Origin of the sequence: Roseovarius nanhaiticus, assembly GCF_900156535.1 — a bacterium.
GTDB classification, from domain to species: domain Bacteria; phylum Pseudomonadota; class Alphaproteobacteria; order Rhodobacterales; family Rhodobacteraceae; genus Roseovarius; species Roseovarius nanhaiticus.
This window is the reverse complement of sequence record NZ_FTNV01000005.1, coordinates 1-57,671: the sequence shown is the minus strand read 5'-3', so window position 1 is coordinate 57,671 and position 57,671 is coordinate 1. Positions and strand designations below refer to the sequence as shown.

The 57,671-nt window shown below is 59.6% G+C and carries 53 protein-coding genes (1 of these 53 running past the window's edge); 29 read left to right on the top strand and 24 right to left on the bottom strand.

Annotated elements, in window-relative coordinates:
- The 25 genes from BW975_RS16985 to BW975_RS16865 form a co-directional block, all read left to right on the top strand.
- Positions 1-403: the 3' portion of a hypothetical protein gene (locus BW975_RS16985; RefSeq protein WP_036540302.1), read on the top strand. 83 nt of this gene lie to the left of the window's left edge; 403 of the gene's 486 nt are visible here — the last part of the coding sequence; its start codon lies off the left edge, out of view; the stop codon is at positions 401-403.
- Between the two features lie 40 nt (positions 404-443).
- Positions 444-1,382, top strand: coding sequence for an ArdC family protein (locus tag BW975_RS16980; RefSeq protein ID WP_076535540.1), 939 nt, complete (start codon positions 444-446; stop codon positions 1,380-1,382).
- Between the two features lie 23 nt (positions 1,383-1,405).
- On the top strand, positions 1,406-1,615 hold the full coding sequence (locus BW975_RS16975; RefSeq protein WP_017469169.1) for a DUF6330 family protein: 210 nt from the start codon (positions 1,406-1,408) through the stop codon (positions 1,613-1,615).
- Between the two features lie 87 nt (positions 1,616-1,702).
- The gene (locus BW975_RS16970; protein WP_028288612.1) at positions 1,703-2,092 is read left to right on the top strand and encodes a DUF3768 domain-containing protein; all 390 of its coding nucleotides are present in this window, start codon (positions 1,703-1,705) and stop codon (positions 2,090-2,092) included.
- 159 nt (positions 2,093-2,251) lie between these two features.
- On the top strand, positions 2,252-4,234 hold the full coding sequence (locus BW975_RS16965) for a ParB/RepB/Spo0J family partition protein (protein WP_069301768.1): 1,983 nt from the start codon (positions 2,252-2,254) through the stop codon (positions 4,232-4,234).
- 76 nt (positions 4,235-4,310) lie between these two features.
- Positions 4,311-4,904, top strand: coding sequence for a regulator (locus tag BW975_RS16960; RefSeq protein WP_069301769.1), 594 nt, complete (start codon positions 4,311-4,313; stop codon positions 4,902-4,904).
- A 102-nt stretch (positions 4,905-5,006) separates the two neighbouring features.
- Positions 5,007-5,660 carry a DUF6927 domain-containing protein gene (locus tag BW975_RS16955; protein ID WP_076535539.1) on the top strand — a complete coding sequence of 218 codons (654 nt, stop codon included), beginning with the start codon at positions 5,007-5,009 and terminating at the stop codon, positions 5,658-5,660.
- A gap of 125 nt (positions 5,661-5,785) precedes the next feature.
- Positions 5,786-6,112 (top strand): type II toxin-antitoxin system PrlF family antitoxin, encoded by a 327-nt coding sequence (locus BW975_RS16950; protein WP_005668772.1) that lies wholly within the window; start codon positions 5,786-5,788, stop codon positions 6,110-6,112.
- Positions 6,109-6,627, top strand: coding sequence for a type II toxin-antitoxin system YhaV family toxin (locus BW975_RS16945; RefSeq protein WP_069301771.1), 519 nt, complete (start codon positions 6,109-6,111; stop codon positions 6,625-6,627). Before BW975_RS16950 ends, BW975_RS16945 begins: the two co-directional genes overlap by 4 nt.
- Positions 6,628-6,721: 94 nt before the next feature.
- The gene (locus BW975_RS18135) at positions 6,722-6,886 is read left to right on the top strand and encodes a hypothetical protein (RefSeq protein ID WP_009819683.1); all 165 of its coding nucleotides are present in this window, start codon (positions 6,722-6,724) and stop codon (positions 6,884-6,886) included.
- Complete coding sequence (locus BW975_RS16940) at positions 6,876-7,028, top strand: StaA (protein WP_076535538.1); 153 nt, start codon at positions 6,876-6,878, stop codon at positions 7,026-7,028. Before BW975_RS18135 ends, BW975_RS16940 begins: the two co-directional genes overlap by 11 nt.
- A 102-nt stretch (positions 7,029-7,130) precedes the next feature.
- Complete coding sequence (locus BW975_RS16935; RefSeq protein ID WP_076535537.1) at positions 7,131-11,393, top strand: strawberry notch family protein; 4,263 nt, start codon at positions 7,131-7,133, stop codon at positions 11,391-11,393.
- A gap of 122 nt (positions 11,394-11,515) precedes the next feature.
- Positions 11,516-11,902: a DUF6878 family protein gene (locus BW975_RS16930; RefSeq protein WP_076535536.1), complete on the top strand. Its 387-nt coding sequence runs from the start codon at positions 11,516-11,518 to the stop codon at positions 11,900-11,902.
- Between the two features lies 1 nt (position 11,903).
- Positions 11,904-12,365 (top strand): DUF6915 family protein, encoded by a 462-nt coding sequence (locus tag BW975_RS16925; protein ID WP_037275576.1) that lies wholly within the window; start codon positions 11,904-11,906, stop codon positions 12,363-12,365.
- 100 nt (positions 12,366-12,465) lie between these two features.
- Positions 12,466-12,768 (top strand): hypothetical protein, encoded by a 303-nt coding sequence (locus tag BW975_RS16920; protein ID WP_076535535.1) that lies wholly within the window; start codon positions 12,466-12,468, stop codon positions 12,766-12,768.
- A gap of 124 nt (positions 12,769-12,892) precedes the next feature.
- A complete protein-coding gene (locus BW975_RS16915; protein ID WP_076535534.1) occupies positions 12,893-13,621 on the top strand; it encodes a DUF736 family protein in 729 nt (242 codons plus the stop codon).
- A 285-nt stretch (positions 13,622-13,906) separates the two neighbouring features.
- Positions 13,907-14,314, top strand: coding sequence for a hypothetical protein (locus BW975_RS16910; protein WP_076535533.1), 408 nt, complete (start codon positions 13,907-13,909; stop codon positions 14,312-14,314).
- A 148-nt stretch (positions 14,315-14,462) separates the two neighbouring features.
- Positions 14,463-15,044, top strand: a complete 582-nt coding sequence (locus BW975_RS16905; RefSeq protein ID WP_076535532.1) for a rhomboid family intramembrane serine protease — start codon at positions 14,463-14,465, stop codon at positions 15,042-15,044.
- A gap of 231 nt (positions 15,045-15,275) precedes the next feature.
- Entirely contained in the window at positions 15,276-16,298 is a 1,023-nt protein-coding gene (locus BW975_RS16900; RefSeq protein ID WP_074647065.1) for an AAA family ATPase, read from the top strand.
- 190 nt (positions 16,299-16,488) lie between these two features.
- Positions 16,489-18,891, top strand: a complete 2,403-nt coding sequence (locus tag BW975_RS17840; RefSeq protein ID WP_170846623.1) for a S8 family serine peptidase — start codon at positions 16,489-16,491, stop codon at positions 18,889-18,891.
- A 734-nt stretch (positions 18,892-19,625) separates the two neighbouring features.
- Positions 19,626-20,555 carry a DUF2493 domain-containing protein gene (locus tag BW975_RS16885; RefSeq protein ID WP_076535529.1) on the top strand — a complete coding sequence of 310 codons (930 nt, stop codon included), beginning with the start codon at positions 19,626-19,628 and terminating at the stop codon, positions 20,553-20,555.
- A 539-nt stretch (positions 20,556-21,094) separates the two neighbouring features.
- Entirely contained in the window at positions 21,095-21,301 is a 207-nt protein-coding gene (locus BW975_RS16880) for a hypothetical protein (RefSeq protein ID WP_007120662.1), read from the top strand.
- Positions 21,302-21,864: 563 nt separating this feature from the next.
- Positions 21,865-22,458: a helix-turn-helix domain-containing protein gene (locus BW975_RS16875; RefSeq protein ID WP_076535528.1), complete on the top strand. Its 594-nt coding sequence runs from the start codon at positions 21,865-21,867 to the stop codon at positions 22,456-22,458.
- Positions 22,445-24,778: a relaxase/mobilization nuclease domain-containing protein gene (locus BW975_RS16870; protein WP_076535527.1), complete on the top strand. Its 2,334-nt coding sequence runs from the start codon at positions 22,445-22,447 to the stop codon at positions 24,776-24,778. Before BW975_RS16875 ends, BW975_RS16870 begins: the two co-directional genes overlap by 14 nt.
- Before the next feature lie 8 nt (positions 24,779-24,786).
- Positions 24,787-26,769, top strand: coding sequence for a type IV secretory system conjugative DNA transfer family protein (locus BW975_RS16865; protein ID WP_076535526.1), 1,983 nt, complete (start codon positions 24,787-24,789; stop codon positions 26,767-26,769).
- Positions 26,770-26,824: 55 nt separating this feature from the next.
- On the opposite strand, the gene BW975_RS17835 is transcribed toward BW975_RS16865, so the two are convergent.
- From BW975_RS17835 to BW975_RS16830, 7 genes are all read right to left on the bottom strand, one after another.
- Entirely contained in the window at positions 26,825-27,868 is a 1,044-nt protein-coding gene (locus BW975_RS17835) for a class I SAM-dependent methyltransferase (protein WP_083687173.1), read from the bottom strand.
- A gap of 31 nt (positions 27,869-27,899) precedes the next feature.
- The gene (locus tag BW975_RS16855; RefSeq protein WP_212634902.1) at positions 27,900-33,152 is read right to left on the bottom strand and encodes an FtsK/SpoIIIE domain-containing protein; all 5,253 of its coding nucleotides are present in this window, start codon (positions 33,150-33,152) and stop codon (positions 27,900-27,902) included.
- A gap of 86 nt (positions 33,153-33,238) precedes the next feature.
- Positions 33,239-34,765 (bottom strand): hypothetical protein, encoded by a 1,527-nt coding sequence (locus tag BW975_RS16850; protein WP_076535524.1) that lies wholly within the window; start codon positions 34,763-34,765, stop codon positions 33,239-33,241.
- A complete protein-coding gene (locus tag BW975_RS16845) occupies positions 34,762-36,528 on the bottom strand; it encodes a hypothetical protein (protein ID WP_217696930.1) in 1,767 nt (588 codons plus the stop codon). The genes BW975_RS16850 and BW975_RS16845 overlap by 4 nt, the downstream gene beginning before the upstream one ends.
- Before the next feature lie 147 nt (positions 36,529-36,675).
- Complete coding sequence (locus tag BW975_RS16840) at positions 36,676-37,515, bottom strand: phosphoadenosine phosphosulfate reductase domain-containing protein (protein WP_076535522.1); 840 nt, start codon at positions 37,513-37,515, stop codon at positions 36,676-36,678.
- Positions 37,515-40,901 (bottom strand): ATP-binding protein, encoded by a 3,387-nt coding sequence (locus tag BW975_RS16835; protein ID WP_076535521.1) that lies wholly within the window; start codon positions 40,899-40,901, stop codon positions 37,515-37,517. Before BW975_RS16835 ends, BW975_RS16840 begins: the two co-directional genes overlap by 1 nt.
- Before the next feature lie 2 nt (positions 40,902-40,903).
- The gene (locus BW975_RS16830) at positions 40,904-41,869 is read right to left on the bottom strand and encodes a DUF4007 family protein (protein ID WP_076535520.1); all 966 of its coding nucleotides are present in this window, start codon (positions 41,867-41,869) and stop codon (positions 40,904-40,906) included.
- Positions 41,870-42,022: 153 nt separating this feature from the next.
- On the opposite strand from BW975_RS16830, the gene BW975_RS16825 reads away from it, so the two are divergent.
- On the top strand, positions 42,023-43,213 hold the full coding sequence (locus BW975_RS16825) for a cysteine desulfurase family protein (RefSeq protein WP_076535519.1): 1,191 nt from the start codon (positions 42,023-42,025) through the stop codon (positions 43,211-43,213).
- Between the two features lie 185 nt (positions 43,214-43,398).
- Here the strand turns inward: BW975_RS16825 and BW975_RS16820 are convergent, their stop codons facing one another.
- The 15 genes from BW975_RS16820 to BW975_RS16755 all read right to left on the bottom strand — a co-directional run bounded on the left by BW975_RS16820 (position 43,399) and on the right by BW975_RS16755 (position 54,972).
- Positions 43,399-44,475: a TrbL/VirB6 family protein gene (locus tag BW975_RS16820; protein WP_076535518.1), complete on the bottom strand. Its 1,077-nt coding sequence runs from the start codon at positions 44,473-44,475 to the stop codon at positions 43,399-43,401.
- A 12-nt stretch (positions 44,476-44,487) separates the two neighbouring features.
- Complete coding sequence (locus BW975_RS16815) at positions 44,488-44,898, bottom strand: hypothetical protein (protein ID WP_076535517.1); 411 nt, start codon at positions 44,896-44,898, stop codon at positions 44,488-44,490.
- Positions 44,895-45,089 carry a DUF4177 domain-containing protein gene (locus tag BW975_RS16810; protein ID WP_076535516.1) on the bottom strand — a complete coding sequence of 65 codons (195 nt, stop codon included), beginning with the start codon at positions 45,087-45,089 and terminating at the stop codon, positions 44,895-44,897. The genes BW975_RS16815 and BW975_RS16810 overlap by 4 nt, the downstream gene beginning before the upstream one ends.
- On the bottom strand, positions 45,086-46,072 hold the full coding sequence (locus BW975_RS16805; protein ID WP_076535515.1) for an ATPase, T2SS/T4P/T4SS family: 987 nt from the start codon (positions 46,070-46,072) through the stop codon (positions 45,086-45,088). The genes BW975_RS16810 and BW975_RS16805 overlap by 4 nt, the downstream gene beginning before the upstream one ends.
- Before the next feature lie 4 nt (positions 46,073-46,076).
- Positions 46,077-47,456 carry a TraB/TrbI/VirB10 family type IV secretion system protein gene (locus BW975_RS16800; RefSeq protein WP_076535514.1) on the bottom strand — a complete coding sequence of 460 codons (1,380 nt, stop codon included), beginning with the start codon at positions 47,454-47,456 and terminating at the stop codon, positions 46,077-46,079.
- Entirely contained in the window at positions 47,453-48,148 is a 696-nt protein-coding gene (locus tag BW975_RS16795; protein ID WP_076535513.1) for a TrbG/VirB9 family P-type conjugative transfer protein, read from the bottom strand. The genes BW975_RS16800 and BW975_RS16795 overlap by 4 nt, the downstream gene beginning before the upstream one ends.
- A 1-nt stretch (position 48,149) precedes the next feature.
- A complete protein-coding gene (locus BW975_RS16790) occupies positions 48,150-48,806 on the bottom strand; it encodes a VirB8 family type IV secretion system protein (RefSeq protein WP_076535512.1) in 657 nt (218 codons plus the stop codon).
- Between the two features lie 111 nt (positions 48,807-48,917).
- Positions 48,918-49,727, bottom strand: coding sequence for a type IV secretion system protein (locus tag BW975_RS16785; RefSeq protein ID WP_076535547.1), 810 nt, complete (start codon positions 49,725-49,727; stop codon positions 48,918-48,920).
- Positions 49,727-50,881, bottom strand: coding sequence for a lytic transglycosylase domain-containing protein (locus BW975_RS16780; RefSeq protein WP_170846622.1), 1,155 nt, complete (start codon positions 50,879-50,881; stop codon positions 49,727-49,729). The genes BW975_RS16785 and BW975_RS16780 overlap by 1 nt, the downstream gene beginning before the upstream one ends.
- Complete coding sequence (locus BW975_RS18130) at positions 50,871-51,038, bottom strand: hypothetical protein (protein ID WP_170846621.1); 168 nt, start codon at positions 51,036-51,038, stop codon at positions 50,871-50,873. Before BW975_RS18130 ends, BW975_RS16780 begins: the two co-directional genes overlap by 11 nt.
- Positions 51,035-53,410 (bottom strand): VirB4 family type IV secretion/conjugal transfer ATPase, encoded by a 2,376-nt coding sequence (locus BW975_RS16775; protein ID WP_076535510.1) that lies wholly within the window; start codon positions 53,408-53,410, stop codon positions 51,035-51,037. The genes BW975_RS18130 and BW975_RS16775 overlap by 4 nt, the downstream gene beginning before the upstream one ends.
- Entirely contained in the window at positions 53,400-53,678 is a 279-nt protein-coding gene (locus BW975_RS16770; protein WP_076535546.1) for a VirB3 family type IV secretion system protein, read from the bottom strand. Before BW975_RS16770 ends, BW975_RS16775 begins: the two co-directional genes overlap by 11 nt.
- Positions 53,671-53,964: a TrbC/VirB2 family protein gene (locus BW975_RS16765; RefSeq protein WP_009503803.1), complete on the bottom strand. Its 294-nt coding sequence runs from the start codon at positions 53,962-53,964 to the stop codon at positions 53,671-53,673. Before BW975_RS16765 ends, BW975_RS16770 begins: the two co-directional genes overlap by 8 nt.
- Complete coding sequence (locus BW975_RS16760) at positions 53,961-54,575, bottom strand: lytic transglycosylase domain-containing protein (RefSeq protein WP_076535509.1); 615 nt, start codon at positions 54,573-54,575, stop codon at positions 53,961-53,963. Before BW975_RS16760 ends, BW975_RS16765 begins: the two co-directional genes overlap by 4 nt.
- A 43-nt stretch (positions 54,576-54,618) precedes the next feature.
- On the bottom strand, positions 54,619-54,972 hold the full coding sequence (locus BW975_RS16755) for a hypothetical protein (RefSeq protein WP_076535508.1): 354 nt from the start codon (positions 54,970-54,972) through the stop codon (positions 54,619-54,621).
- 210 nt (positions 54,973-55,182) lie between these two features.
- Here BW975_RS16755 and BW975_RS16750 point away from each other — a divergent pair, with 210 nt between their 5' ends.
- From BW975_RS16750 to BW975_RS16740, 3 genes are all read left to right on the top strand, one after another.
- The gene (locus tag BW975_RS16750; RefSeq protein WP_076535507.1) at positions 55,183-55,434 is read left to right on the top strand and encodes a hypothetical protein; all 252 of its coding nucleotides are present in this window, start codon (positions 55,183-55,185) and stop codon (positions 55,432-55,434) included.
- 124 nt (positions 55,435-55,558) lie between these two features.
- Entirely contained in the window at positions 55,559-55,816 is a 258-nt protein-coding gene (locus tag BW975_RS16745; RefSeq protein ID WP_076535506.1) for a helix-turn-helix domain-containing protein, read from the top strand.
- Positions 55,817-55,982: 166 nt separating this feature from the next.
- On the top strand, positions 55,983-56,207 hold the full coding sequence (locus BW975_RS16740; protein ID WP_076535505.1) for a hypothetical protein: 225 nt from the start codon (positions 55,983-55,985) through the stop codon (positions 56,205-56,207).
- Between the two features lie 103 nt (positions 56,208-56,310).
- Here BW975_RS16740 and BW975_RS16735 read toward each other — a convergent pair whose 3' ends face one another.
- Both BW975_RS16735 and BW975_RS16730 read right to left on the bottom strand, forming a co-directional pair.
- A complete protein-coding gene (locus BW975_RS16735) occupies positions 56,311-57,066 on the bottom strand; it encodes a hypothetical protein (RefSeq protein WP_092746279.1) in 756 nt (251 codons plus the stop codon).
- A gap of 121 nt (positions 57,067-57,187) precedes the next feature.
- The gene (locus BW975_RS16730) at positions 57,188-57,565 is read right to left on the bottom strand and encodes a thermonuclease family protein (protein WP_083687172.1); all 378 of its coding nucleotides are present in this window, start codon (positions 57,563-57,565) and stop codon (positions 57,188-57,190) included.
- Between the last annotated feature and the right edge of the window lie 106 nt (positions 57,566-57,671).

Sequence of the window (57,671 nt, the reverse complement as noted above, 5' to 3'; positions counted from 1 at the left end):
CCGAACCGGCCAGACGGGGCAGGCACAACGGCGCGAGCGCGAGACCGTCCTACGTGATCTCGGTTATCTGAAGCAGGCGGCGCTGTTGCCTAACGCGCATGTGATCTGCGGGGAGGGCGGGACATTCCTCCATCTCGGTTGGACCACCGTGTCGACCTTCGCGCCGATCAAGCGCTTTCCCTTGGCCGCCCTCGCGGTCGCACAAGGGACCCCGTTCATCGATATCCGACCCGTCACCGATGTCATCGCCTTCGCGAACCTGCCGCGGGTGGCGCGGGACGGATCGGACGACTCTGAACCTTCGGGTCCCGGCAGGTCCGTGTCGCTGACCACCTACATCGACATGGCCGAACAGCTCGGCGCGAGCATCACCAACGATCCGCGGCTCTGTCGGTCAACCTAGTCACCACTCCCTCTCACCAAAACTCGAAAGGACGCCAGCCATGGCCCGATCCCGCACGCCCAAATTCGATGCCTCCGAGGTCATCACAAACGAAATCATCCGCATCATCGAGCGCGGCGTCCTGCCGTGGCGCGAGCCATGGACCGCAGGTGGCAGGTCTCGTCCCCTGCGCGTGGGCGGAGAACCCTACCAAGGGGTGAACAACTTCCTGCTGACCATGCGGACTGTGATGGCGGGCCACAGTTCTCCCTTCTGGATGACGTTGCCGCAAGCCAATGCGTTGGATGCAAAGGTCCGTAAGGGCGAGAAGTCCTCTGTCGTTGTTTACTACGGTCAAAGCCGGAAAGACGCCGGCGATGAGCATGATCATAGCGACGGGGATGATCACTCCGAGGAAGCCCGTATCTTCCGCTTCCAGAAATCCTATCGCGTGTTCAATGCCTGCCAGATCGATGGCCTGCCCGACAGTTTCTACCCTGACCCGGAGCCCGTACCCGAGCATCCGCCGTCCGAGCCGATCCCGCACATGCAGGCGTTTTTCGATGCCATCGACATCACAACCGTCTTCACGGGCACGGAGGCGTACTATTTGCCCCCCGTGGACAAGGTCTATATGCCATCCATCACGCGGTTCCAGGACCCGCGCAATTTCTACGGGGTCTGGGCCCATGAGCTGGCCCATGCCACGAAAGCCCCACATCGACTGAACCGTGATTTCGGGTTCTCGAAGTTTGGCAACACGTCCTATGCGCGCGAGGAGATCGTCGCGGAACTGACCTCGGTGTTCCTGGGTCAGACGCTCGGCTTCACGGCGCATACGCTCGAGATGAATGCCGCCTACCTCCACAACTGGTTGCGCGTTCTTCGGTCGGACAAGGGTGCGATCTTCCGCCATGCCGCCGATGCGCAGCGCGCCTGCGACTATCTGATCGCCAGATCGGAGGTGGGCAGGGCAGGGCGCAGTGCCGAGGCCGCCTGACCACACGGAGAACGGAGACTCGCATGTCACGCAAGGAACCCAAGGCGCTGCGGGTGGCCTGCTTTGAAGACGGCCGCCGCAAGATCATCACCTTCAAGCGCGGTGCCTATTGGTGGAGCCCGTCCGAGGGTGCTTATCCGCTCTCGGCAGCGCTCGAGAGCATCAAGCACCAAGGCGGCTGGATCGAAACCATCCCTAACCCGAATTACAGACCCAAGGGGCTGTTCGGGTAGGGCACCTTCTGCTTCGGTCCTTCCGCCAAGCAGAAAAGAAAAAGCAGGCTTTGGGAAGGGTGTTTCAACTTCTCAAAGGAGAGCCCTATGACCATCACTGCACAGCCCCAGACAGAATGCCCGGATCCGAGTGTGATCGCCGCGCAGAACGACGCGTTCCGCAAGCTCGCGTGCCTTGGAGTGCCGCCCGCGCAGCCCATCCAAGGCCGGATGCATGTCACCCGCTCGCTCATGGAGGCCGGTGACGGCTTTATGGCCGAGGCGGTGAAAGCCACCGGTGAGTTTACCACCTTTGAGCAGGACAATGATCCCGAGGGATGGCATGATTTCGGGGCGGTCGAGATCCGGGGCGAGACCGTGTTCTGGAAAATCGATCTCTATGAAGCGGATTCGGATTTCCGCTACGGGGCCGAGACCCCGGGCAATCCCGTGACCACAATGCGCGTACTGACCGTCATGCTGGCGCGCGACTGGTAGAAGGGCAGGGGACGCCTCCCCGTGACATCTCAGACGACTAAGGCCCGCTGCCCCCAAAAAAGGCAAAGCGGGCCTTTTTTCGTGGTGATCCCCGAAGCCGGGGATTGGTCCCGCGCGTAGAGGCGCGGGCCACACCTAACCCATCTGGAAGGATATCCCATGACCACAAGTTTTGCCCCCCTCACCGTCGCTATCGGCGATCTCGTCCCGCATGCCGCCAATGTGCGCAGCAACGCGCCGGAAACCTATGACCCCGAGAACATCGCGCATCTGAAGGCCAGCATCGCTGTGCTGGGCCTCCTGCAGCCGCTCCTCGTCCAGAAGTTCGACGGCAAATACGCCGTGCTGGCCGGTGGACGGCGCCATGCAGCCCTGAAGGAGCTGGTCGCGGACAAGAGCGAGAAGGGGTTCACCGCGAAAACCAAGGTCGACTGCCGCCTTGTGCCCGAGGATTGCGACGTGACGACGGCGCTGTCCCTCGCCGAGAACATCACCCAGGCCCCCATGAACGCCATCGACGAGTTCGAGGCTTTCGCCCGGATGATGGAAGTCGACGGCCAGACGCCCGAGACGATCGCCAAGACCTTCGGCACCACGGTGGCGGCCGTGAAAGGCCGGTTGCGCTACGGTCTGATCCACCCCGACATTCGCGCTGCGGCCCGGGCTAAGACCATCACGCTCGACACGATGAAGGCCTTTGCGGAGCATCCGAGCCAGGAGGTGCAGCGCGAGGTCTTCGAGGCGCTCACCAAGGAAGATAGCTACCTGCAGGCCTATACAGTCCGCCAGGCGCTCAAGTCCCGCGGCGTCCAGGTCAGCGATGATATCGGGGCCTTCGTGCGCGAGGACTATGAGGCCCGCGGCGGAGCGATCGCGGCCGATCTGCTGGAAGAGCATTCAGTGCTCGAGGATGCGGCGCTGGTCGAAACCATCCTACTCGAGAAGCTCGGGGCCGCCGCCGAAGAGGCTCGCATAAAGCTGGGCTTTGCCTGGGCCGATGCAATGGTGCGCTATGATTACGCGACCATGGCCGAATATGGCCGCGTCTACCCAGGACCCGTCGAGCCGGATGAGACCGCCCAGAAGCGCGTGGATGAGATCACCGCTGAACTTGAGAAACTGCAACTCGAGATGGAGGATGAGGGGCTCGAAGACGATGCCTACAATGCCCTTTACGAGCGCGTGGACGCTCTGGAAGAGGAAGCCCGCGATCTGCAGGAGGCCTATAGCGCCGAGGACCTCGCCCGCGCCGGTGTGATTGCGTCCTGGTCGAACGGGCAGGTGACGCTCTACATCGGCCTCGTGCGCCCCGAGGACACCGTGAAAGAGGAGGGCGCGCGCGGCTCGTCGGTCAACCCGACGGGGGAGGAGGCACCGGACGCCGGCGAAATCACCTACCCGGCCTCGCTGGCCGAGGACCTCAAGACCGAGCGGGCCATGGCGCTCGGGGCCGCGATGGCGCTGCATCCGGAGGCCACGCTCGATCTGACGCTCTTCAAGCTGGTCAGTGACGTTCTGGCCAGTGGCATGAGTGTCACGCAGGCGATCAAGATCGATGCCCGCAAGGAATACCGCAGCCATGCCAAGATGGACGAGATCGACGAGACCTCGCTCGAGCAGGCGGCGGCGGCGCATGATGTGCTGGACCTCTCCTGGCTCGATGACACCCGGTCCCCTGCCGATCAGTTCGCGGCGTTCCGCGCGCTGGAGGCAGGCGAGAAGGCCAAGCTCGTGGCCTATGCCGCGGCCAGCACCACGCAGTCCTGCTTCGCGCGGGACCGCCAGCGCGACAGCCTGATGCATGCGTTCGAGATCGAGATCATGCCCGACATCCGCGCCCACTGGACGCCGAACGCGGCGCTCTTCAATCGCTTTAAAAAGGCCTGGCTCCTGAGGATCCTCGGTGAGGATCTGGGTCTCGCCCAGGAGGCGGTGACGCTCGCCTCATCGAGCAAGAAGGAGATCGTCGCCTTCTGCGACAAGCTCTTCGCTGAACCCTTCGCCACACTGACGGACGCGCAGCGCGCTGCCGTGGCCGCCTGGTGCCCGCCGATGATGCAGACCGCCGGTATCGCCTTTGATGAGGCGGAGCCCGCTGCGGAAACCCCCGAGCCTGCCAGCGCGGTCGCGCAAGCGGCCTGATGCATCAAGTGACCCGCGCGTGGACCATGCCCCCCGCGCGGGTCGCCCCCCCCACACCCAACCGAAAGACATCCTCATGGCTATTCTCAAGTTCTCTGCCTCCGCTGTCGCGGCGCAAATCGCACATGCGCGCGCCTGCCAGACCTTCCTGCCCAACTGGAACGGGCCCGTGGACAGGCCGGCCCTGATCCTGATCGTTGGCAATGGTGTGCATCTGCGCTCGAACGGCATCGATGGCACGACCACCCGTATCGTCACGACCGAGCAGGCCGATCCCTCCTTCGCCTTCGCCGATGGCATGAACCCGTTTCGGGACACCGACTGGATGGCGCAGCGCCGCATGGCGTTTCGCGATCTGACCGGCCAGTTCTACACCGACATCCTGGATGACGTGCAGGTGCTCATCGACCGGGGGCGGGGGGCGATCCGGCTCGCAACCGATGGCCACAGCATCCGTGTCTTCGTGCGCCGGGCTTCGGATTATCTCATCGGCGGGACCTACGAAGTGCCCTCGGGCCTCGGCGGCACCTTCCGGGTTATCCTCAAGGATGCCTGCGACACCTTCGCGATCGTGCAGAACTGCGGCAATTGCGAGGATTTCGACGCCATGCAGCCCTACCGCGTGCCGCTCGATGCGCTGATGGAAATCGATGACCGGAGGGCGGCGTAACGCGCCCTTTCTCAAACAAGCATCGCCAATTCCCTGCCAGGCCTGCGGCCCTCTCGGGACATTGGCGACAACAATTTCCCCAATGAGAGAAAGGACTCTGAGATGGGATGGCTCTTCTACACCGACGGCCGCGTCCAGACCTACGCGGATGAGAAAGCGGAAATCGCCCGGCTCTGCACCTTCGAGGGCGACACGCGCAAAACCGAACTGGTCAAGGCCTGCAAGGTCGCCTCCACCTGGTATGCGGCGGCAAGGGTCACCAATCTCGACGGCACCGCTGTCGAAGACGCGACCTATGTGACCGATCCGGATGGCTCCATCACTTTCGGGGCTGTCTTCCTCACCCGATACGATGACGGCTGCTGGGGCTACAAGGATATGGAGGAAAGCGCTGGCCCCAACGAGTCGCGTGCCCCCCTTGGGTTGATCGAGCTTCTCTCCAACCTGAAAAACCCGGACAGCTACGCGCAGGACTGGCGCCAGCGCTGCCGGGATTGGGCTTCGATCCCGGACTACGAGGAAGGCGACAAGATCAGGCTCGCGGCCCCTGTGACGCTCACCGATGGCAGCACCTGCCAGATCGTCACCGCGACCCACTACAGGCGGGGGCGGCAAAAGCGCCGCTGCTACCGTATCGAGGAAACCGGCGGGCTCGTACGCCTGTCGAAAGCCTCGCTCGCGGGCTCGGAGCTGCTCAGCTCCGCGAAAGGTGCGGCTAGCCCGGTGCTGGCGGAGTATCTCGCGGGGCGAGATTAGGTCCTGCGCCGGACGGTTCATCGACCTGCCCGGCCACAGCAGATCCTGCGGCTTGTTTTGACAAGGCAATGCAAATGCATTACCTATCGCGGGCAGCAAAGACCCTTTTCTTTCAGGAGACTGCCATGACAGCGCTCGCACAAGATGTCTCGAAACTCACGGATCGGTATCAGACGACCGTGCCGGCGGGTGTGCGCAAGCAGCTCAAGCTGGGCAAGGGCGACCAGATTCGCTACTGCACCGAGCCGAGTGGCAGGGTCTATATCGAGCCCGTCCGCAGCGACGAGGAAGATCCCGTGCTCGGAGCCTTTCTCGATTTTGTCGAGGCCGATATCAAGGCGCATCCGGACCGCATTCGGGCATTCGATGGGGCTTTGCATGACCGTCTTGCAGCACTGGTCGGAGACGTTGACGTCGATCTCGATGCGCCGCTATCGCTCGAGGATGAATGAGCGGCGATAGCGTGCCCGCCCAAGCGCCCCTTGTCGTAAACGGATGGTCGATATATGCGCATCCGCTCTTTCTGGACCAGCTCGAAGGGCTGACCCTGGAGGTCGAGGCGCGTAAGGCGCGCGATCCCAAGACCTGGCGCAAGAAAAATTCCACGAAACGGCTGGCCGCCATCTTCAAGCTGGTGACCGAGGCCATACCGGCAGATCCGGGTGCCGCAGCCTTCCGGCAAGGCGGCACACTCGGCGACCACCGCAAGCACTGGTTCCGGGCGAAATTCTTCCAGCAGTATCGGTTGTTTTACCGCTTCAACAGCGATGCGAAGGTCATCGTGGTGGCATGGGTGAATGACGACAAGACCCTGCGCGCCTACGGCAGCAAGACGGATGCATATGCGACGTTCAAAGGGATGTTGGAAGATGGCAATCCACCTGACAATTTCGACGCGCTCTTGAAAGAAGCTGCAGCGGCGGACAAGCGGTTCGAGAAATCCCTTGAAGCGGTGCCCGATCGGTAAGTGGGCCAGCTTGCTGTGACCCTTTGGCATTATCGTTTACGACGCCACGCTGGAAGATGTAGCATCGGCTGATAATACGGTCGGAGAAAGCACAATGAATGAGACGGAAAAGGATAGGCAGCACCTCGGGCTAGAGGAGCAATGCGCGCCTGACCTCACGGGGCACCGTTTCCCAATTGCTGTGCGCGTTGCAGACATGCCCGATGACCTCGGCAAGCTGCTGGATATCGGGCTCGAGGAGCATTTCCGTGGCCGCTGAAGCGAATTCGTATGACACGTGGTTTCGCATGAAGGTAAAGGCCGCGCTTGAGGATGCATGCGCCGAAACTTCACAGGTTCAGGTAAAGCAGGCCGCACAGGCATTGATTGATGCGAAGCGGCAGGTCGAACCCAAGTCCTGACCAAGCCTTGGAGGTCAGCGCGGTCTGATCCCGTCACCCTGAAAAGCAAAAGTGGGCTTTTTGTCCTTTGGAACTCAGACCCTGATCCAAAGGAAAATCCCCATGACCAAGCCCAAACCGGCAAACCCGGCTCTCTCGATCTCCCACCCTGATCTCGCCTCTGCCCTCGTGCAGATCGGCGCGGAGGTCGACCACCAGCCCCTGCGGAGTTCAGCGCTCGCGCGCATTATGCGCGAGACGTTTCATGGCAGTGATGCCGGGGGCGCCTGGGACTGGCGCATAGCCTATGACATGATGCAGGCTGCGGCCATCCAGGTGCTGCTGGGTGGGGACGGCGCGGCAGGTGACATCGCCGCTGCAAAGCTCCTTGCCTCACGGCTTCTCACGGAAACGCGCCGCTCCGAGCAGCAGATCCGGCTGCAGCAGTTTTCCACGCCGCTGCCATTCGCGGCGCTGGTGGTGCGGGCCGCAGCGATCCGCAAGGGCGAGGCTGTGCTGGAACCCTCGGCTGGCACCGGTGCCCTAGCCGCTTTCGCCGCCCGGGCCGGTGCTACGCTTTTGCTCAACGAGATCGACCCCTTTCGCCAGCACCTCCTGCGCGCCCTCTTCGGCGGCGAGGTGACGGGCCATGACGGGGAGCATATCGACGATCTGCTGCACACGCCGGTTCTACCCGACGTCGTGGTGATGAATCCGCCCTTCGCCTCCTCGGTCGATCGCTCCCGGGACAAGCACATCGCTGCCAAACATCTCATTGCGGCTGCAAAGCGCCTGGCACTCGGTGGGCGGCTGGTGGCGATCATGCCGCCGGGATTCACGCCCGAACGCGATGCCGCGCATTGGTCCCGCGCCTGCGGTTTGCTCACGCCGCGCTTGGCACTCACGATGCCGGGACAGGTCTATCGCAAGCTCGGCACAACTGTGGAAACCCAGCTCATGGTCTTCGACAAGGTGCAGGAGGACGGCGAGATGATCCGCGCCATTGTGTGCGACATGGACGAAGCCCTTCCTTTTGTCGACGCCGTGGCCGCAACCCGGCCCGAGATGCGCCCTGCCCAACGGGTTGAAGCGATCCCTCATGCTCGGCCGACCGTTCCATCATCTGCCCCGCGCAAGACCGTCGCTTCGCCTGTTGCCGCCTCCAAACCCCGGGCCAATGCCGTCCGCCCGCTCAGCTTCACAAGCTTTGAGGCCCCGCGCGACAACACGCCTGTCTCGGATATCTATGCGCGTTACCGGCCGCAGCGGATCGCGATCGCGGGTGCGCAGGAACATCCCACGCCGCTCGTTGAAAGCATCGCCATGGCCTCGGTTGCCCCGCGCATGCCCTCAAACACGGGCAGTGATGACTTGCGCCTGCCCGCACGGTTGATCGAGGAGGGAGACCTCTCCGAGGCGCAGCTCGAGACCATCATCATGGCGCATGATGCCCATGGGCGTGATCTGCCCGGTCGGTTTACCATCGACGAGGACCAGACCAAGCTGACGCGCGCCGATGATGATCCAGACGCACGGGCCTATCGCCTCGGTTATTTCCTCGGCGACGGCACCGGTTGCGGCAAGGGGCGCGAATGCGCGGGGCTCATCCTTGTCAACTGGCTGGCCGGGCGCAGAAAGGCGATCTGGGTCTCCAAATCCGCCACGCTTATCGAGGACGCGATCCGCGACTGGACCGATCTCGGCGGCTCGCCTGCCGACATTCAGCCGCTCTCCAAATGGAAACCGGACCAGCCCATCCCGATGGGCGACGGTATCCTTTTTGTCACCTACGCCACGCTGCGGTCCGCGGGCAAATGCGGCACCACGCGGCTGAGCCAGATCCTCGACTGGATGGGCGAAGACTTTGAAGGCGTGCTGGCTTTTGATGAAGCCCATGCCATGCAGAATGCGGCGGGGTCCGAGCAGGGCAGGGGGGTCAAACCCTCCCAGCAGGGCCTTGCTGGCCTACGGCTGCAACTGGCCGCGCCGCGCTCGCGCGTCTTTTACATCTCGGCCACGGGCGCCACGAGCGTGCACAACCTGGCCTATGCCGCGCGGCTGGGGCTCTGGGGGCAGGGCCCCGAATATCCCTTCCCGAGCCGCGAGAGCTTTGTGTCGGCGATGGAAGCCGGCGGCGTTGCCGCCATGGAGGTGGTCGCGCGCGATCTCAAGACGCTCGGGCTTTACACAGCGCGTGCCCTCAGCTTCGACGGTGTTGAATACGATGTGCTCGAACACGCGCTGACCCCGGCCCAGATCGAGGTCTATGACGCCTACGCTGGAGCGTTTCGCACCATCCACCATAATCTCGAGGCGGCGCTGACGGCGACCGGTGTCAACAATGCCTCGGGCGAGACCAATGCCTCGGCCGCACGCGCCTCTGCCAAATCTCGCTTCGAGAGCACGAAACAGCGCTTCTTCAACCATCTCCTGATGGGCATGAAGGCTCCAAGCATCATCCACGCCATCAAGGAAGATCTGGCGGCAGGCAATGCTTGCGTCATCCAGGTTGTCTCGACAGGCGAGAGCCTGCTGAAGCGTCGGCTTGAGGCGATGGACCCGGAGGATGAACTCGTCGAGGGTGCCTTGACGCCGCGCGACTATGTTCTCGGCTACCTCGAACAGGCCTTCCCGATTCATGCGCAAAAGCTGGTCGAGATCGACGGCAATATGGTGGCCGAGCCGCTCCGCGATGAAACTGGCGCGCTGGTCGTCTCGCGCGAGGCGCTCGCTCTGCGTGACGCGGCCATGATGGAGTTGATGACGCTCGCCCCAATCCCCTCGGCACTCGACCAGATCCTCTGGGCCTTTGGCGACGAGGCCGTGGCAGAAGTCACGGGGCGGTCCATCCGGCCCCTCAAGGCCGAGGATGGTCATCTCTTCATCGAAAAGCGCGCCGCCAGCAGCAATTCATCCGAAACCCAAGCCTTCATGGACGGCGAGAAGGATATCCTGATCTTTTCCGATGCGGGCGGTACGGGCCGGTCCTATCACGCGGCGCAAACGGCGAAGAACCAGAAACGGCGGCGGCACTATCTTCTGGAGCCCGGCTGGCGCGCGGATGCGGCCATCCAGGGGCTCGGGCGCACGCATCGCTCGGCTCAGGTCAGCGCGCCCTTCTTCCGGGTCTGCACCTCGGATGTGCATGGCGAAAAGCGTTTCACCTCGACTATAGCCAAACGCCTCGACCAGCTGGGGGCCTTGACCAAGGGTCAGCGCGAGACCGGCTCGCAGGGCATGTTCCGGGAGGAGGACAATCTCGAAAGCCCGATCGCGCGGGCGGCACTGCGTGGGTATTTCGCCGATCTTGCCGCCGGGCGCGCTGAAGCGATGAGCTACGAGAGCTTCACCGACTGGACGGCCCTGCGGCTGATCGACAAGGACGGGGTGCTCCTTGAGGAGCTTCCCCCGATCCAGCGGTTTCTGAACCGGGTGCTTGCCCTGCCCATCCACATGCAGAACGCGCTCTTTGCCGAGTTCATGCGCCGGATTGCCGATCAGACTGAACGGGCGCGCGCGGCGGGCACGCTCGATCTCGGCGTGGAAACCCTGCGCGGCGAAAAGATCGAGCAGGTCTCCACAGAGGATCTCTGGACCTGCCCGAAATCCGGCGCCGTGACGCGGATCATCGGGCTCGAGGTGACGGACCCGGTCCATGTCTTGGGCGCTGAAGAGGCCATATCGCGCAATCCGGATAAGCTGCCGATGGTCAATCGCGCCTCCGGTCGCGCGGCGCTCATCTCGGCACGCCCGATGCAGATGTATGACGAAGACATCGTCACGCTGATGCGCAAGGTTGTGCGGCCAAACGGGTCGAGCTACCTGGAGGAGGCGCGGTTCACGTCTTCGGCCTGGGAAGACATCGAAAGGCCCGAGTTTGCAAAGCTTTGGGATGCCGAGGCAGCGTCCCTGCCAAAAACCACCACAACCAAGCTCTACCTGCTGACCGGGCTCTTGTTGCCGATCTGGAAGGACATTCCGACCACCAATGAACGCATCTACCGGGTCACGCCTGACGGGGCGACGGCGATGATCGGGCGCACGCTGAGCGAGGAAGGGGCGGCAGCGCTGCGCGCCCGCTTCCTCGTGTCCAACCCGCAAACAGGGCAGGAGATGCTGACCGCCGCCCTCGGCACCACCGCACCTGTCGATCTGGGCCGGGGTCTCACCCTGACCCGTCGCCGGGTCGCAGGCGAGATGCGTCTCGAGCTGGGCGGTGCGGATCGGGGCATGATCGACGGCCTCAAGGCCCTCGGCTGCTTCACCGAGATCATCGCCTTCCAGTTGCGGGTGTTCCTGCCGCACGGAGACGGGATCGACACAGCCGGCATTCTGGCTCTGATCGTCGGGCAGGGAGCCGCCAGAGCGGCAGAACAAGCCGCCTGAAAAGTCAAAGCGGGCTTCCGGTCGGGCGTCGCGGATCTGGGTTTCACCGGTCTGCGCTTTCCGGGCGCGTGCAGACCAATGCCACGCCCGGTCCCCCCAAATTCAGACGAGAGGACAGACCCATGACCAATCCCCAGATCGATTATGCCACAATGGCGGCTCAGTGGCGCGCGGAGCGCGAAACCACCTTGAAGGCATCCCGAACGGAGCTGCTCGCGCAACTACGTGCGCTTGGCATCAGCGAGGTCACTGCCGAATACGAAGGCTATGGCGACTCCGGCAATGTCGAGGATGTGACGGTGCAGCCTGCAGAGGTCAACCTGCCGGAGCCACTTGCCACAGAGGTTGGCGACTTCGCCTGGTCGCTCGCCTATCACCATCACCCGGGGTTCGAAAACAACGAGGGCGGCTACGGCACGCTGACCTGGGACTTGCGCAACGACAGCATCACGCTCGATCACGCGGACCGCTATGTCGAATGCTCGCACAGCTATGTAGAGGGTCTTTGAGATGGCCCATCCGCTTCATCATGCCGAAAGCTCTGCCCGGAAATTCGGCGGGGTGCCGTCTGACTATCAGTCTGTGCACGATTGGTTCGATGCCTCGAAAGAGCACCTCGCGCTCTTCACGCACCGCGCCATGCGTCACCATGCGCAAGGCCTGTTCGAGGCCGAACGGGTTTTTGGCCTGACACTGACCAATAGTGCGGGCCGCGACATCCCCGTGCGCTGGATCGGCGAGCAGCATATCCGTGAAGACTGCCAGGGCCGCATCCCGAGCATGGCGGACTGGCTGCGACGGATACAGCCTGAGCCATGGATGGCCAATGGCCACATCGACCGGCATTCCGGCGATGAGCCCTGCGGCGACCCAAGGGTTGCCTGGGCCTCCGAGGTCGCCGCCGGAAGAACGGTTCTTGGCCTGAAGGATTGGATGGCGGCGCGCGCGACGCAAGCCACGCAAGGTGCCTGACAGCTCTCGGCCGTTGGCCAAACAAATGCTGCATGGAAGCCCGGTTGGACGACCGGGCTTCTTGCGTCGTTTCCCCACCATTCTTCGTAAGGAGGTTCGCATGACACTCGAAGACATCAAGGCGGCCGTTGATGCCGGCCAGACCGTGCATTGGGCCAATACCGGCTACGTTGTCCACAAGGACCGGCTCGGTCAGTACCTCATCACCTATGTGCGGAATGGTAGCTGCATCGGTCTGACCGACCGGGGCGGGCACCGGTTGAACGGAAAAGAAACGGAGTTCTTCGTCGCGCAATCGAAGGACGCCGCAGAAAATCCGGGCAACCAATCAAGACCAGACGGGCAGGGGAGGGGCGTAGCACCCGGAGGCGCGGGGGCATTCCCACTCGGACGGCAGCTTTGACCCGTGGGCGGGGCTGAAAGGAAAGCGAGCTTTCTGGTTTGTGATCCCAGGAGGGGTCGAAAAAGCAATCCCGGATGCGCTGGCAAGGACGTCAGGCACCGGCCAATCCAAAAGGAAACATCCCATGTTCGCAGGAACCCTCACCCGCAATGTCGAGACCGCAGCCGCTCAGTACACCGGCATGATCCACTCGACGCGCTTTGACATCGCCATCCAGTTGGAGGCGCGGGCCAAGATGTCCGAACGCAGCCCGGATTTTGACGTGACGGCAGTCAACAAATCAGGCCGCAAGGTGCGCATCGGCACGGCCTGGAACGAGACCGGCAACACCAGCGGCAACCCCTACATCTCGATGCAGATCGATGTCGGCTTGGGCCCCTTCCGGGTCAACGCGGTGCAGACGAAAGAGGCGCGCGCGGCCCAAAGCGGCGAATTCGAGATCATCCCGCTGGTCTCGAACGGCCTGATGAAATCCGGCTCGATCTCGGGCGAGCTCACCGCCATGGACGCTGACAACGCCTTCACGGGCTACATCGCCAACATGATGTTCGATCTGGAGTTCATGCTGATCGAGAACAGCTACAAATCCGAGGAAACCCACCCCGATTACCGTATCGAGGTCAGCTCGCCCCGGGGCACACCGATCCGCGTGGGCTCGGCGTGGATGGCCAAAAGCAGCCGCACGGGCAATGACTACCTGTCGCTGCTGATCAACACGCCCGATGGCGACCTGCGCGTCAACGCCGTGCAGAACGAAGAACAGCGCGGCGGGCAGACCTTCTCGATCATCCCGTTCATCGACAGCGGTGAGCAGCCGCAGGACGCGGGCGCGGGGCTCTCCTTGGTCGCCTAGTCGGCGCGCGAGGGGGAGACGATCTGAACCCAAAGGGGAACCGTGGGATCACGGTTCCCCTTTTTCCATGTCCGTTTGCGTGAAGGACGCCACCCGCTTGCGATCAGGTGTAAGTGTGATACGATAATATATTAACGTAATGTCGAGGGCGGGCGCGTGGCGGCTAGATCAGGGACGGTTCCATGGTTCGAGAGCTTTGATGTTGAGGTAGAGGTTGAAGATCTCCTCACTCATATCGAGCGCTGCACCGGATTCGCGCTACCCGCCCGAAAGCGCGATGTCATCATGTCATTTGCCAAGTCGAAGTTCGACAAGACCAGGCAGGGATATTTGGAGGCCAAGGCAGCAGGAAAGCCGGTGTCCACCTCGCGGCGTGCGTATCTGACCGACCTGCAGGACACGATCTTCATGGCGATCCCGGAAGACAACCTCGCGCGGATGCCGCTAAGCGAGCAGGTCCTGAACGATCCTTCATTCTACGCGGACGCTATGCACAGTGCCGCTGCGATCAGCAAGGATGAGCTGTTCATGGCGCTGTCCTCTTCGCTGAAGGATATGACAGTCCAAGACGCCCGGGCCTTCGTCTCGAAGCTTTGGCACGGCACGATTGACGACAATGCCCGCAAATACGCCGAAGCCCTGAAGCGCCCCGAGTGTGAACCGCAGCCCTTTCGCCCGGGGAACACCGTGTAAGATCGGAGCCATTCTCTTGGCTTGGGCCGTACCGAGGTTGGCCGCCTCGAACCCCCTTTCCCGGAGGTGGCAACGTGTCGAGCGCGCGAAAGCCGTTGAAGGTGCTGTGGTGACGTCTACTGTCGCCAACATGATGAACTGGGATCACATGCGCGCCTTCTTTCGGCGCGCCGCGGCGCTTGTCGCCTTTGTCGCACTGCTCTGGGCGGTTCACCTCCTCAATTGGATTATCGGTTACGGCTTGAACCCGGCCTTCGGCCTGATCCCCCGGCACGTCAGCGGATTGGATGGTGTCATCGCCATGCCCCTCCTGCACGGAAGCTTCGCGCATCTTATGGCCAATACGCCACCGCTCCTGGTGATGGGTGGGCTGCTGGTGGCAACGACCACGCGAGCCTTGCTGCCGGTGAACGCCGTGGTGATCGGCCTCGGCGGCGGTCTTGTCTGGCTGTTCGGAAGCTCGGCCATCCATATCGGCGCGTCAGGGCTCGTCTTCGGCTGGTTTGGCTTCCTCGTCGCGCGCGGCCTCGTGGATCGCTCACTGATCACGCTGGGCGCGGCACTGGTGGTCGGTTTGCTCTACGGCTCCATTCTCTGGGGCGTTCTTCCGGGTCAGCCTGGCGTCTCGTGGGAGGCTCATCTGTTCGGCGCTTTGGCCGGCGCGGCCGCTGCATTTCTTGTCCGAACGCATGTCCATGCGCCGCGTCTGGGCGACGTCGATCTGGACTGAAGCCGTACGCTAGGCATTGAGCGGCCACTAATGAACTACCGGCGCGCTACGGTGAGGCTCCGGCGAAACGGTCGTTTATACTCTCAACGATGATGTGGACGCGGCATTGCCCAAGAAGGATGCCTCGCGTAGGCAAGAGCCTTGCGGAAAGAAAAATGCGTAATCGGGTGACAATCTCTTGAATCCGTCATAAAAGTACGAAATCGGTCGAGGACCGGACTGGAGAAATTTGTGCGCAGCGAGCTGATCGTCGAACTTGTAAAGGCCGGAGTTTCCGGTAACCAGGATGCCGTCCGGGTTACCGCCGAAGCCATTGCGGCTGAGGAGCGCGCGAAGAAACACACTGGCGTCGCTGATCGTATTGCCAAAGCGGTTTCTGCTGCGCCTGTCTCCAACATTCCTGGACGCCCGGCCAACGGCAGCCCAAGAGTTCGAGATGGCTCGGGCGGAATTGATCGCCGCCATCCAGAGCGAGCGTTGTCTCAGCTCTATCTGACCCAAGCAAACCGAAATGCGTGCCTTGAACTGATCGAAGAGCAGGCGCGCGCTGATGTACTAAGGGCACATGGATTTGAACCCCGGCATCGGCTGCTGCTTGTTGGTCCGCCCGGCAACGGCAAAACGTCGTTGGCGGAGGCCATAGCTTCTGAGCTTGCCTTGCCATTGTTCGTCGTTCGATATGACGCGGTCATCACCAGCTACCTCGGTGAAACCGCTCAAAGACTCCGGAGGCTTTTCGACTATGTCCGAACCGAACCCTGCGTCCTATTCTTTGACGAGTTTGACGCGATCGGCAAAGAACGAGGCGACTTGCACGAAACCGGTGAAATAAAGAGACTGGTCACTTCGCTGTTGCTGCAGCTTGACGATCTCCCATCCTACTGCGTTCTGGTTGGAGCCACCAACCATCCCGAGCTACTGGATCGCGCGACTTGGCGCAGGTTCGAAATCCGTCTGACGCTTGATCGCCCAGATGATGAGCACATGACGACCTATTTTGCTGAGCGGCTTCGGGAATTCGATGGTCCGGCCGGATATACGCCGAAGCGTCTCAGAGAGGCGGTAGCGCCGCTCAGCTTTTCGGAAGCCGAGACCTTTTTCCATGATTTACATCGTCGCTGGGCTCTTGCGCAGGGACGCATAACATTGAGAACATTGATCAACGATCGAATACGTGCCTGGCACAACCATTCCGGCCGAGCACCAGAAAGTGATTCCCATGACCGAGCGACCGATCCTCCCCCTTCCGATTAGAGAGCGGCCGACACAGCGTATCAAAGGTTCTCCACCCAAAATGCCCCGTCCGCGGGGTGCCGCAGGTGGTCGCACGGTTCAGGCTGAGCGCTTTGGACGAGAATTCTCACGCCTAGATCAAGCTTTTCAAGGCGAGGATGCCGCTGTCTCGCTTCGGGCGGATCCTGCCGGAATAGCGCCCGAGCGCGCGATGGTGTTTGTCTCTGCCGTTCCAATCGCAAATCTTATTCGGGTTGCGCGCGATGCAGGTATCGAAGTGCTTACGGAGGTCGACCTCGAAGACGATTACGCACTCCCTGGCGGGATGCCAATCGATGGAATCGAGTTCGCAAATCCAACTCTATATGCAACGATGCCCACTGAAGGCTCATTGCAGACCTTACGTCGGCTTTGGCGAACTTACAGGCGAGGTGAAGATCTTCCGGACGGTCAAACTCCTTGGCGTAATCTCTTCGACCTTTTGGCTGAACTCCGTCCTTGGGGACCAGCAGATCGTTTGACACTTGAGGCACGAGAGATCATTCGTGATCGCTTGCCCTTCGACGACGAAGTTGCCGTGAACCTCGAGCTCGAGATTTGGCCAACGCGCAGTGATGAGCGCCGAAATCAGTGGCGACGAGAGGCTCAAGCGCGGGTTGAAGCTTTCGGGGGCAACATAATTGCACGTAGCATAATCTCCGAAATCGATTTTGTTTACGACGCTCTACTGGCATCGATGCCCGCTGGTGCGGTCCGAGAGATGCTGGACAATCCAGCGGCGCCGGAAGGGCTGGCGACGTTGGACGGCCTGCAATTTATTTTACCTCAAACCATAGCCCAAACGATACCGGTTGAAGATGAAGCGGGGGACGCTGGGCCGGGGGATGATCCTGCAAGTCGGCGTGACGCTCAATTTGACCCCGAACTCCCAGCTCGCGCACTGCTGCTGGATGGCACTCCCATTGCGGCACATCCTGATCTGAACGATGGCGTATACATCGAGGATGTACACGATCTTGTGCGCCTCTCTCAGGTTCGGCAGCGTCGTCATGCTACCTCAATGTCATCGTTGATTCTTCGAGGCGATTTGAACGCTGATGGTGTACCAGTTTCCGACAGCAGACTTATTACGATTCCCGTGCTTGTTGACAATGACAATACTGCGGTTTCTCCCGAAAGTCGCCTATTCGTCGACGTGATCCATACAGCGCTTGTTGCGGCGTTAGAGGGCCAAAACCCAATTGCTCCCGATGCTTTCGTCGTGAATCTCTCCATCGGCGTGATGAATGGGCATTTCACTGGCCGCTTGAGCGCCTTGGCCCGGTTGCTTGACTGGTGGGCATATCGAGCCGGCGTTCTTTTTGTCGTATCGGCTGGAAATGTTGGCGATGCTTTAACAGTCTCCGGGATCAACGCCACCGCATTTGAGGATGCGGCCATCGAGGCTCGTCAAGCGATGGTGGATGAAGCACGGCGAGCGCAACGGCATAGGCGAACTCTGCTATCTCCAGCAGAAGCCATGAACGTGCTTACGGTTGGTGCCGCTTCGACAAGCAGCGCCGCCAAGGGTTCTGGCATTCTGCCAGCTGGCGTACTTGCTGTTCATGACGCAGCATCGGTGGTTCCAGCGGTTTCGTCGGCGGCTGGTCCTGGAGCATATCGCGCCATCAAACCCGATGTAATAGCAGTCGGCGGCCGTCATGACGTCCGCGCTTCTTCCATAAGCGGAAATCTAAACCTTCGGGTAGCAAATGCCCTTCCTGCGTCCGGTCTCCTAGTCGCTGCGCCACCGCATTCGTCCGCAGTATCTGGCCGACGAGCATGGGCATGTGGCACAAGTTGTGCAGCTGCGCTCACTACCAGATCCATCTTGCAAGCAGCCGCTGCATTGACAGGGCCAGACGGCGCTTATGAAGGACAAGAACTCCCTCGACGCGACATGGCGCTTCTGACGCGAACCCTGACCGTCCACGGGGCTCGTTGGCCAGAAAGTGCAGCAGACCTTCGCAGCTCCCAAATGGCGTCAGGCAAGAATCATGAACATGCCGGTGCTGAGGTCCTGTCTGGATACGGTTATGGCCTTGTGAACGAGGACCTTATGAGCGAAGGGCCGCCGAAGGGAGCGACGTTGGTCGGCCTCGGCACAGTCCGCAAAGATGGTGCACGAGTCTTTGAAATGCCGTTGCCACAGTCATTGTCAAATGACCGGGTGCATAGATCGCTCCTCGTCACACTTGCTTGGTTTTCTCCTATAGATGTCGCGCGTGCAAGGTACAGGCTCGCACGCCTTGAGGCCGTTGCTGCTGATGAAGGGGACGAACCAGATAACGAATGGCGACTTAAGATGAAGGGTGACGTTCCGACGTCAAATGCTATTGCCAAAGGAACCGTTTGGTCCCGTCGGCTATCCCACGCGCGCGTCTTGACCCCCTCATTTGGCGGAGATGCGATCATACCAATCCGAGTACAATGCAGCGACTCTTCGGGTGGCGGCCTGAGCCCAGACGAAGACATCCGCTTCGCGATAGCTGTTACGCTGCAACTCGCGATTGATACCCGTCACGACATCCACACAGAAATCGAGAACCGCTTGAGGATACGGCAAACACAGTAGCTGTAGAGATATTTGGCGCAGCAAGATTGAAAAGATCACGACACTCACGTTTTTTAAGATGAACATCGGATATGACAAAGTGCTGCGACGGAAAAACCGCAGGTCCGATTCCCGCCCATCACGTCGAATGCTTGGACAAGTAATCCGTGTAGTCTGCAGCGGCGTCGCCAGCGCATCAACCTTGGGCTAAGCCTTGCGGCCTCCCCAGCTCGGCTTCGCGTGTCGCAGGGGAGAACGGCCCTTCGGTCCGTCGCGCATTCGGCCATGCGGCCTCACCGCGGCGTTGCGCTTGGCGTCCCGGTTTGCCCGCCTCGCGAGCACGTCCCTCCCCGGCCGCTCCGCCGGATTGCGCTCTGGTCTGTTTTTGGCCTGAGGCCAAAACGATCCCGTCGCTTCATCCGTCTGCCGCGTCCGGTCAGGCCGTTTGCCTGCTCGGGTCGGGCAAACCTACCGTCAAAACACACACACATGAGTGCGGAAGCATATCCTCCGGATGGCCCCCAAATCAGCCCGCGTCAAGGATCGCAAAACTTTTCGGCGAGGGCGGTACATATGGCTTGGGGCGGTCCCGTGCGTGAGGGTGCGCATGTGTCGGGTGTTGCGCACGGAAAACTTTTGCGCCCGGCAAGCCGGCGGCTGCGCCGTCCCTGACCCGGGCAGATTCGGAAACCAGGCATTCGGCCATGCCCCCACACTCACGTGGTGGCCTTGGAACCGAACACTGGAGACCAGACATGGCTTATGACACTGCGAACACCTACGAGACCATCGAGCTTTTCGGGCTGACCGAGAAGGACGCGCAGCTGCCGATCCCGGAGGATCACATCCTGACCGACCGCATCATCCGCGAGAGCTTCGAGGCTTTGCTCGGTCAGCTACGCGGGACCGGGCTTGAAGCCGAAATCGAACCGCTGGCCCATGGGCTCGCCACGATCCTGCAGCGCCGCAAGGTGGCACTCGGCAAGGAGGTCGACCGCACCGCCGACAAGATCGGCGCGCTGGCAAAATCCCATGACGGATCGGAGATCGCCGAGACCGCGCTCGAAGAGGCGCAGGCGCGCTTTGTGCAGCTGCGCGAGATCGTCGGCGCCATCGAGGTGATGAGCGAGGCTGCGGCGGAATGCTACGAGATCGAAACGGGCCACGCCTTCATCCCGGCAGCGGGCTCGCGCGCAAGCGTCCGGGCGCAGGAGACCGGGGCGGTCTTCGAGGCGCGGCAGCTCCTGGAACAGCACGACCGTGAAACCGCCGAGAAGTCGACAGTCGAGGGGGTGCCCCTGATCGTCTCAGGAGCCACCGACTGGACAGATGTCGATGTGATCTTCAACACGCTCGACAAGGTTCGCGAACGGATCAGGCAGAACCGCAATCAGGAGATTTTCCTCTGCCACAAGGGTGGCAAGCACGGGGCGGAGATGATTGCGGCTCGGTGGGCCCGGGCACGCGGGATAGCACAGGCGCGCTTCGATCCGCGCTGGTCCGCGCATGGACGGGCGGCACCGTTCAAGTGCAACGACGAGATGCTGGACGACAAGTTCGCGGCGACGGGGGTTGTGCTCTTCGGCGGCAACGGGGTCGCGCTGAACCTCGGGCAGAAGGCGGAAGCGAAAGGTCTGACGGTCATGCGGGTTGCGGACCCGGCGAAGAAGGCGTCGCAGGATTGAAGAGAGGGGGTCGCGCTTGGCGCGGCCCTTTCGTCATGTCTCATGGCGTGTGCGGTCGGTTACGCAAGATCGACAGGCTGCGGCGGCCGGCACTGTCATCGCTCTACCCGGTCCGTCAGTGTTCGGTCCATCCGCATCGGGTACGGGCTGGGGATGGTGCGCACCTCACGCACATCGTCAGCATCGCAAGACACGAAGGCTCGAAACGTCGCACTTGAGGCTGAAGACTTGCGCGTCCCTCGGGTGGTGTTTCGGAACATCGCATCCACGCGGGCGGGCTCCGTCAGCACCCTGGCCAGGCTCGGCGGGACGCGTACGCGGATGGTGGCGACGGCGTGACGGCAAGGGTCATCCGGATCACTCCTTTTTGCTCATAGATGTGGATCGCACGGGGTCGGCCCAATCGTGCCCTCAGCTCACGCTTCGGCAAGCACAAATACGGCTTCCACGGCTGGCCGCGGACCCTCCGCATTTGCGCTTGCGACCGGGCCTCTTGCCCCCGTGCCGGGTGATCCCCATCGCAACAAGGAGTAATCCAAATGACCAACCACTACGTCGCCACCGTCCCCGTCAAGTTCACCGACACCGATGGCCAGGAGCGCACCCGTTTTCAGCGCGTGGGTGCGATGTTCCGCAACACCCGCAACGGGGACGGCTCGGAGTTCTTCAGCCTCAAGCTCGACTTCCCGGTCGCGGTCTCGGAGCTGGTGATGTTCCCACCGAGCGCGAAAGATCCCCAGGACTAAATCCTCTGACGAGGATGGGCCGTCCCAGGACGATCTTGGGGCGGCCCGATCCCTGTTCCAGAGATGCTGGTTCCGGCGTGGGTGATCGCCGGCAGCGACCTCCCCTTGGTGCTGGTCACCGCGCGCTCATAGGACGATCGCCGCTCGGAATAACCTAGCCGCGACAGACCGGCCAGTCAGCCTCAAGGGGGCCATCCACAAAAACCCATCGGCCAGGGCCTCCCGGTTTTTGCGGCAGAGATTTGGGGACCCAAATCTGGCCCTCCTTGACCCTGCCTGTCCGCCCTGTCGGTGGGGTTTGCGCCCGCCCGCGGTTCCGTCCGAACACATGCGTGTTCGGCCAGACCCTCGGGCGGGGCTGGTGGACGGGACCCCTAGGACAGGTGGGTCGCCCGGTGGTGAGGGCGGCAGAGCCGCGTCCCTGCGGGCCGCGGCGTGAAGCGGACACCAAGGCTGCCAGAGAGTGAATGCAACGTAAGTATATAATTGACAGCGTGATATATTATCGTAAGGTAGGGCCAGCCTTGGTGGAAGGTGGCAGGAAATAGGGGGTCTTTCTTCGCATGTCTCGCTCAAAACGCCTCATCGATGCGGAGCGCATGGAGATCGTTCGCGAAGCTGCGGAAGGCGTTTCCACTTCAGTGCTGGCGGAACGGTTTGGCGTGTCGGTGCGGGCGATCCAGTACACGCTCAAAGCCGATGCCGAGCGCCAGGCCGAGGCCGCGATCCCGGTCTCAGCAGTCAGTGTGAAGGTCACGGCTGCGGAGTTGGCGGCGCTCGACGAGGTGCTGGCCGATGCCGGGATCGAGAGCCGTGCCGAGGGGTTGCGGCGGCTCATTCAGGCGGCAGGCGGGGTGTTCGTTCCGGACGCGCAGATGGCAGCAGAGATGGCGCGCTACCGCGCCTCGCTGCACGAGGTCGGCAATGGGGTCGCGCAGATCGCCAAGCAGATGACGCAGGCCAACCGGCGGGGGCAGGGGGCCGTGGGGGGCACGAGTGCCGAGTTCACCGAATTGCGCCTTGCGCAGATGCGCGGGCTGGCGCGGTTCATCCTGGACTCCGCTGACGAGATCGATCTGCTTCTGCGCCGCCGTCGAGACGCAATGCAGCTGCAGGCCACGGCCGCGCTGAGGGAGTTTGCGCATGCAGCTGAATGATGCCGTCCATGCCGTCACGGGCGAGGTCTTTCGGGATGGCTGGAGCCGCGTCCGGGGCTCAATGCAGGGGCTGCACGTGGCCAAGCAGACCCAGCTTGCGCGCGCGGCAGCAGGCCACCGGCCAGCGGTCTTCAAGGCGATCCGGGGCGGAGGCACGCATACCAAATCGCAGCTCGCAAACCAGCTCGATTACCTCACCACCAAGTCTACCTATATCGTGGACAGTAGCGGGTTCCTGGATGGCAAGGCGAAGCTCGAGGCGGGTGACGTCAAGGATCTGACCGAGCGCTTTGCCAAGCGGTGGGATGCGGGCTTCAAGCCCAAGCTCGGGCAGACCACCCACATGCTCATGTCCTTCCCCATCGGCACGCGCGGGGAGGATGTGCGCGACATTGCGACGGATGTGGCCGAGCGGTTCTTCCAGACTGATAAGGGGCATTTCGACTACATCATCGCGGTGCATGAGGACCGCGATCACCCCCATGCGCATCTGGTGCTGAACCGCCGCTCGCAAGAAGGCGAGTTCTTCTTTCTGGGGCGCAATCATCGCTTCAACTATGACGACTTCCGCCTCGCCATGGTCGAGGAGGCCGAGAAGTATGGCGTGCGCCTGGAGGCCACGCGCCGGGTGGATCGCGGGGCTGTACATTACCCAGCCCGGACCAGCGAGGTCTACGCCGCGAAAGAAGAGGGTCGCGCGCCCCGCGAGCGCGAACGCGTGGGGCAGGACCTGACCCGGACGCTGGCGGAGATCGCCAACACCAGAAGCGTCTACCATTCGCTTGCCGCAGAGGCCTCCCGGGAGGCCCGGGAAGACATCGCCGCGGCACTCTTCCGCGCGGGCGAGGTGCTGGCGCATGGCGGGCAGGTGGACCGAACAGGAGATGTGTATATGGCCGAGGATCAAAGCTTTGAGGATCTGAGAAGCCTCTATGCCGAGAAGCTCACGCGGGTGCAGGGCATGATCGCCGAGAAGTCTGACGCGGAACGTCCCGTGCTGGAAAAGCGCCTCATCGAGATCCAGACGCAGGTCCAGCACATGCAGCCCTTGGGGCTGCGATCATCCACGCTGTCAGAGACCCCCTCGGAGGGCGGGATCTATTCCGAAGCCAATATCGACGCCAGCCAGCGCGAGCGACTGGCCGAGTCCGACTTGAGATCGCGCATTGACGTAGCACTACGGGGCACGGGCATCAGCACATCGGAAGTGGTGGCCCGGATCGAGACGGGCGCCTCAAATGCAGCGCTCGAGCATCAATGGATCGCCAATGATCTCTCCAAAGTGGCTGAGGCGCGGGATCTGAACCTCGAGCGCCGCGCCGATCTGGAACAGGCCCGCGACATTCTCAATGATGTGCATGTGGAACTTGGCACGCTGTTGGAGCGCGAGAACGTGCTGCGCCGGGATGGCGTCATGGAAGCGGAACCGGACAGCGAGCGGTTCCATTATCATGAGGGCGCGGTCCGGGCGATGGAAGGGACCATCCGTCAGGAGATGCGCGCAGACGGCCTGACTGCGCAGCAGATCGAGGACCGGGACTGGGAGGTTGTCTCACGGGCGGAGCGCCGGATCGAGACGGAGCAGCGCACGTATCTCGAAGCACACCGGGACCTGCTCGCACGCCCCGGCGATGTGATCGACCGGTCTGAACCCTACAGGGAGACCATCACCGATGCGGCCCGCGCCAGCGAGATCACCCGCGAGGTCGACCGGATCATGGAGGGACGCGACCTCCGCACGCCTGTTGCAGATGCTGTCACGGATGACTTACGAGCGCGCTATCCGGACATGCCGTCCCATCTCGCCCGTGGGCTCGGCGCGACCTACGCGGCCGTCGTCGAGATACGCGACACGGAGGTCATCAATCAGGTCCGCCGCGAAACCGAGATGCGCGACGGGCTCGGGTCTGGCACGCGCGACGCATTCCTCGCAGCCCGCGGTGAAACTGCTTCGCAGTCTGGCCGTACCGACCGCCTCGCAGACGAAATTGCGCGTGTCTTGGACCATGAGCGGGCAGGGGAGTTGTCCGCGCCCTTCGAGAGCGAGGCGGAGCGGGACGCCTTCCGTGGCGAGATCGCGCGGGTGCTGGATGACCGTCAACTTGAGCGGCTCACATCCGGCGATGCCGATGCGCTTGAACAGGTTCTCGAGGACCGCCTCGACCGGCTCTATGTCGCCAAGGTCTATCTGCAATCGGATGCCGCGACGGCCAACACGGAGGCCTTGCGCCAGGTGGTCGATGATCTCGCTGACGCCGAATACGAAAAACACCGCGCGACAGACTTGGATGGCGAGACCGAGCGGGGTCAGGTCCATTGAGCGCCTCCATGGGAAAGGCGCGGATCGCGACCGGTGTCTTGTTGGTGACGCTGGTGATCGCCGCCATGGGCTATACGATCGCCTCGGCGGTGCTGACCTACCAGGATCTCGGCTTCGGCGCCGAGATCGACTTTGCCTATATCGCGCAGAACTATCTGGCGATCCTCGATCGCCGCCCGGAGGACGCGCAACTTATTCACTTGATCATCGGCAGCTTCGCCGCCGCCGGGCTGATGCTGAGCCTCGCCCTCTCAGGGTCCGCCCTGACACGGTTTGGCCAGACCCATTGGCAGACCGCGCGCGAGATGAAGGCCAATGGCTTCTTCGGGGCGCCGGGCACCGGGTTCATCCTCGGCAAGCTGGGGCCGCCGGGCTCCCGCGCCAACTACATCTGCTCCAAGGTCTTCCCCCATGCGCTGATCGTGGCCCCCACGGGCCGCGGCAAGACCACGGGCTTTGTCATTCCGAACCTGCTGACCTGGCAAGGCTCCGCCGTGACGCTCGATGTGAAGGGCGAGTGTTTCGAGGCCACGGCCCGGCACCGCGACGCCCAAGGCGACAAGGTCTATCGCTTTGCCCCCACCGATTGGGAGGGCAGGCGCACGCATCGCTACAACCCGCTCCTGCGCATCTATGAGCTGAAAGATCCCGCACGCCAGCAGATGGAATTGCAGCTCCTCGCGACGCTCTTCTTGCAGAGTGACAACGACCGGGTGCAGGGTCTCCTCAAAGGCGGGATCGATCTCTTTGTGGCGGCAGGCCTGCTGGCATTCCAACGCAAGCGCCCCACCTTGGGCGAGATCTATCGCATCGCGGCGTCGGGAGGGAACAAGCAGAAGGAATACTTCGCGCGTGGCCACGAGGTCGACAACCGGGCGGCCAAGCTGATCTTCACGCGGCTGGCCTCGACCAACAACGACACGCTGACCTCCTATGTCTCGCTCCTGATGACCTCGGGGCTCGACCAATGGCAGAACCCTGCCATCGATGAGGCGACGGCGGTGTCGGACTTTGACTTCCGGACGATCCGCAAGAAGCCCTTTTCGGTCTATCTTGTCGTCCAGCCGCTGATGGTGAAGCCGCTGGCGCCGCTGATCCGGCTCTTCTTCTCCGATCTCCTCTCCGCCATGCAGGAAAAGGACCCAGGGCCGGATGAGCCCTGGCCCGTGATGATCATGCTCGACGAGTTCAATCGCTTGGGCAAGATGCCCATCGTGGTCGAGAGCATCGAGACCCTGCGGACCTATCGTGGTCACCTGGCCGTGGTCACCCAAACCATCCCCGCCCTCGATGAAATCTACGGCGAGAACACCCGCCGCGCCCTGCAGGGCAACGCGGGCGTGAAACTCTATCTCACGCCCTCGGATGAAAAAACCGTCGAAGAGCTCAGCAAGGCTGTCGGCAAGACCACGAAAACCGTCATCACGCGATCCCAGTCCATCGGCAAGAACCCCTTTGAAGGGCGCAGCCAGTCGACCCGGACCGAAGAAAGCTCATTGTTGCCTGAAGATGAAGCGCGCCGTCTGCCGCTCGACGAGATCGTCATGGTGATCGACGCGCAAATGCCTGTCCGGGCCAAGCGGATTCAGTATTTCGACGACCGGCTATTCAAGGCGATCCATGCGGCGCAGACGGGGGAGTTGCCGTTTCCGAAGCCGGGGGGAGGGGAAGCGCAGGGCACGCTGCCGCTGAGTGTGCGCGCCATGCCGATGACTCCGCCGTCGGACGTGCCTCGCGGAGGTGAAGCCGATGTGGATATGGAGAGCGCAAGCCAAGTATCTGGCGGTTACCCGTCAGGGCAAAACGACGGTGCTCCAAAGAAGACTGCGCCCGTCGTTCAAGCCGTCGTCGCCGAGGAGCAGCGACAGATGGAGATGGATTTCTTTGACGAGAATTCAATGGATGGCCAAAGAGAGAATGCTGACGTTCAAGTGTTTGAAAACGCTTTAAAAAATCTTGGTATGTTGGAAGCTCGTATCTCAGAAAACTGAACTTGACCAACGCAATTAGCGTCAGATTTGACGTACGTATTTTACGGTTGCGGTTCTAAGGCCCCTTGGACAGCCTGTATGCTAGCCATCGCACATTTGGCCGCCCAAGAATATCTGCAAATTCGCCTTCGGAATTAACAGAGAAACCAGCCTTTTGAGCGGATTGCTCGAACTCTGTTGCATCAACAGAATACATGCTTCTGCCTTTGTCAGACGGGCCAATTCGCAATGTGACGAATGCAGCGCCTTCATCGGAAAGCAATTCATAGAGTCGCGCCAAACAAGGTGCTCTTTCTTCCGGGGGAATGTGCATCCACACAGCACTCATCAGAGCAATATCAAACTTGGCTCCTGACAGAAGTGGGTGACTTAACTCAGGAAGCTGCCCATCAATCCATTCGATGCCACCGTTTTCATGAATGGCTTTAGCAAGTGCTCGCATAGATGATGAAGGCTCCACCGCGATGACGGAATGACCTTTGGATGCAAACCAAGCCGCATCGCGACCGCTGCCAGAACCTATGTCGATGATCCTCAAGCTCTTCGTTGGAAGCGTTGAAATCAGAAAAGGATAGGCATCTTCAAAGGATACGGCCTCGTAACTGTCGGCCAGAGCTGCTGCATGCTGATCGTAGAATTCTATAGCGTCTAGGTTCTTCGTCATGGGATCCTGTTGGAATGTTTGTTCGTACCAGAAGGCACCTAAGAGCGCGAGGCTGCACAACGCGGACCAACAAAGCATAAAGGAGAACAAATTGCGAACAGTTTTGTCGCGATTGCAGAATCTTTCTAGCCGATTGTCGGTGGTTGAGTTTGCGCTCGCGTCTACGAATCCGTCCGGCGCGGCTTGCCGCAACCAGGCAAGATAGCAGTCCATTACGTGCCGGAAGCGAAACAGGACCGCAAAAAGCGCTCCATTTCCTACGACCGCTGTGAGCAGCAAAGCAGTAACAAGCCATGTGTTCTCTGGTATGCGCGAAACCCCAAACCATAAGCCGCCTGTAAGTGTCATTGCCAGAACTGGAATCTGCCACATGATCTGGTTTAGCGAGCGGAACTGCTGATAGTTCTGCTGGTATGCTTCACTCTTTAGGTCCATGGACTGATGCCTTTCGATTGTGGCAATCGTGTTATTCTCGCGACCAGGCACTGCGTATCAAATCTGCTAGCTCCGCCATCTCGTCTTCATCTGCGAAGGGAACTTGGGCCAATATGATCTCGCCTTCGCCAGATAACTTGGCTGCGAGATGGCCACGCCCCAAGAGTCTTTCCGCCCCTGGTTCGTCGAGCACTAGAACAGAGTTTCGTTTGTCCGCAACCTTTAGAACAAGCCGGTTGGTCAAGTTGGCGCGGAGCTGCATCGGGAGGGCATCCTTGTCTGGTCGCTGCGTTATGAGGACCAGATTGATCCCTGCGGCGCGGGCTTTCACACCAAGGCGGCTCGCGTTGAGCTCGACAGCATCACGGTAGTCATCGATCAGCATCCAATCCGCAAGTTCGTCGTGAAAGACCCATATCCTTGGCAGGCGTTCGCTAGGCGGCACTTTCTTATTATAATTTGCAAGTTTGGTCACACCCGCGTCTGCGAGAAGACGGTTACGTCGTTCCATCTCTTCAACAAGCTCCTCAAGTGTCTCAATGGCCTCCTCTCTTGAGGTAATGAGATCACCATCGAGGTGCGGCATTCGACGAAGCCACGGGAAATCAATCCCCGCCTTCGGATCGATCATTCTGATCCGTGCGCTCTTAGGGCTGTTTGTTGCGCAGATATCGAGTAGCAAAGACTGTACCAGAACGCCTTTCCCGCTTCCGGTCTCACCTGCAATCAGCGTGTGCGGACCATGAGGTTGCTGGCCAGCAAATCCCTCTCCAACATTGAGGTATAGCAGCTCTCCGTCAGCCTCCTTGGCGCCAATAAGCAAGCTCGTGTTTGTTTCAGGGGCGGTTTCCGGCAGTTCACGAAGTCTCCAAAGGTCTCTCAACCTAAGGATGGCACGCTTCGGGCGCCGCACCATGACAATAACTTCCATCGGTGCCGCCAGGAGATTAATGACATCTATGGCGTGAGAGGTCAGGAGTTCCTGCCGTCTCTTTTCGACCTTGGGAAGCGTGAGGTCATCTGAGCCCCGAAGGCGAATGAGTGCAGCGTTGGGCGTCAAGCGTGATCCGATCAGCTCTGCAGTCATATCGTATCCGCGAAGCGCCCGCTGCAGATTGATGACTGTTTCTTCAAGCCAACGTTGCGCATCATCATCGTCGTCGTTTGTCCCGGAACTGTTGAGCCAGGATGCCAACTCAGCGGATGGCATATTGGTGATCTCGGGCGCCGCAGAGCCCTCGTCTTTCTTTTCGGCGCCCGTCAGTTCTGTCGTGTTTGAATTTTCATCAGCAGTTGTTTCGACCTGAACAGGATCGGCGCTGCCAGTCTCCGTGGACGACGAACTTACCTCTTCTTGATTGGACGTCTCCGTATCCATTTTTTCGTTCGGAGGTGTCGAGCCTTCATCAGGCACTGCACCATTCACGGCGCGTGAAATTAATGCCGTTTCCCAAGGGTCCCTGGGATCAATATCGCCAACCTCAGTTTGAGGAAGTTGATCAACGGCAAAGGCACGCAGCCGAGAAGCGACGCGCGGTTTGTCAAACACTTGCTGAATACAGTGAGAAGCGCCCTTTAACTGAGTAGAGCCGCCTGCATCAACATATTCATCATCATCGTGAACAAAGACGTGCGAGAAACCGGATAGCGCAATTGGCACGTGGTCGAGGCGAACTTCCTCTGACCACTTATGCAGATCCCATCCGCCGAGTATTTCCGGATCAAAGGGCTGCATGCCTTCGATCATGAAATCACCGATGCGATGTAGCCAGAGTTCACGGTCAATCCGTGCACCCTGGGGATCGAGTGCCCGGCCCAAGCGCAAAACGGTTTCTTCGAGCTGTTTTGCAGATTTCTTTGCCTGTGACCGGTATCCGCGTGCTGTAACGAACTTCGCCTCGGACATCGCGATCTTTAGAACGGGCTTTCCGTCCTCGATGCGTGGCGCAATCGCCATGATGTCGGCAATTTGCTCTTCCTTTTGTCCAAACCAGGAAGCGAAATCGTCAAGGCAATACCATCCTGTTGGAAGAGTAGGGTCGCCGAGGCCGCGTTTCAGTTCTTCCATAGAGAGGACGACACCCAGCAACTCATTTGCGTAGCGCCCGTACCGCGCGGCGCGCATCACGACATGGCCGGAGAGCTGGTTGGCTTGTTCGGTTAGCCGGTCAACTGCGGCAATCCCATGAGTTGCAACGATGGTTGGGTCGATATGGTCCAAGCGCTGCTTGATAAGGGTTTGCAGTAGGCGCGGCTTGGCCGTCGTCGATACTGTAATGTTTCGGTCGACCCCGCGATCATGGATGTGTCGTATGACCTGAACACCGTTGTTCGAAAGGAGCCGACGGTCCACAAGCTCGTCGTAATTGACCACCCATTCCCCAATGCGGTGAGCGTTTTTGAAGACGTCGGCGATGTGGGTGTCTTTGAAGTTCACCTCACGTGCGGGGATCACGTCTTCTGCACGTGCGTTGTCGCCTTCGAGGAAAAGCTGAATGGCATTCAGATATCGTTGGCCTACCTGCGGCTGCACTGGAGCTGTCAAATATACGGAAGTTGCCGTATCCGCAGCTCCTACAGGACGTCGGCGAGACCAGCGGTGGGGAACATGAGAGATCAAGTCCGGACGTTGCGTTCCGGGGGCGCGCTTCCAACGTAGCTCTGCGTTGCGGGCGATGACATCCTGAAGGGCGACAAGGTCGGCCGCGCGGGTGTCTTCGTCGTCAGTGACTGCGCTTTCGTCAAGAAACCCAACACGTAGTCTTGAAAGGAAGTTCCGGGCGGCCTCACTCGCCATTACCGAACCGGTATCATCGCTGACTGCGACATTTTGCTGTTCGTAAACCTTGCGCATCCGCATCGGCTGCGAATGCGTCAGGAGAAGGTCGCATTGAAGCTCGTTCTCTTGCTCAACTTTGCTAGAAAGCTCCGCCGCAAGCGCGCTCGGAAGCGCCTTAGATTCCGCATTGTATAGCACAACCGAGAAATTTGTCCGCTCGTGGGGAAGCAAATTCAAGAACTGTTCCCCGACCGCGCTGAAGGCCTTGGCGGCGACGCCAGGCTCAACATCAAGCGCATCCTCGACATTGCCGTTGCCACCACGCCGGGGTTGTTCCGCTAAACTGTAATCGAAAGAGGACTCAGCAACGGACAGCAGGATGGCTTGATCTTCGGCGAAGCCGATACAGACTTCCGGATAGTAGTCGGACTGCAACTCTAGGGTTCTCTGCCCAAAGAGCAGGTCGGCGCGGAATATGTCCTTCTCTTCAGCTGCTAGCACGCTCTTTACAAGCTCAGCAGTTTGGTGAGCCTTGATGTGGATTTCTGCAAGGCGCAGGGGGTGCCAAGGAAGAACAATCGCAGCCGACGCGCCGTCACCAACGTTGGCAACACCTACTCGCAGCAGTTCTTTCCAAAGCGTCTCTCGCGCAAGGTCGTTGTTGGCATGAACCATAAGCGCTTCAAGGAGATCACCGTATTTATTAGCCTGGGTTATAAGACTGTCAGCGGCGATACCCTCACCGTCAGTGCCAACCCACGCTCGGATCGCCTCGGCATACCCTTCACGGAAGGCTTCGAAGGCATCTCGAATGGCCGCGCTTCCTTTGGGCGAGATCAGCCCTGATAGTTTGTCGAGTTCGCCGAGGAAAGCCTCGCTACGGTCGCCACTGGCTCTATTGGGTGCGACCATCGTACCGTTACTGCCATTCAGCGCATCCCGGATGGTGCTTACCTCCATCAGATCGATGCGCTGTATACGCCCCTTCGCACTCGTTGATTGCCGGGCAATATCGGCTGTCGGTAGAAGTGCGCGGTCTCCTTGTGCATTCGCGATCCTGACAAGATCATCTGCCATTGAGCAGGCGAGCGCGGCTGGGGACATCTCCCAAATAAAGAGAAGCTTTGCTTTGGCGCCGTCTGGGTCGAGTTCAACTTCGAACTTGAGACTTCGAGCATCCTTGGCTCCGGATGTGCTACGTGCAAGATCGGCGTCCACATTCGGGAAATAGAAATCCTGCATCTTTCCGAAGTCAAAGGTCACGTCAGAGCCGAATAGATGTTCAATGCCGCGAAAACGGAACGCAAAATATCTGGCGACAGCTGCGTTCTTCCCGCGCCAAAAGCTCTTCTCACGACTGCGCGGAATACGCACAGTCAGCTTTTTTGATTTTAGCTCGATATCGTTTGTTCGGTCACGGAGTCTTTGTAGAGTCTCGATCAGACCGACGAAGAAGTCAGAGTATGGCTTTGGATTATTGAAGACAAATTTTTCCCAAGCGGCGTAGAGTGCTTTATCACGTGCAATGTGCTCCTGGTAATGGTCGAACAACGCTGCGAGATCGTCTGTGGGGTCCTTTGGAAATGGAGCAAGCAGAAGGGTCCGCTCATCGTCTTCGAGCAAGTCATCAAACTCATCATCAAAGAACTTGACGGTTTTCTCGCCAAGTGGAAGTCGGTCTGGGCGCCTAGGGCCCAAAAAAACCTCTGAAACGGAGCGCCAATCGAGCTCAACAACGTCTTCTTGGCTTTGCCGCCAGACATCAGCAGAAAGATCATCATCCAAAAACCGTTGAATGATATCTATTGAAGGTTGCTCCAGGCGACCTCCAACAGCAGTAAGATTTTCTGCGAGCTGTTCGTCTATAGGGTCTCCACGTTCGTTTTCACGAACAAGTAGAGGCCGAACGTTCTGATGAAGTCGCCGAAAAATTTTAGCCCACTCGGCACTCCTCGCGCGCTTTGCTTCAGGGATTCTGTCGAAGTCGCCTGCGCTGCGCGGCAGTCTTAGTGCTGGCAGGGCATTATCTACCGCCTTCTGCAAAGGCATACCTTTTGAAATAACATTGTCCGAGATTGCCAATACGAAAGCCGAAAAGGTTTCAATCGTCCGCGCTGCGTGTGTTTCATTTGCAGCCTGCAAGGCAGCCGCTAAGTGCTCTCTCTTCTTTTGATCAAGAAACCGATCTGTAAGGCCCGCGCAGTGCATCCAATCCGCATATCGAAGCCTGAGTTTATCAGTTTCAATCCGCGTCACCTTCTCGACGCTCTTGTCGTTTCTTTGCAGCTCATCCTGCGAGGCAGCAAAGAGGACGGCGCGCTTGTCGTCTGGGAGGCGGCAGTGCCGCCAATGAGTGATGGACTCATCGCTCCTTGTTTCCGTGGGCAGATCCCCATTCGGATCGAAGACGGTGCCCACTCTCACCATCACTTCGTTCGAGATTTCGCCATCTGCGATTACAGCCTGCGCCACTGCGCGAACGACTTCAGCGTCGAGGCCCAACATGCATATGCGCTGTGTACCCTCAGGTTCCCCGGACAACTGCTCTTTCAATGAGGCGGTTGCCACGGCCGCGATTAGCTCGGTCCTAGTCATAGTGGCCTCCTGAACGGGTTTTCGACATATGCGCAGTCATCTGACAGGCGCCGAAGCAAGCCCAACGTCCTAAGGCGTTGTTCAAGACGCTGCGCGTTCTGTGAAAACGCATACTGATCCGTCGGAAGCTGACCGTAAGCCTTTTCAGCTTCAGGAGCTGCGATTACGATTCGAAACCTGTCGTAAAGCTTGGCGAGAAAGCGATGATATTCTTCTCGCTCACCATCAACTGTACACATAACCAACGCTTTGATGAGGGAATCATTGGGCGCGTACCAGGTCCCCACACCTCGGCGAGAAACAGCAAGTCCGATTTGACGCATCCATTCCAAATGCACCTTTGAAACGTGTTGTGAATGCCGTTTCTCAGCGTAGCTTCTCAGGGCATTGAAGATCGTCTCTGGGTCGCCCGAGGCCGGACCATCTTCCGGGTCCCATTGAAAACGCTCAGTTAGGTACTCTCTAACGGCGTCAGCAGGCGCGCGCTTCTGCAAGGCTTCTTCCCAATCAGGGGCGTTCTTCGCGCTGTCTATGTACGCGCGAACGGCTCGATTTGTGAGCATGCGGTTGGCGCGCAGGTTCTCGGCTGAAATCTCGAATAGAGTTGTCTTTTTGGGTGCTGGAATTTCAAGGACAAACCTAGGCTCGCCTTGATCACCGGTTTCTTCGATTGATCTACGCAGCATGTAGATGAGCATGTGCAGCGCAGAAAGACGCACCAAGGGGTCGATGACTGCATTACCTGGAAGATCAAGGCTAAGAAGCTGAAGCCATGTCTTTGCAAGCTCTTTATATTCATCGCGCTGAGCAAATGGTAGATAGCCTATACCTCCAGTAACGGAGTTGGCATCGATCCGATGGTCGTCGGGGAGTAGTGCCTTAGCGACGCGGTTCCAGGAATTATCGCTCCGTAGAATCTTCTCGCCAATCAACTTGGCGATTTCGGGGCCTTGGCCACTGCGGGAGAGCATCAAGTACAACAGTTCCCCGCCACGCGCGAAAAAGCGTCTATCAGGACTACTATTGGGATTGTTTGGCAAGTCAGCGTAAAGGCAATAGGGGCCGTAAGGGAACAAAAAGCGGCTTGTCCATCTCCGTTGCCTGTGTGGTTCAACAGCGGTGTTTTGGAAGAGTTCGACAATCCTTGCGAGCTCAGAAAACTCGCCACATCGGTCTCGCAAAAAAGCGAAACTTTGATCGCTCTCGAATTGCTTGAGCCAGGCGTCCCATTTCTCACCGTCCAGCTTTTCACTTGCATCAATATGCTGGATATGGGGGTTGCTAAAGATTAGCTCACGCAAGGGTATCAGCCTCGGCGTGTCATAGGTGAACTGCTCGTGTGCGCCTTCATTTCGAACCTCAGCTAGACCGTGCTGAACTTGATCACGGGATCGAAAGACGGACAGGAACTCCAGAAAAACAAGCCAAGGGGTCTGATCGTTATAAAAACGATGTCCCCAGATCGCCTCGTCAACCCAGACTTTAATGCCTTTGTACTGTGTTGGAGTATCAAGTCGTGTCATGCGTCACCTACACGAACGCGAATATTGTCGGGTTGCGGCCGCCCCCTTGGGTCGACAGTAATGGCGCGAAGGCTCACTTCGCCTTGCACAGGCTGCGCCCCCATTATTTGGTCGAGCCGCTCGATCAGCCGAAGCTTGAAATCCAAAAAGTCCTCATAGCACTGACGAGAGAAGCTCGCGGGCAGGCTGCCGCGTGCGACGCGGATCAGGTATTCAAAATGTGTAAGTTGTAGTTCAAGCTGGTCGACGACTGTCTCAGGCCTTCCGGCTGGATCGATAACTTGCACAATGGGAGTGAAGTCATCGGACGCTAGTGAAAGACGAACGTATGGATCACGTCGCTGCGGGCTCGCGCTCAACTCGTGTTCAAGGATTGATGCTATGCGCCCGCGTCCATCCCCGCCGGATGAGGAGAGATAGAGCTTCGTGCCGTCGTCGATCATCATACCGCAGAATGTGCGGTTGAGCCCCCGCACCAAGAGTTCAGAAATGCGAGAGATGTCGGCCTTATCAGTTAGTCTCCGGCCAAATTCCAAGAACAGATCAGCTGAGCGGTAGACACTTAATGACCAGGGCTTCAACTCACCGTCATCCGGAAGTGTAAAAAATAGTCTCTGGCGCTGCCTCGCCAAGGCTCTCATGAACTCAGTGATGTTTTCTCGCTCGCCTTCGAGATAGTCCCTGAGAAAAGGGGCGTATGCATCTGCGCCGTAGAAGTGGTCACTCCCGATGTGCGAAGCAAAGATCGTTTCGTTGTTATAGCGTCCATAGATAAGAAGGTTATCGATTTGGTTGTCGGTCTCTCGGCCGACACCGAAGCCCTCTAGCGCCGTAAATGCCTGGTATTGCTGACGTTGTCTCTCGGGAAGATTAGCGCCAAAAACATTCGTGTAGGGATTTGTCATCCGGTAGTTGTCCGTCTCGGCACGGTTCTTGGCTTTCCGGCACGTCAGCAAGCTTGATGACGCCCGGTCACCGAGCAGAATGTTTACACTAAGGAGCAGAAGGTCACGGATGGGCAAGTGCGTGCGATTGGCCCGCGCAAGGCTGAGAAGCTGAGAGAGGCGCGTCTGGAAAAGGGACTCTCCGCCATTTGCGCGCAATCTATCCCTGTTGATACGGATCGGGCAGCGTGTGTTTCCATCGGCATCAAGCAGCTCGCACCCTAAGCAGTTATCCCATTGTGGATGCTCAACAATCTGTTCGATGATGGCAAGAAAATGCTTGGCTGCGTCAAGGCGCGAGAGATTATAGAGGTCGAGCGAGAGATCATCGCGGGTGGTCTTGTCCGTCACAAGCATGGACTCAATCGAGACAAATGTGCGGAAGGCCTCTTCACCATTTGCCTCGGCCCAATCGCGCAAGGACGCAAGTAACTGCCCATCGTTCGCGGCTACCAAATAAACATTAGGAGAGTTTTGATCGCCAATCGCATCCATGAAACCGGGTAGAAGATCGTTTTTTTCGGTTGTCGTCAGTTCGCTGAGGTCTTTGACAATACGAAGTGTTTTTCCTGACCCAGAAAGTGGCAGGGAAACAATCTTTTCGCCTTTTTGCCATTCCTGCGGATTATCAGCGAATTCTTCAAACACGCGTCGGCAGTGGTAGGTCTTCCCATCGCCAGCAGTCCCAGTGAGCACCACTGACCTAGGCACGTTTGATCGAAAGTTCTCAAGTATTGCTGGAAGTTTGGACGGCGTTATCTGGATTGGGGGCACTATACCTTTCCGATCAATCTCAGCTTGGATGAGCTCGTCATACATGTTGTCCGTTGCAGAAATCGGACCGTAATGGCGCAAGAAATCTACAAATTTGTTTGTGTGCGTCATAGTCCGCTACTCGCCCTCCCTATCGCTCATCTTTATTGTGAACGCGGCATCGATCCTGCCACTTTTATTATCTAAAATCAATTATTTATGGCAGGCAAGACAGCCCTTCGCCTGACCGTATAGTTCATCAATGTCGAGACTATCCGGTTCATCGCGAAGGGGGTTCTGCTGCCTTTTTGCTTTCGCCCGTTCAAGCCGCTTCTCGTAGTCTTCTTTAATCTGCCTTACGCGTTCAGGCTCTGTCAGCTCATCAAGTGACTCCCCTTGGCTCCAAGTGAAGGGTGAGTCATTCTCCACGGCGTTTTTCTCATAGGTCTTTGCTTCCTCGAAGGCTTCTGGATGCTGCTCTTTCAAGCGGACCCACTCGATCTTCTGCTGGTAAAAGCAAAACGTGCAGCCGCTACGCGAGCGCCAATCATAGTATTTGGGTAGACCTAAGCCTGATGATTCAAGGATTTCATGAACACCTGGCTTATCAATGCCATCGTCTTTGAATGGCAGAACGATCTTTAGATTTTTATGCTTGGAACTATAACCTTCCCGGTACTCCTCGTCCCCGCGAATGGCGACGTAGCTGTAGACCTTTTGTCCTTGTTCCAGCATCGGCTTGAGCCATTGCTCGAATGGTCTAAGCTTTAGTTGCCTCGTGCACCAACGCGTTTGCGGTGATGGCAGGAAGTTATTGTACTGTTTGAGCCAGAAGTCGAAGTCTCTGTCAGGATTTAGTCTCAAAATTGACTTCCCAAGAAACCCTTCGAGTCGCCCAAGGAATTCGTAGACTTCTGGGAGTTCTTTGCCCGTATCGGTAAAGAAATAATCGATATCAAGCTCTGGGTGGTGCTGGCGCATATAGACTGCGAGAGCAGCGCTGTCCTTGCCACCCGATAAGCCCAAAACATGCTTTGCTTCGGCATCACTCATTATACTACTCGTTCCACTTCCATTTTGTTGCCATCAATTTTTTCGTCACTCATGTAGCGGGAACTCAACTCCGCGAGTGCTGCAAGAAGCAGATGGCGGTTCTTCGGGGCCTCGACATCGATGACATCTTCAAGTCTTTTGATTATGTCTTCGACCTTCTTGCGCTCGGCTTCTGACACTTCAAACTCGGCGTGCATGGGAGCGGGTCGGCCGTTGAGACCAACGACAACCGCCATTGAGCTTCGCTTGTCGGTCCGGCCTTTTACCCGCGCGAAGTTCTCCGCCCGAATAAATCTCTGCGAAAAGTCTGCAAGCTCGACGGAAGCGCGATCGAGGTCGGGATCGGTCCAGTCACGCGGCGGCTTATTTGCTGCCAAACTTGCAATGCCTTCTAGGTCTTGTTCTGTCCCTTCAAACTGAGAAAGCCTTCCGATAAAGGCATTCAGACGGAAGTCGCCGCCGATCTCACGGATGTTCTCTGCCCGTGCGCGCAGCTCTCCGAGAGCCTGCGGTGAGGCGTTAGGCACCTGAAGCTCGGCCAGCATGAGATCATGCAGACGTCGCAGCATCGACGGGTATGAGGCGACAAGCTCTTCTAGCCCTTCGCGTACATCCTTAACGATACTCTGGAGATCGTTTTCCTCGTCGAGTGCGCCGCGCCCGCCGAATGCGGTAGGAATGTCGTCGAACAAGAACTTGTTCGGATCGTTTGCGTGCTTGAACAGATCGCGCACCCGCGTTGCGTTAGAGGACAACTGCATGGTCCGCTTTGTCCACGGGTGCAGCTTGTCGAATATGGCAATGAGGCCGCGGGCGACGTCGATAGGCGCAAGGTGTGCCAGACTGTTTGAGGCATCGAGATCGCGCACGACTTCAGCCATGCTCGATAGCAACCTACGAGATAGATCGGAAAGGTCCATCCAGCGGAGCTGTATCTCACCAGAATCTTTGGCGAGGATTTCAACATCGATATCCTTAAACCGCGCTTGGAAGATACCCTCGCGATACAGGGCGACGTTCTCTCTTTGTGTGAGGATAAAGGCCACGACCATAACTGGCTTCAGCCCTTCTTTTAGGCCGAAGGGTGGCTTACCCCAGAGATCGTAGAGCTCAGATACGGTAACCGTTCTGTCCTTTGCCTCTCTCAGGTGCTCCGAGGCGGCTTCCCAAAGCGGATTAAGATTGCTCGGATCGCTTTTTTTCGACGGCGCGCGGAACTGCCAGGCGCCACTTACCTTTCCGTACAATCCGGTCGCTTCTAGGATGGAAGCAAATAGGCCGCCTTCAGCAGGATACCCCTCTATGCCAAGGCGCTCATCACCTTCTCGGCCGACCATCGCGCGCAATAGCGCATTCTGGGCGGCTACGGCGTTACTCGATGGCTTGATGCGGTTAAGGAGCTCATTGTTGATCTTTGGCGAGAGCGGGAAGCGCTTGGCGGCCAAATCAGAGGCGGCATTGTTGATTTCGGCCTGATCCCATTTCTGCGGCTTGTGGTTCTTCAGGTACCAGGTCGCATGGTCAAAGGCTGTCCTAAGTTCTTCTTCGAGCTGACCTTGAAGAGCCGTTCTTCTCGCCTGCACTTCGCGCTGCGCAACGGTATCGCCAGCGAGGTCAGGATGCTCTTCTTGTACTTCACTGAGCGCGATAAGCTCTCTTGCGAGATCGACGATTACCCATGCGCGCTGCGACAGGCCCGCGACAACATCCCAGTCCTTGGATTCACGCGCCGCCTCACGGCACAGCTTCTCGGCGATTTCTTGGCTTTCACCTACCGTGGGGATCGCAAGAAGGAAGGCACCAATTGTGCCTGACTTGGGTACGTAAGCTGCGGCGCGTTCGATCAGGCCATTCAAAGGTGCCACTTCGACATCAAACCAGCGTAGGGCGCCAGTATCATGGTAGTGCCGCTTGGCAAGAATGGGCTGAAGTCCTGCCAGCTTTTTGAGCGCCGCGAAATCAACCTCTCGAACGCGCTGAAGCGCATCCTCGATTGCGCGATCAATGTCGAAATCGCTGCCAGCATAAATTGCGTAGGCGTCGGCGAACTTCCGGAAGATCACAAGAGACCACTTCTTAAGCTGCCCGAGTGCATCCTTCACCGTCTTTTTCGATGCCTCCGGCAGACAGGCGGATAGCAAGCTGTCAGTGGGCGTGAGCCCTGAACGTTCTTTGAAGAGGTCAATCAGCGCGATTGTCTTTAAGAGGCGAATGTGAAACTCACTTCCCCCCAAAGCTTCACAGCGCTCTACCGCCTCGGCAGCCATTGCCCAGCGATGACCGTCCGGAGACGCGAGAATAGAAGGCTCTAGATTAACCCGAAGGTAATCCCATAACCGGTCCGGCTCATATAAGACGCCCGCGTCATTGTGACGGATGAAATCCTGAAAACCGTGCGGCTCTGCTGAATTGAGGAAGCCGAAGATACTGCGCTGGTTTTGGCCGAAGCGCCGCCGGGAGATCGGACCAAGAAGACAGGCCACAACGGGATGAAGCGGCCAGCATCCCTCAAGCGTTTCGGAGAGGTGCCGTGACGCTGCCGGTCGTTGACGCTTAATCTCGTCGGCAACCGTCACCGAGAGTGAACCAGGTTTTGTTAGCGCGCGCCCGTTCTCAATTGCACGAGAGATGAGCTCGATTTGCTCTTCTCCTGCCGCATTCACGGCGAGATCGATAAAGCGTCCTTGAATCTTCGACCACTCGTCGCGCATTTCTCGCGACAGCCGGTTGGCATAGTCCTCGAAAGCCTGATGCAGAATACCGATGACGATAAAGCGTCCTTTACTACGTGAGGCAGCTTCTGCGAGGAGCTGAAAGATGTAGACATCGGTGCCATCTTGAGCGGCGGCTTCTAGAAACTTACCCATCTCATCGATAAAAAGGACAACACCGCCATGGCTGCGCGGTGCCTTTGCTGCAGAAGCCTTAAGCGTGGCCACGACAGCATCATCCGTCCATTTTCCCGTTTCAGGACAGTCACCCAGCCCGGCCTCTTCAATGGCGCGCCCAATGATGTCCACCGCGCTCGCACGCTTGCCTACAACCGGCAAAACCTGCCAGCCTTTCGATTTCGGGGGGAGAGCTTCGAGAATTGCATCTGCCGCATTGCGACCGATGGCCGCCTCGGCCTTCGAGCGAAACTCATCTTCGCCTCCAAGCAATGCGCTCATCGCTACGACAAGACTCGACTTTCCGCTGCCGTAAGGGCCCGTCCAAGTAAACGCTCCATGCCCTGTATCGAAGACATGGTGCGCCACCGCCTGAAGAACATCGACTGACGATTTTGGGCAGACAAATCCCTCAAGAGCGTTGAGGTCATTGTAATCGCTATCAATTTTGATCGATCTTTGGAATCGGCGTCCAATGTTCACGGTTTCGGAAAGCATGACTAGGCCGCCTCTCTACTCTCGATAGTTTTTTTCTTGTAATCACACATCGCGTAAATGAGCGCTGCCTCCATATCCAATGCAACATCACGGATGACCTGCTTGAGGCCTGCTGTTTCCGACCATCTGAACGAGCCTTTCGTAAAGTCCTCAAGCGCCAGAAGCCGATCAGCAACGTCATTTTCATCAAGCAAGAATACGCGCCCCGGCGAGCCCGGCTCGTGCGCCACAGCTTCGAAAGAGAGAGTTTGTGCAGACGAGTAGTTTTTCCAGAAATCAATCAAAGCATAGAGGAAGACCCCATTCCCCAAAGATGACTTTGGCCCTCGCACGAACCTAAAGCCGTCGCGGCGACCAACTGCTTTAATGAGACCGAGCTCCGCAAGCGGAGACTCCAAAGAGTCTTCAGGCGATGCCGCCCCGGACGCAGCTTTCGCCACGTAGGTTCGCAGGAAGCACTCGACATCACGGCGTATGGTCGTAGCAGAAACGCGCGGCCATTCACGATCCTTGGCCACCTTCTCCAATGCACGAACGAGTTGTTCGCGCTCAAACGTAACGCCGGGAAAATTGTTAAAACTCCAAAACCAAGTTGTTTTTTCAGGGCGGCCCGCAAGATTCCAATGAATTAGCCAAAGCGTAGCAGGATGTTCTATGTATCGATCAAGTCCGCTTATTCCGAATAGCTGTCGGCCGAGACTTGTCGTTACAAGCGCATTGGCGCCCTCTCCATCTTCGATAATACCGGACGACGTTGCCCAATGGCGCATCGATGAGACCATGTTCTTGCCGACGCCGAACCGCGCTATGGAGTCATCACGCGTGAAGGCGAGCTTACCGTCGGAACCATCTTCGCGTTCATAGACCGCATCGTATGCCTTCTTCAGCCACCCGTAGCGGAGTGGGAAGGTCTCGTGGCCCGAAAATTGTGGTCTGTAGTCGTCGTTGTAGATAGGTCCTCGTGGCATAGAGTCTCGTCCTGGAAGATTGATCCAGCTCGACACTAACCCACAAGATATGGTAGGGTCAAACTTGTTCCTGGGGATATCCCCCAGAAAGTCTCTGACCTGCCGTCAGAGCGGGATCTCAGAATATGATCGCGATAAGGTGCTGGTAAGTTTATGAAAATTGACGGTGTGATATATCTCGACCATCAAGCGACCTGTCCGCTCGACTCGACCGTATTTGCCGAGATGACGCCATATTTTGAAGGCCGCTTCGGCAACCCACATTCGAGTGATCATGCCGTTGGTTGGCGCGCGTCTCAAGCTGTTCAACGTGCTGCTTCGGAGATCGCGAGGCTTATAGGCGCTGATCCGGACGAGATCATCTTCACATCCGGGGCAACGGAGGCTAACAACCTCGCTCTGCTCGGCTTAGCCCGAGAAGGTTTAGCGAGCAAGCGGCGGCGGGTTCTCCTGAGCTCCATTGAGCATAAGTGCGTCCTGGAAATTGGGCGGGCACTTTCAGCGGAATATGGTTTCTCTATTGAGCATTTGCCTGTGGATACACAGGGCGCACTTGATCTTGATGCCCTAGAGAATTCAATTAGTGACGATGTATTTCTTGTATCTGTGATGGGTGCCAATAATGAAATTGGCACGATTCAGGATATTGAGAGAATCTCTCGCATCGCAGGCGCTTCCGGTGCGTACTTTCATTGCGATGCGGCTCAAGCGCCAAGTGCGATGGATGTGTCGCGGATTGCTGATCATGCCGATCTTGTCAGTTTGTCGAGTCACAAGATGTATGGCCCTTCCGGCATCGGCGCGCTTTTTGCTCGGCGAGACCTTCAACCTTTGATGCAGCCGACAATCCTTGGCGGCGGCCAGCAAAACGGCTTGCGGTCGGGCACGCTTCCGGCTGCACTTTGCGTCGGCTTTGGCGCCGCGGCACGTATCGCCGCGTCAGAGGAAGGCTATCATCGCCGAGAGCAACTGGCCGACCTACGTGATTCATTCCTTAAGCAGCTACAAAACCTTCCCTGCCGCATTTGGGTGAATGGGCCGCTTGACACGGAGCGCAAGCATCCTGGGAATCTCAGTGTTGGCTTTGAAGGAGTATCGGCCGCCGATCTTCTCAGCCGTCTGCAGCCCAAAATTGCTGCCTCGACGGGCTCCGCCTGCACAAGCGGGATACCGGAGCCTTCCCATGTGCTTCGCGCCATCGGACTCGATGACGAGCGTGCATCATCATCGGTGCGCTTTAGTCTTGGGAAGTACACGACGCTTGATGATGTGAGTGAAGCGACAGAACTGATCAAAGAGGCAATTCTTGATTTGATTGGTAGTGGTCTATTGGAAGTTGGCTAGGCATTCACACAGGGCTTGTTGGATTGCACATGCTTTTGGGGCGATATGAATTCTGCAGAAAGTCAATCTCGAACGGGACCGAGTATTTTCGCGAAATCTAAAGAAATGGTCTTCTTCGCGAATAAAAACCAGCATGTTGTTAGGTGCAGATTTTTCTTCGGTTGCTGCATTCCAATTGTGCGCAGTCATCTCTTTCCCAACCTTGCTAGCCGGGCGAGTTGCGCCAGCATTTGAGACCCGGCTCCCGATGACACTGAGCCACTTGCTTGACCCGTCTGCCCCATCCCTTGCCTGACAGGCATCTGCTGCACCCCGAAGAACTGCCGCGCCCTGAGGGCTGCGTATTCTGCGCCACTGGCCCCGCCGATGAGGTAGCGATTGTAGGCCTGCTGGCTTCCCATGGCGGCCCGGGCAAAGCTGTAGCCTCCGCCGAGACCTCCGGAGAGGGCGGGCATCATGATGTTGCCGGAGATCGCGCGGACGATGAAGGGCGTGGCGATAATGAAGCCCTTGGCCATGAGCACCATCATGAAGAAGGGAATGAGCGCGCCGATGTTTGAGGCCCCTTCGGGATCGCCTAGTTCACCGATGAGCGCGGAGGAAACGCCTGTGATCGTTGCGAACACGCCTGCGACGACAATGGGGTATAGTGCAAAGGAAATCAGCGCGGACAGCCAGCGCGCGAAATAGTCCTTGGTAACCTCGAAGAGGGTCAGGAAAATCATCACCGGGGCGATCCCGATCAGAAGCGCGATCATCAGTCGGGAGGCCACGAGGATGAAGGCGGCCAGTCCGCCGAGGATCGAGAGCAGAAGCACACCGACGATGTCGAGCATGGCGCCAGCCATCCAGTTCAGCTCGGACCCGGCGGCATTCAGGTAATCGCCGAGCTCGGCGATCAGCCGGTCGAATTCTTCAGCGAAAGTTCCAGAAGGCCCCGGGCTGCCGCCGCCGACGGAGGCCACGAGCGCGCCCGCGATACTGTCGATCCCATAGAGAATGGCAGACGAGAAGGCGTTGAACTGCATCCAATTGGTCGCGAATATCCCGATGAGCCCGATCTTGACCGCGAGCCAGAAGGCTGTGTGCCCATCCATAGCCCGATATTGATAGATCATGTTGATGCCGACGAGGATCACCACCAGCGTTGTCCCCAAAACCAGGAGCGTGCCGACCGTTGCCGCAACCGCACCAAACTGGGTTTCGGCAGCGGTGTCGAGATAGGCTTGGGAGGTTTCAACGAAATAGGTGACGACGCTCATCGCGGGGCTGCCTTACCAGTTGCCCGCGGCGTCGCAGATGGCCTGGGCTTCCGGACGGGCGGCGTTGGCGCGGCGGTTGTAGGCGTCCGAGGCTTGCAGCAGTTCCCATCGTTCGTTGTTCGCGTAGCTCTCCCGAAACACCGCCTCGGCCGCGTCCCAGGACGGGAACCGAGTCGCGCAGTCGCAGTCGCCGATCTCGACGACCCGCTCGAGATTCTGGGCGCGATAGATGTCCTGAACCAGAACCCGCTGATAGGCTTGGCGCAGGGGGATCTCCTGCATCCAGACGGGCTCGGCGGGCCGATCCGGACAGACGTCAAAGCTGCGATCGAGGGTTGGCACTAGGTTGCGCTCGGCAACGGCGAGGGTCGGCGTCAAGCTTAGGGCCAGCGCGGCCAAGGCGAGGCAACGCGCCCGCCTCATGTCGTGACTCCAGCGGGTGTGGTCTCACGCTTCAGGAAGACGGTGTGCCCGACATTGGCGAATTCCGAGGAGCTGATCGACACCACCTCCCAGCCGTCTGCGCCCTTCTCGTTCAGGCAGGTCTGCATGTCGGCAAGGCCGGTTTTGCGGGTCATGGGAAAGGACAGGATATTGTATTCAAAGGTCTTCATGGGGAAGTTCCAATCTCAATTGCTCCGGGCAGGTAGAATTCGGTGATGCCGCGTTTGCCGTCATGGCGGCCGGCCTGGATGATCACGTCGATGGAGTTCTCGATGTACTGGATCATGTCGGCATAGGTCATCGGGATTTCGGTTTTGAGCGCCGCGATCGCGAGCCGCTGCACGGCCAATTGCGGGGTTTCGGCATGCAGCGTGGTCATGGACCCGCCGTGTCCGGTGTTGATGGCTTCCAGAAAGGTCATGGCCTCCTTGCCGCGCACCTCGCCCAGGATGATCCGGTCGGGGCGCATGCGCAGCGTGGCGGTGAGCAGCACATCGGCGGTCTGGAACTCTGCGTCGCGATTGGCGATGAGGGTCACGGCATTGGGCTGGATCGGCAGAAGCTCGGCCGCTTCTTCGATGGTGACGATGCGTTCCTCGGCCGGTATGTGAGAGAGGATCTTGCGCGCGGCCACGGTCTTGCCGGTGGAGGTGCCGCCCGAGACGATCATGTTGAGTTTGTTCTCGACGCAGAAGGCGAGCGCATCATCGATCAAACCCGCGGCCACCACTGCGCGCAAGGCGCGCTTTTTTTCGACGCGCAGGTCTTCGAGCTTGCGTTCTTTGCCATAGAGAAAATCGAGCGCAATGCCCTCGAGTGGCAGGCTTGAGAAGAACCGCAGGCTGATCGACATGGCCGAGAGCACGGCGGGCGGGGTGATGACCTGTGCCCGGATCGGGCGACCCTTGTAGGTGATCGAGACCGAGACGATGGGGCGGTCCTTGCTCATCGTGGTGTTGGCAGAGGAGGCGATCTGGTTGCCGAGGTCCCTGACCTGAACGCCCGTCAGCCTCTGGTCCAGCGCGCGCATGAAGTGATCGCCCTGGAATTCGCCCCAGCAGGTGCCATCAGGGTTGATGCAGATCTCGATGACATCGTCGCGGGCGGCGGCGTCGATCCGGTCGAGCGAGGTTTCGAGATAGCTCAGCGACATGGGCTCAGAATATCTCCAGATCGCGGTCGACCATGACCGTGACGCGGGCGCCCTGGTCGACATAGATGACGGGGCCGATTGAGAGATAGTCGCCGATGACGCTGTCCGTCGCATCTGCCAGATCATCGCTCACGTCTTCGAGAACGTCGGCGGCAGTCTCGTCCTGGACCTCGGATGCGGCGGCACTTGGTGCGGCGGAAATCAGCGAGATCAGGGCTGCGGACCCAAAACGCTCCGCGAAGCGTGTGTCCACGAATCCGGTGACACCGGAGCGGCCCAGTTCATCACCTCCGAAGGAGCTGATCTGGACGGTCTGGTTGTCGGGCAGGATGATCCGGTCCCAGGCGATCGTGACGCGGCGCTGCGCGATATCGACGCCAGCGCGGTAGCGCCCGATGAGACGCGATCCTCGGGGGATCAAGAGGCGCACGCCATCGACGCTGTAGACATCCTCGGACACCACGGCACGGGTCTGGCCGAGCAGGGAGCTGTCAAGGGCAGTTTCCATGACGGCCTGGATCATGGTGCCCTGGATGATGGTGTTGGAGGGATTGGCGATCACCTCGGCCTGCGTCACGGTGGAGGGTAACGCACCGTTCAGCACGAAATCCGTCACCTCGCCGAAGGTGCGTTCGGTCAGAGCCGTTTCATTCGCTCCTGAGGCACCGCCAAACGCGATGGTGGGCGAGGCGATGCGCCGCTCCTGGAAGGCGCGTTCCTCCGCGGCCCGGCGCTCCAGCTCGGCCATGCGCCGGGCTTCTTCCTCGCGGCGCAGTCGCTCTTGCTCGCGTGCGCGCAGCTCATCCTCCGTGGGGCCCGCTGGGGCGGGTTGGGGCCGGCTGGCCTCGAGTTGGGCCAGTTCCAGATCCATACGGAGTTGTTCAAGACTTCGATCCCGCGCCGTCAGTTCGTCCTGAAATCGTTGCTGTGCTGCTTCCGAGGCGGCTTGCAGCGCCGCAATCTGAGCGGTCAGCGCGTCGATCGCCTCTGCGGCGGCGGTGTCTTCCTCGACGACCGGTTCAGGGGCGTTGCGCAACTCCTCGATCTGGGCCTGCAGGGCGGTGATCTGCGCCAGAAGCTCGGCATTGGGCTCAACGGGGTCTGGTCCGACGAACACAACCTCGGGCTCGGGCGGGGGCAAGGTCTCGATGGCGCCAAAGCCGTCCCCCTCGTTTTGGAAAACGTCTGGGGTGGCCGTCGGCAAGGCTTCCTCTTCGTCGGGCTGTGAGAGGAGATAAAGCAGGGCACCACCTGCGCCGATGACGAGGACCACGACCAGCGCGAGAAGGGGCGACCGGCGCTGCGCCGCTATGGGGGCGCGGGCACTGCCTTTTTCCAAGACGGCGAGGCGCTTTTCCAGCTCGGTATTCTCGGTATCGCTCATGAGGCGGCCTCCGCGGGCGGGATCGCCTCGATGCAGACCACCTCTTCGCCAAGTCGCAGAACCCATTGGCGGTTTACGCCGCTGACGCGGATCACGCCGTCTTCAGGGGTTTGCGTGTTGACCGTGCGCTCGCGGCCGCCCGCGTAGCGGAAGATCGCTGGCACAGGTGCGTTCCGCGGAAACGCGAAATACGTGAACGTCCCGTCATCCCAGATGCGGGTTGGCGTGAACTCGGTCCGCGCGCTGGCACCGTAATTGTAGTTTGGTGCTTGGGCCGCGATGGCCCGGGCCGGGCGCGCAGCGTCCTCTGGATAGCGGAACTGCACCACGTAGAAGGTTGGGCTGCGGACCTCCTCGACGTTGAAATAGTAGCTGCGCCTGTTCGTGTAGACCGTCACATTGGTATGTACGCCGCGCGCGACGGGTTTGATTGCAAATGCCTGACCACCGGGGACGCCATCGATCTCAAACCCTTCCGTGTCGCCCGCGATAATCGAGCGGATGCTTTCACCCTCGCCGAACTCGATGGTGGTCACATGGGTGAGCGACACGCTGAGGCGGTAGACCTGGCCTTCCTGGTAGGTGGCCAGCCGCACACGACTGTCATTTGGACCACCGCGCGGGATCGCTTCGGCAAAGGCAAGGCCGGGCAGCAAAACAAATATGGCAGCAACAAAGAACCTATTGATCAAACTAGTTCTCCAATCTGTCGGAGCGGATGGAATATTCGAGGACGGTGAAGCCGAATGGATTGGTCCAGACCTCGTCAATGGAGCGGCGGGTCTCCGGGCGGAACTCGAAGAGAAGCGTCGCAGTGAAGAGGCCGGTCTGGGTGCCGTTAATGGACGTCAGGCGCTTGCGCAGGCGGACCGTCGCGCGGTTGGTTCCGATCCGGTTGATGCTGAGGATTTCCACGTCGAGCCGAGCATTGGGGCCATAGACCGTCGGCGGGTAATTCTCGTTGGCGCTGTTCCAGATCTGGCGCAGCCCGCTCTCGGCAGCTCCGTCCGAGCGGCGCAGGACGCTGCGGATGCGCAGATCGTTGTCGAGCTGGTTATAGACCTCCCGGTCGGCCACATAGCGGAACACCTCCGCCTCGATGATCGCCTGGTTGGCGGTCACCGAGGAGGCGCCCACCGAGGCTTCGGGGAGTGCAAAGCCGGTGGCGGGATCATAGGGGACAACGACGGGGGGCGGATCGACATCGAGGATCGAGACAGCCGCGGCACTCAGACAGCCGATGATACCGAAGACAAGTCCCATCACGCCAAGGCGTTGCCAGAGCCGTTCGCGGCGCAGGGCACCGTAGACCAGTTCTTCTTCGATGATTTCTTGTTCAGTCGCCACCATTCATGCCCCCGCTCGGCGTTTCGAAATGAGTTGAATCGGTTCTTCGCTGCCTCTCGCTGCGCTCGAACGCGAAAACCGATATTTGTTCTTGGGGATCAATTTCGAAACGCCTTAATCCGCACGCAACTCGGGCAGGGTGAAATCCATGAAGCGCTGCTCTTCGGCGATGGTGGCCGCATCGATCACGCCGCCGGTGCCGTCGCCTACAGTTTGCACGGCTTCGAGCTGCCACATGGCAACAAGTGCGATAGCGAGTTCCGCCGTGACGCGGGTGTTGAGATCAATGCTTTCCTTCAGTTCATCCATGTCATCGATCAGCCCCACGAGACGGTCGACCCGTTCGAGCGATTGCCCGGCATCCTCATAGCTGTTCTGGGCCGCAGCCGAGACCAGTGCCCCGGTCGTGGCTTGCGTGGCCACGCGGTTGGCCCCGGGATTGCCGCTCGTGGCCATTTCCGAGAGCGTGTCATCGTCAAAGCCGAGGTCGGCCAGCACCCGATCCATCTGGGTTTCGATCTCGCCTGCGCCAGAACCGGACAGGCCGGAAAAATCCCCAGTCTTGATCGCCTCAATCGTGGCGAGGATGTCCCCGAACTCCTGGTCGAGCAGGCCATTGAGTTCGTCTTCCATCTCGGTGCGAATGATTTCTGGCAGCTCGGCGAGGCGGGTGAGGGCCTCGTAGGTTCTTTGCAGCTCCGCGAGTTGGTCCGTGAGCGTGGCAAGCTGTTCGCGGAGCTGCGTCAGCTGCTCGTTTTGCAGAATCTCGTCCTCGATCATCTGCCGCAGCTGCTGGATGTTTTGCGCGATGTTCTGGGTGTCGACGACGGGCACGCCTTGCGCGAGGGCAGGGGATAGGGCGCCAAGATGCAGACCGATCCCAAGTGTCGTGGCCAAAGCTGTCCTCAAGAGCAGATGTCCCATCATTCAATCTCCCTGATCGTAAAATCCATGAACGCGCCTTCGGCCATGTGAGCGCTGGCCTGGGCCAGCTCCTCGGCAGAAAGGACGCGGGTGCGTGCCGCCTGAAGCCGGATGCGTGCAGCGACGAGGCGCACGAGTTCGGCGCGGGCATAGGTGTTGAGTGCGATGCTTTCCTGCACGTCTTCAGTCTCGGAAATCCGTTCGACGATGTCGGAAATGCGCAGGGCGGCTTGGCGGATCGCGGCGGGTGAGTTGCTGCCATAAAAGGCCGCCCCATGACCCGTGAGCGAGAGGTTGGCATTGGCGAGAAGCGCGGGGTCGATCGTGCCAAGCGCTTCGATCCCGCCGATACGGGTCAGATAGAGATTGTAGCGTTCAGGGATAACCTGGACGTAGTGCTGGGTCTCGCGGAAGGGTGGGACGCCGCCATACTCGAAGACCCGGCCGGGTCCGGCGTTATAGGCCGCGAGAGCATTGATGATATTGCCGTCGAAGGTATTGAGCTGGGTCGCGAGATAGCGCGCGCCGCCATGCACCTGAAGGTAGGGGCTGTCGTAATATTCCGGGTTGATGCCCAGATCGCTGGCCGTGCCCGGCATGATCTGGGTGAGACCATAGGCGCCGACGGGAGACCGTGCCCCAATCGTAAACCGGCTCTCCTGCCAGATCAGCGCTTGCAGCAGCGCGCGCCATTGGACGGGGGAAAGACCCGCGCGGCCAACACCCGCAAAGCCACTGGTCTCCTGAGCCACGCGGATGATGAGCTGCTCGATGGTCTCAGACGCATCCCCAAACATCTGTTCACCGCCGGGATTGGGATCGATCTCGCCCGTGCCATAGACGGCTTCCACGGCGCGGTCGGGATCGCCGCTGCCGCTTTCCAGCCCCGAGACCATGGCGGTCAGGCCCTGACCGCCGAAGCTGGTCTGGGCATCGAGGATGCGTCGGAGGGTTTCCAGCTGCTCCCGTTCGATCTCGGCGATGAGTTCGCGCACTGCAAGCTTGTCGGCCTGAACAGCCAAGTCTGCCTCGCGGTCGCCGGTCTCGATGATATCGCGCGCGGTCAGCCCGCTGTCATTGGTCGGCACACCTTGAGACAAGGCGAGACCAGGCAGCAGGCAAAACGCGAGGATATGAGGCAGGCTAGACTTCAATGTCGCCCTCCGGGGTGCCAAGCGGCGTGAAGTCACAATCAGGCGCAACGGGTGCCGTGGACGCAAGAAATGTGAAGCAGTTCGCCTGCGGCTCCCGGTACTGGGTGCAGGAGGCCAGCGCGCCGAGTGCAGCCAAAGCGATAAGAATACGGATCATGAAAACCTCCAAAAATCTGGGCGGTCGCGGTAATCGGCGCCGACGAGCGCCTCGCCTTTCTCCATGCCGCCGAGGATGGTGAGATTGGGCCCGAGAGCACTGAGGTCGGCATCGACGACGATCGAGCCCTGATCGTCGCGGATCAGTGCGAGGCGGCTGTTGCTGCCCGTGTTGAGAAGGACGTCGAGCTCCTTCTCCGTGAGGTTCAGCATGGCGTAATCCGCAGGCTGCGCGCGGATATTGGGCAGCAGGATCTGCGTCGGCACCGCCTCGATGATGGTCTTGCCGGTCCGGGTGCGCTCGAGCTGGCTCGCGTATTGCGTCATCATCACCGCGACGGTGTTTTGCTTGCGCGCGGTCACCAGCCAGTTCGACAGCCTCTCGGCGAAATACGCATTGTCCAGCGCCTTCCAGGCTTCATCAATAACAATGATGGTGGGACGGCGATCCTCGATCTCGCGTTCGACCCGGCGGAAAAGATAGGAGAGAACCGCCATCCGCTCCTTGTCGGCCTCGCTGTCGAGAATGCCGGTCAGATCGAAGCCCACCACATCGCCTTTGAGCGAGAAGGTGTCCTCGAGGCTCTGCCCGAAGATCCAGCCGTAGCGGCCCTCTTCGGTCCATTCGAGCAGGCGCTGGTGCAGATCGCCGCCGTCATCCGTAGACACAAAAAGCGATGCGAAATCCCGCCAGTTCCGCAGGGCCGGGTTGGTGGCCTGGGCATTCTGGCGCACGACTTCCTGGATGCGGTTGGTCTGCGCGGGCGTCAGGGGCTTGTCGTCGCGGTGGAGCAGGGTGGCGAGCCAATCCGATAGCCAGGCCGTGCCGCGGTTGTCGGTCTCCGTCCAAAGTGGATTGAGGCCCGTGGGCTGGCCGGCGTTCAGGGAGGCGTAGCGCCCGCCATTGGCTCGGACCGCCATCTCCATACCAAGACGGTAATCAAAGACGAAGATCCGTGCGCCTGCGCGACGGGCCTGGGTCATCAGGAAGGCCGACAGCACCGATTTGCCCGACCCGGGCCGCCCCATGATCAGGGTATGGCCGCTTGTCGGTTCTTTGTCCGGGCTGCCCTGCTCGTGATAGGAAAACCGGTAGGCGCTCTGCTCCGGCGTGGGCAAATATGTGACGACCCGGCCCCATGGGGTAAGTGCTGCAGGTTTGCCGAGCTGCGTTCGGTGGAAGGCCGCGAAATCCGCGAAGTTGCGATTGGTGACGGCGCTCGCGCGGACGCGCTTTGGCTGGTTGCCGGGATGCTGGCTGAGGTAATGCGCCTTTGCGGCGACCCGCTCGCCGATCATCTTCACGCCTTCGGTTGCGGCGGCGTTCACGATCTCCGCGCTGAGGGTCTGCAGCTCTTCGAGCGTGTCGCAAAAGAGCGTCACGACCATGTGATGCTCGCCGAAGCTTTGGCGCTTGGCCTCGAGATCATCGGCGGCGATGTCGAGGGCTTCCAGGAGCGAGAGGGCCGCGTCCTGGCTGGCCTGCATCTGCCGCTTTTGCCGCTTGATGCGGCCTGCCATTAGGTTCGAATTGATCGGCGTGAAGGAATGCGTGACGATCATGTCGACCGGCAGGTTCAGCATGTCGAACATGGTGCAGGAGGTGCCTTCCGAGTATTCCCCGATGGTGAAACTCTTGCCGTAGCGATGGCCCACCACACCTTCCGAGAGCTCGAAATGGTCTCCGTGGAACGTCACGCGGGTATTGGCGACGTTGAAGGACAAAAAGCCGTATGTGTTGGCCGGGTAGAGCGGCAGCTCTTGCCCCGTGTTCAGTGCGCCCAAAAATCCCACCAACTCTCCCGATCCGGCTGACAGCAGGCGTGGCTTGAGCTCGGTAAGCCCCGAGAGGAAGACGTTCACGGCCTCACCGAGGCGCTGCAGGCGTTTGCGGGTCTCCTCCTTCAGTCGGTCCGGCGCGCTGCGGCTCAGGAACGGCAGGAGGCTTTTCGGAGGCGGGCGGTGAATGACGGTGAGCGTCAGTGTTTTGTCGCGGAGCCCGCTGGTCTCGAGTTTCGCGCGCCAGCGCCGGTCCACCTCGCCCGCGAAGCTGTCCTCACGGATGGGGTCGAGATCAGGTTTGATGGCCTTGGAGACCTTGTGGACGTAATAGCTGAATTCCGGGCCGAGCTGCGCGACGATGCGGGCAAAAAGCGCCGTCACCTTGTCGAGATAGGCATCGTCCGTCGTGTAGCTGTTGATCCCCTCGAGCCGGATGCAGCGGAAGAGTTCGTTCACCCGGGTCCGCACGGTCTGGTCGTCGACGAGGCTCACATAGGGCAGCATATGCGCGAGGCGGGTCTCGCGCGCATACCAGTCTGGCGTCATTGTGCGGGCATCGAGCGCAGCATCGCGGGCGTCATCACGGGGCATAGCTGTCCCCGCCATGGATTGACCTGTTGCGCGTGGGCGGTGTCTCCTGCAGCGCCGTCATTATCACGTCGATGAAACGCGGGTCCCAATCTGCGGCCTTCCAAAGCACCGGATAGAGTAGGGCGGCGAAACCCAGCACCGCGATATGCTGGACCCAGACGAACATGAGCACCGAACCGAAGAGCCAGACCATCGCGTACATGATGGGCAGGCCCAGAAGCTTCGGCGGGCGCACGAGGCCGAGAAAGAGAGGCGCGCGCTCAGCCACCGGCAAAGACCGCGGCAACGATGGTGGGGGCGGCGGCAACACCGGCGATGCCCACGAGGACCCAGAGCGCCTGGCGCAGATCGATGATGTTGAAGAACCAGCTGAGAAAGACCCCCAGAACGGCAAGCGTCGCGATGACAACGCCAAGTGGGCCGGTCAGCGCATCGACGATGCCCTGTAACAGGCTCTGGATCGGGGAGAGATCAATGCTCTGGGCGAGGGCGGGTTCGGCAATCAGCAGGAATAGCGCCAGCGAGGCGACAAAGAGGTTTGAAATCTGTTTCATGAATTTGATCCTTCCAATCGGGCCACGACGGCCATGACGCGGGCCACGTGGTTCTGGGTTTCTCGGTAGGGGGGGACGCCGCCATACTGGCGGACCGCATCGGGTCCGGCGTTGTAGGCAGCCAGCGCCAGGTGCGGATCGCCGAACGTCTCCAGCATCATCGCGAGGTAGCGGGCGGAGCCGTCAAGGTTCTGCAGCGGATCACGCGGGTCGACGCCCAGATCACGCGCCGTCGCAGGCATCAATTGACCAAGGCCAATAGCACCTGCACTTGAAATCGCATCCTGCCGGTAGGCGCTCTCAACCTCGATATTGGCCCGATAGAGAGCCAGCCAATCCGTCACGGAAAGCCCCGCGCGACGCAGGCCGGGATGGCCGGCATAGCGCAAGGCCGTGGTCTGAATCCCGGAGAGGACATCGGCGCGGGGCAGGGGAGTCGGGCGGGCAAGGGCCGCGACTTGGACGCCCTCTTGCTCGGCCTCTACCTCGCCGAAGATCGCGATCCCATCGGACGCCGATCCCTGACCAATGCCGTCATTGTAGTTCCGGGCAAAACCGCTCTGAGAGCGGGAGGGGGTCAGAGAGCCGTCGCTCTCCATGACCAGGACCATTTGCGCTGAGGCAGGTGCTGCGACCAGCCAGAGACAGACGAGGTTAGCTGCCAGCGTCCTTGTCTGATGGGGCGAGCTTGTGGCTCCGGCTTGTCCCCGCTTCAAGCGGCAGGTCGACATGCGCAAAGCCAAGGCCAATGAAGAATGACACCACGCCGGAGATCGTCTTGAACTCGCGGATCTTGATATCGTTGTAGGTCGTCCGCGTGCGGGCGGTGACGAGGAGCTTTTCCACGCCCTCGTCAGAGACAACGCGCATGATCCAGACCCCGTAATAGCTGGGGCCTTTCTTATGAGCCGACTCCTGGCACAGGATTTCTGCGCTATAGCCGCTTTCCACGAGTTCGCGGAACCTGGCTTCCGTAACCACATTTGGTGCTTCGATGTCCCAGTTCATGGCCCGGCTCACGCTTTCTCCAATGGCGCGACCCCAGGCATTCCTACTTGAAGCCCAGAGTTACGATAGTATATTATCAACCGCAAGATGTAATATCGTGCTTTAGCTGTAGTTTGGTTACGCAAACACTAGTCACGGCCAGTGTCCGCGATCAAGGAGATAACAGGTTTGAGAAACCCAAGGTTGACATGCCTGCTCCCATTGCAAGCTATGGCCCTTCTGATCTGCGTTCCTGGGCCGGTTTTGGCGGAATCCTGCTTCGCCCCGGCCCGTCCTTTCCTGCCAAGCGATTCGCAGGCCGCGCGGGACTATGCGGGTATCATCCGCGGCGACTTCGAAGATTACATTCAGGATATCCAGAGCTACTTCCGTTGCCTCGACAGCGAACGCGCCCGCGCGTTCGAGGAAGCGCGCGAAGTCAGCGAGGAATATGGCCGGTTCCTGCAATTGGTAGGGGATTGATGGGCAACCTCGGGAGCATCAGACTTGCAGCCCATGGAAACCAGACGCCGATAACACCCTCATATATCTACTTTTTAGATAACAGATTTCATCCGCTAGCGACGTCACAAAAGGTATGTGACGCGTGGCAAAGACAATCAGAAGCAAGGGACAAGTGGCACTCTGCCAGGCGTTGGTCGACGCGCGCAAAAGCGCAGGCTTGGGCCAGGACGACTTGGCGGACAGGCTCAAGTGCCATCAATCTCTCGTGGCGCGCATTGAGAGCGGCGAGCGCCGGATCGACGTCGTCGAACTGGTCGTTCTGGCGCGCGCCATCGGCTTTGACCCGTTCGATGTCTTGGCGATCGTCGAAGCCGCCACGGAGCCCGACCACAGGATTTAAGCGATTTCATCAATCGAGAACACGGGAGGTGACTTCTCCCGGTGTGAATTCGCTACCGCGAGGACGAACAGCAACCGATTTTAACGAGGCCCGGCATACGGTTGCAGCAAACGATTTGGATCTGAGCTGCTATCCGCAACGCCAAATTGCAGGAAGTCAGTAAACAGTGAACGAAACTGAGGTCGAAGGCGTCGCGATCGCCAATTTGATTGCAGCCGATGAAGAAACCATTGTCGGCTGGGTTTATCGCTGGAACACAGGTGCTCTGGCAATCCGGTGGGACATGCATGGCCCACAGCGCGTCTCAAAGATTTACCCGGATCTCTGCGATGCCGATAAAGCTGAAATCGACTTCCTGTCTCTCACGCAGCTGAATTGTCGCGACGACTGACATGGAAGAATATGGCCTTTATAGCCCTCGAATGTGTGCGTGTGCCTGCGTTGCAGGTTTGATTTCGTACAAGGGTCTGCGGGACGTTGCTGCGGCTCAACAGTCAGTAATTGACCTGCTCAAAGCCGTAATTCCCGCTATAGTCATGCCACTCCACAAAGACGGATCTGTGATAAATGCTCGGGCAGTGCTGGCCCCATCGCTCGAGACCGGCATGTGCAGCAGGAAGCGCTGCGGGTGACGATGTCTGCCACGAAAAATCGCCCTGTGTGCCGTAGGTGCCAAGCACCACGACAGCGCTTCGGTTGCAATCCCCATCGCGGCCGGACTCATGCTGTCGCGCATACCGTACATCGAAGACGCGGATGGAGCGCACAAAATTGAATTCCGGCCCGCTGATATCGATGTCGGCGCGGTCTTCCACAAGATCGAGGGTGTAATCGGCCCGCACGAGGTTGCCCCTGTTCGTTTCGGCGCGATGAAGCCCAAGCATGTCGCTCGCCCTAGAGGCGTTGTTGAAGAGCGGGCTTGAAGCGTTTGCTGGGGTCCCAGCACCACCATATAGGGCATCGAAGATCCGGTCCGTGGGCCGCGACCTGGCAGGCCCATCGTAAGACGCACCCATCGGGCAGCGCCAAATCTGAAGCGGCGGCTCCACCGGCCATGGAGTTATGCGCCGGATGAACTCGGCCCGCGCGCGGGCGCATGGCACGGAAGCTGGCCATCCACCGGACAAACACAGCAGGATGGCACAATCGACCTGATAGGTTTGGGCGCGGGCTTGCGTCGGAACTGTTGGGCCGGTTAAGGCGAGAGCTAAAAAGGCCGCCAGAGGGAGGTTTTTGAATTCGAAACGCATGGCAAGGACCCTTGACAATCTTCGCCCAGCATACATACGAAAATATACTATTGCAACATTAATGATGCGTATGGCAGTTGCGGCGATCAGCAAGATCGCGAGGTGACCGAGCCGCCCGTCGTCATCCGCCACGTTGCGCGCGGCGCCAGTCCCACGGCATGTCAAAGCGTCCGGACCAGATATTACGCCGTGCGGATCTGGCCTCGGTCTCATCGCGGATATAGTCGCGGCTGTATCGGCGATAAGCGACGGCCCACCCTTCACGCACAAGCCAGCCGTTCAGATCAGTACCGTCTTGATGACAGACCGCAATGAAGTGGCCATAGCGGTCGATATCACGCACGGTGCAGCTGACCTGCCGATGGCCGATCCTGTCGGCGAGAGACAGTGCCGCTTGTTGTCCGCACCGCCAGCGCTGACCCTCAGCCGTGGCGCAAAGCTGCCGGCTTTCCGGAGCATCGATCCCATGCAACCGGATGCGCTGTCCCCGGATTTCCAATGTGTCGCCGTGGTGTTGTCACATTAACTCAGCCAGTCTTCAGGTTGGCGTGCCGATCTCACATCAAGCGACATTGGCCGCGATTTTCCATGCCTCGAGTGCTTCG

Coding starts and splice junctions, on each gene's coding strand:
- BW975_RS18135 (WP_009819683.1), top strand. CDS start 6,722: ATGAATGAGACGGAAAAGGATAGGCAGCACCTCGGGCTAGAGGAGCAA.
- BW975_RS16815 (WP_076535517.1), bottom strand. CDS start 44,898: ATGAGGCGGGCGCGTTGCCTCGCCTTGGCCGCGCTGGCCCTAAGCTTG.
- BW975_RS16850 (WP_076535524.1), bottom strand. CDS start 34,765: ATGACACGACTTGATACTCCAACACAGTACAAAGGCATTAAAGTCTGG.
- BW975_RS16750 (WP_076535507.1), top strand. CDS start 55,183: ATGGCCCTTCTGATCTGCGTTCCTGGGCCGGTTTTGGCGGAATCCTGC.
- BW975_RS16910 (WP_076535533.1), top strand. CDS start 13,907: ATGTCATTTGCCAAGTCGAAGTTCGACAAGACCAGGCAGGGATATTTG.
- BW975_RS16945 (WP_069301771.1), top strand. CDS start 6,109: ATGAGCGGCGATAGCGTGCCCGCCCAAGCGCCCCTTGTCGTAAACGGA.
- BW975_RS17835 (WP_083687173.1), bottom strand. CDS start 27,868: ATGGACCTAAAGAGTGAAGCATACCAGCAGAACTATCAGCAGTTCCGC.
- BW975_RS16935 (WP_076535537.1), top strand. CDS start 7,131: ATGACCAAGCCCAAACCGGCAAACCCGGCTCTCTCGATCTCCCACCCT.
- BW975_RS16870 (WP_076535527.1), top strand. CDS start 22,445: ATGCAGCTGAATGATGCCGTCCATGCCGTCACGGGCGAGGTCTTTCGG.
- BW975_RS16955 (WP_076535539.1), top strand. CDS start 5,007: ATGGGATGGCTCTTCTACACCGACGGCCGCGTCCAGACCTACGCGGAT.
- BW975_RS16920 (WP_076535535.1), top strand. CDS start 12,466: ATGACACTCGAAGACATCAAGGCGGCCGTTGATGCCGGCCAGACCGTG.
- BW975_RS16885 (WP_076535529.1), top strand. CDS start 19,626: ATGGCTTATGACACTGCGAACACCTACGAGACCATCGAGCTTTTCGGG.
- BW975_RS16965 (WP_069301768.1), top strand. CDS start 2,252: ATGACCACAAGTTTTGCCCCCCTCACCGTCGCTATCGGCGATCTCGTC.
- BW975_RS16820 (WP_076535518.1), bottom strand. CDS start 44,475: ATGAGCGTCGTCACCTATTTCGTTGAAACCTCCCAAGCCTATCTCGAC.
- BW975_RS16775 (WP_076535510.1), bottom strand. CDS start 53,410: ATGCCCCGTGATGACGCCCGCGATGCTGCGCTCGATGCCCGCACAATG.
- BW975_RS16825 (WP_076535519.1), top strand. CDS start 42,023: ATGAAAATTGACGGTGTGATATATCTCGACCATCAAGCGACCTGTCCG.
- BW975_RS16915 (WP_076535534.1), top strand. CDS start 12,893: ATGTTCGCAGGAACCCTCACCCGCAATGTCGAGACCGCAGCCGCTCAG.
- BW975_RS16855 (WP_212634902.1), bottom strand. CDS start 33,152: ATGTTGGGCCTCGACGCTGAAGTCGTTCGCGCAGTGGCGCAGGCTGTA.
- BW975_RS18130 (WP_170846621.1), bottom strand. CDS start 51,038: ATGATCCGTATTCTTATCGCTTTGGCTGCACTCGGCGCGCTGGCCTCC.
- BW975_RS16765 (WP_009503803.1), bottom strand. CDS start 53,964: ATGAAACAGATTTCAAACCTCTTTGTCGCCTCGCTGGCGCTATTCCTG.
- BW975_RS16975 (WP_017469169.1), top strand. CDS start 1,406: ATGTCACGCAAGGAACCCAAGGCGCTGCGGGTGGCCTGCTTTGAAGAC.
- BW975_RS16810 (WP_076535516.1), bottom strand. CDS start 45,089: ATGAAGACCTTTGAATACAATATCCTGTCCTTTCCCATGACCCGCAAA.
- BW975_RS17840 (WP_170846623.1), top strand. CDS start 16,489: ATGGTGTTTGTCTCTGCCGTTCCAATCGCAAATCTTATTCGGGTTGCG.
- BW975_RS16925 (WP_037275576.1), top strand. CDS start 11,904: ATGGCCCATCCGCTTCATCATGCCGAAAGCTCTGCCCGGAAATTCGGC.
- BW975_RS16845 (WP_217696930.1), bottom strand. CDS start 36,528: ATGTATGACGAGCTCATCCAAGCTGAGATTGATCGGAAAGGTATAGTG.
- BW975_RS16960 (WP_069301769.1), top strand. CDS start 4,311: ATGGCTATTCTCAAGTTCTCTGCCTCCGCTGTCGCGGCGCAAATCGCA.
- BW975_RS16905 (WP_076535532.1), top strand. CDS start 14,463: ATGCGCGCCTTCTTTCGGCGCGCCGCGGCGCTTGTCGCCTTTGTCGCA.
- BW975_RS16835 (WP_076535521.1), bottom strand. CDS start 40,901: ATGCTTTCCGAAACCGTGAACATTGGACGCCGATTCCAAAGATCGATC.
- BW975_RS16865 (WP_076535526.1), top strand. CDS start 24,787: ATGGGAAAGGCGCGGATCGCGACCGGTGTCTTGTTGGTGACGCTGGTG.
- BW975_RS16805 (WP_076535515.1), bottom strand. CDS start 46,072: ATGTCGCTGAGCTATCTCGAAACCTCGCTCGACCGGATCGACGCCGCC.
- BW975_RS16800 (WP_076535514.1), bottom strand. CDS start 47,456: ATGAGCGATACCGAGAATACCGAGCTGGAAAAGCGCCTCGCCGTCTTG.
- BW975_RS16830 (WP_076535520.1), bottom strand. CDS start 41,869: ATGCCACGAGGACCTATCTACAACGACGACTACAGACCACAATTTTCG.
- BW975_RS16760 (WP_076535509.1), bottom strand. CDS start 54,575: ATGGTCCTGGTCATGGAGAGCGACGGCTCTCTGACCCCCTCCCGCTCT.
- BW975_RS16980 (WP_076535540.1), top strand. CDS start 444: ATGGCCCGATCCCGCACGCCCAAATTCGATGCCTCCGAGGTCATCACA.
- BW975_RS16930 (WP_076535536.1), top strand. CDS start 11,516: ATGACCAATCCCCAGATCGATTATGCCACAATGGCGGCTCAGTGGCGC.
- BW975_RS16790 (WP_076535512.1), bottom strand. CDS start 48,806: ATGGTGGCGACTGAACAAGAAATCATCGAAGAAGAACTGGTCTACGGT.
- BW975_RS16785 (WP_076535547.1), bottom strand. CDS start 49,727: ATGGGACATCTGCTCTTGAGGACAGCTTTGGCCACGACACTTGGGATC.
- BW975_RS16735 (WP_092746279.1), bottom strand. CDS start 57,066: ATGCGTTTCGAATTCAAAAACCTCCCTCTGGCGGCCTTTTTAGCTCTC.
- BW975_RS16970 (WP_028288612.1), top strand. CDS start 1,703: ATGACCATCACTGCACAGCCCCAGACAGAATGCCCGGATCCGAGTGTG.
- BW975_RS16840 (WP_076535522.1), bottom strand. CDS start 37,515: ATGAGTGATGCCGAAGCAAAGCATGTTTTGGGCTTATCGGGTGGCAAG.
- BW975_RS16875 (WP_076535528.1), top strand. CDS start 21,865: ATGTCTCGCTCAAAACGCCTCATCGATGCGGAGCGCATGGAGATCGTT.
- BW975_RS16950 (WP_005668772.1), top strand. CDS start 5,786: ATGACAGCGCTCGCACAAGATGTCTCGAAACTCACGGATCGGTATCAG.
- BW975_RS16755 (WP_076535508.1), bottom strand. CDS start 54,972: ATGAACTGGGACATCGAAGCACCAAATGTGGTTACGGAAGCCAGGTTC.
- BW975_RS16880 (WP_007120662.1), top strand. CDS start 21,095: ATGACCAACCACTACGTCGCCACCGTCCCCGTCAAGTTCACCGACACC.